Source organism: Massilia rhizosphaerae, assembly GCF_016093545.1.
Taxonomy (GTDB): Bacteria; Pseudomonadota; Gammaproteobacteria; order Burkholderiales; family Burkholderiaceae_D; genus Telluria; species Telluria rhizosphaerae.
Genome location: NZ_JADKYX010000013.1, coordinates 1 through 55,600, shown reverse-complemented (window position 1 = coordinate 55,600; position 55,600 = coordinate 1). Strand labels below are relative to the sequence as shown.

At 65.9% G+C, this 55,600-nt stretch carries 49 protein-coding genes and 2 pseudogenes (1 of these 51 cut by a window edge); 22 read left to right on the top strand and 29 right to left on the bottom strand.

The features are described 5' to 3' along the window. Both ISF28_RS18790 and ISF28_RS18785 read right to left on the bottom strand, forming a co-directional pair. A protein-coding gene (locus tag ISF28_RS18790; protein ID WP_198118707.1) for a xanthine dehydrogenase family protein molybdopterin-binding subunit crosses the window boundary here: on the bottom strand, positions 1-2,145 show its 5' portion. Its footprint begins 177 nt before the window's first position; only the first 2,145 of its 2,322 coding nucleotides appear in the window; its start codon is at positions 2,143-2,145; its stop codon lies off the left edge, out of view. After that, a complete protein-coding gene (locus ISF28_RS18785; RefSeq protein WP_198118706.1) occupies positions 2,114-5,284 on the bottom strand; it encodes a sensor domain-containing protein in 3,171 nt (1,056 codons plus the stop codon). The genes ISF28_RS18790 and ISF28_RS18785 overlap by 32 nt, the downstream gene beginning before the upstream one ends. A gap of 243 nt (positions 5,285-5,527) precedes the next feature. Between ISF28_RS18785 and ISF28_RS18780 the strand changes: the two genes are divergently transcribed. Beyond that, complete coding sequence (locus ISF28_RS18780) at positions 5,528-6,034, top strand: DUF1993 domain-containing protein (protein WP_198118705.1); 507 nt, start codon at positions 5,528-5,530, stop codon at positions 6,032-6,034. A 241-nt stretch (positions 6,035-6,275) separates the two neighbouring features. Here the strand turns inward: ISF28_RS18780 and ISF28_RS18775 are convergent, their stop codons facing one another. Both ISF28_RS18775 and ISF28_RS18770 read right to left on the bottom strand, forming a co-directional pair. Then, positions 6,276-6,491, bottom strand: a complete 216-nt coding sequence (locus ISF28_RS18775) for a DUF1289 domain-containing protein (protein ID WP_198118704.1) — start codon at positions 6,489-6,491, stop codon at positions 6,276-6,278. After that, positions 6,472-7,041, bottom strand: coding sequence for a DUF1415 domain-containing protein (locus tag ISF28_RS18770; protein WP_198118703.1), 570 nt, complete (start codon positions 7,039-7,041; stop codon positions 6,472-6,474). The genes ISF28_RS18775 and ISF28_RS18770 overlap by 20 nt, the downstream gene beginning before the upstream one ends. Before the next feature lie 439 nt (positions 7,042-7,480). Between ISF28_RS18770 and ISF28_RS18765 the strand changes: the two genes are divergently transcribed. Beyond that, positions 7,481-8,860 (top strand): transglycosylase SLT domain-containing protein, encoded by a 1,380-nt coding sequence (locus ISF28_RS18765; RefSeq protein ID WP_198118702.1) that lies wholly within the window; start codon positions 7,481-7,483, stop codon positions 8,858-8,860. 413 nt (positions 8,861-9,273) lie between these two features. Next, positions 9,274-10,872, top strand: a complete 1,599-nt coding sequence (locus ISF28_RS18760) for a DEAD/DEAH box helicase (protein ID WP_198118701.1) — start codon at positions 9,274-9,276, stop codon at positions 10,870-10,872. Positions 10,873-10,924: 52 nt separating this feature from the next. On the opposite strand, the gene senA is transcribed toward ISF28_RS18760, so the two are convergent. Next, on the bottom strand, positions 10,925-12,139 hold the full coding sequence (gene senA, locus ISF28_RS18755) for a selenoneine synthase SenA (protein ID WP_198118700.1): 1,215 nt from the start codon (positions 12,137-12,139) through the stop codon (positions 10,925-10,927). A 53-nt stretch (positions 12,140-12,192) separates the two neighbouring features. Here senA and senB point away from each other — a divergent pair, with 53 nt between their 5' ends. Continuing rightward, on the top strand, positions 12,193-13,173 hold the full coding sequence (gene senB, locus ISF28_RS18750; protein ID WP_198118699.1) for a selenoneine biosynthesis selenosugar synthase SenB: 981 nt from the start codon (positions 12,193-12,195) through the stop codon (positions 13,171-13,173). A gap of 7 nt (positions 13,174-13,180) precedes the next feature. Beyond that, complete coding sequence (gene selD / locus ISF28_RS18745) at positions 13,181-14,236, top strand: selenide, water dikinase SelD (protein WP_198118698.1); 1,056 nt, start codon at positions 13,181-13,183, stop codon at positions 14,234-14,236. Positions 14,237-14,244: 8 nt separating this feature from the next. On the opposite strand, the gene ISF28_RS18740 is transcribed toward selD, so the two are convergent. Continuing rightward, a complete protein-coding gene (locus ISF28_RS18740; RefSeq protein ID WP_198118697.1) occupies positions 14,245-14,889 on the bottom strand; it encodes a DUF1906 domain-containing protein in 645 nt (214 codons plus the stop codon). A gap of 507 nt (positions 14,890-15,396) precedes the next feature. Between ISF28_RS18740 and leuA the strand changes: the two genes are divergently transcribed. Continuing rightward, positions 15,397-17,085 carry a 2-isopropylmalate synthase gene (leuA, locus tag ISF28_RS18735; RefSeq protein ID WP_198118696.1) on the top strand — a complete coding sequence of 563 codons (1,689 nt, stop codon included), beginning with the start codon at positions 15,397-15,399 and terminating at the stop codon, positions 17,083-17,085. A gap of 64 nt (positions 17,086-17,149) precedes the next feature. Here leuA and ISF28_RS18730 read toward each other — a convergent pair whose 3' ends face one another. From ISF28_RS18730 to egtD, 3 genes are read right to left on the bottom strand one after another with little or no spacing between them, the layout of a single operon-like run. Next, a complete protein-coding gene (locus ISF28_RS18730; RefSeq protein WP_198118695.1) occupies positions 17,150-18,079 on the bottom strand; it encodes a YihY/virulence factor BrkB family protein in 930 nt (309 codons plus the stop codon). Beyond that, entirely contained in the window at positions 18,076-19,299 is a 1,224-nt protein-coding gene (egtB, locus tag ISF28_RS18725) for an ergothioneine biosynthesis protein EgtB (RefSeq protein WP_198118694.1), read from the bottom strand. The genes ISF28_RS18730 and egtB overlap by 4 nt, the downstream gene beginning before the upstream one ends. Before the next feature lie 10 nt (positions 19,300-19,309). After that, entirely contained in the window at positions 19,310-20,275 is a 966-nt protein-coding gene (gene egtD / locus ISF28_RS18720) for an L-histidine N(alpha)-methyltransferase (protein WP_198118693.1), read from the bottom strand. Between the two features lie 377 nt (positions 20,276-20,652). Between egtD and ISF28_RS18715 the strand changes: the two genes are divergently transcribed. Next, a complete protein-coding gene (locus tag ISF28_RS18715; RefSeq protein ID WP_198118692.1) occupies positions 20,653-21,300 on the top strand; it encodes an ABC transporter ATP-binding protein in 648 nt (215 codons plus the stop codon). 218 nt (positions 21,301-21,518) lie between these two features. Beyond that, the gene (locus ISF28_RS18710; protein WP_198118691.1) at positions 21,519-21,830 is read left to right on the top strand and encodes a hypothetical protein; all 312 of its coding nucleotides are present in this window, start codon (positions 21,519-21,521) and stop codon (positions 21,828-21,830) included. Positions 21,831-21,843: 13 nt separating this feature from the next. Here the strand turns inward: ISF28_RS18710 and ISF28_RS18705 are convergent, their stop codons facing one another. The 7 genes from ISF28_RS18705 to ISF28_RS18675 all read right to left on the bottom strand — a co-directional run bounded on the left by ISF28_RS18705 (position 21,844) and on the right by ISF28_RS18675 (position 30,502). Continuing rightward, positions 21,844-22,350, bottom strand: coding sequence for a hypothetical protein (locus tag ISF28_RS18705; RefSeq protein WP_198118690.1), 507 nt, complete (start codon positions 22,348-22,350; stop codon positions 21,844-21,846). A 72-nt stretch (positions 22,351-22,422) separates the two neighbouring features. After that, positions 22,423-23,556: a response regulator gene (locus ISF28_RS18700; RefSeq protein ID WP_198118689.1), complete on the bottom strand. Its 1,134-nt coding sequence runs from the start codon at positions 23,554-23,556 to the stop codon at positions 22,423-22,425. Further along, positions 23,553-27,047, bottom strand: coding sequence for a response regulator (locus tag ISF28_RS18695; protein ID WP_198118688.1), 3,495 nt, complete (start codon positions 27,045-27,047; stop codon positions 23,553-23,555). The genes ISF28_RS18700 and ISF28_RS18695 overlap by 4 nt, the downstream gene beginning before the upstream one ends. 37 nt (positions 27,048-27,084) lie before the next feature. Continuing rightward, on the bottom strand, positions 27,085-27,882 hold the full coding sequence (locus ISF28_RS18690; protein WP_229519195.1) for a substrate-binding periplasmic protein: 798 nt from the start codon (positions 27,880-27,882) through the stop codon (positions 27,085-27,087). Positions 27,883-27,965: 83 nt separating this feature from the next. After that, positions 27,966-28,895 (bottom strand): Ppx/GppA phosphatase family protein, encoded by a 930-nt coding sequence (locus ISF28_RS18685; protein WP_198118687.1) that lies wholly within the window; start codon positions 28,893-28,895, stop codon positions 27,966-27,968. A 154-nt stretch (positions 28,896-29,049) separates the two neighbouring features. Beyond that, positions 29,050-30,219, bottom strand: coding sequence for a GGDEF domain-containing protein (locus ISF28_RS18680; RefSeq protein WP_198118686.1), 1,170 nt, complete (start codon positions 30,217-30,219; stop codon positions 29,050-29,052). A gap of 7 nt (positions 30,220-30,226) precedes the next feature. Next, complete coding sequence (locus tag ISF28_RS18675) at positions 30,227-30,502, bottom strand: hypothetical protein (protein WP_198118685.1); 276 nt, start codon at positions 30,500-30,502, stop codon at positions 30,227-30,229. 108 nt (positions 30,503-30,610) lie between these two features. Between ISF28_RS18675 and ISF28_RS18670 the strand changes: the two genes are divergently transcribed. The 3 genes from ISF28_RS18670 to ISF28_RS18660 all read left to right on the top strand — a co-directional run bounded on the left by ISF28_RS18670 (position 30,611) and on the right by ISF28_RS18660 (position 34,675). Next, a complete protein-coding gene (locus tag ISF28_RS18670) occupies positions 30,611-31,411 on the top strand; it encodes a fused MFS/spermidine synthase (protein ID WP_198118684.1) in 801 nt (266 codons plus the stop codon). Between the two features lie 90 nt (positions 31,412-31,501). Continuing rightward, entirely contained in the window at positions 31,502-34,342 is a 2,841-nt protein-coding gene (locus ISF28_RS18665; protein WP_198118683.1) for a bifunctional diguanylate cyclase/phosphodiesterase, read from the top strand. 129 nt (positions 34,343-34,471) lie between these two features. Then, positions 34,472-34,675: a hypothetical protein gene (locus ISF28_RS18660; RefSeq protein ID WP_229519194.1), complete on the top strand. Its 204-nt coding sequence runs from the start codon at positions 34,472-34,474 to the stop codon at positions 34,673-34,675. Positions 34,676-34,763: 88 nt separating this feature from the next. On the opposite strand, the gene ISF28_RS18655 is transcribed toward ISF28_RS18660, so the two are convergent. Next, entirely contained in the window at positions 34,764-35,126 is a 363-nt protein-coding gene (locus ISF28_RS18655; protein ID WP_198118681.1) for a hypothetical protein, read from the bottom strand. A gap of 64 nt (positions 35,127-35,190) precedes the next feature. After that, positions 35,191-35,328: a hypothetical protein gene (locus tag ISF28_RS18650; protein ID WP_198118680.1), complete on the bottom strand. Its 138-nt coding sequence runs from the start codon at positions 35,326-35,328 to the stop codon at positions 35,191-35,193. A gap of 178 nt (positions 35,329-35,506) precedes the next feature. On the opposite strand from ISF28_RS18650, the gene ISF28_RS18645 reads away from it, so the two are divergent. Then, on the top strand, positions 35,507-35,722 hold the full coding sequence (locus ISF28_RS18645) for a hypothetical protein (RefSeq protein ID WP_198118679.1): 216 nt from the start codon (positions 35,507-35,509) through the stop codon (positions 35,720-35,722). 62 nt (positions 35,723-35,784) lie between these two features. Here the strand turns inward: ISF28_RS18645 and ISF28_RS18640 are convergent, their stop codons facing one another. Next, a complete protein-coding gene (locus ISF28_RS18640) occupies positions 35,785-35,967 on the bottom strand; it encodes a hypothetical protein (protein ID WP_198118846.1) in 183 nt (60 codons plus the stop codon). Positions 35,968-35,989: 22 nt separating this feature from the next. Continuing rightward, a complete protein-coding gene (locus tag ISF28_RS18635; RefSeq protein WP_198118678.1) occupies positions 35,990-36,169 on the bottom strand; it encodes a hypothetical protein in 180 nt (59 codons plus the stop codon). A 130-nt stretch (positions 36,170-36,299) separates the two neighbouring features. Between ISF28_RS18635 and ISF28_RS18630 the strand changes: the two genes are divergently transcribed. Further along, on the top strand, positions 36,300-37,202 hold the full coding sequence (locus tag ISF28_RS18630) for an alpha/beta hydrolase (RefSeq protein ID WP_229519193.1): 903 nt from the start codon (positions 36,300-36,302) through the stop codon (positions 37,200-37,202). A gap of 7 nt (positions 37,203-37,209) precedes the next feature. On the opposite strand, the gene ISF28_RS18625 is transcribed toward ISF28_RS18630, so the two are convergent. After that, the gene (locus ISF28_RS18625) at positions 37,210-37,500 is read right to left on the bottom strand and encodes a 2Fe-2S iron-sulfur cluster-binding protein (protein WP_198118831.1); all 291 of its coding nucleotides are present in this window, start codon (positions 37,498-37,500) and stop codon (positions 37,210-37,212) included. A 117-nt stretch (positions 37,501-37,617) separates the two neighbouring features. Between ISF28_RS18625 and ISF28_RS18620 the strand changes: the two genes are divergently transcribed. The 3 genes from ISF28_RS18620 to ISF28_RS18610 all read left to right on the top strand — a co-directional run bounded on the left by ISF28_RS18620 (position 37,618) and on the right by ISF28_RS18610 (position 40,275). Continuing rightward, the gene (locus ISF28_RS18620; RefSeq protein ID WP_229519192.1) at positions 37,618-38,586 is read left to right on the top strand and encodes a L,D-transpeptidase family protein; all 969 of its coding nucleotides are present in this window, start codon (positions 37,618-37,620) and stop codon (positions 38,584-38,586) included. A gap of 36 nt (positions 38,587-38,622) precedes the next feature. Beyond that, positions 38,623-39,312: a M23 family metallopeptidase gene (locus tag ISF28_RS18615; protein ID WP_229519191.1), complete on the top strand. Its 690-nt coding sequence runs from the start codon at positions 38,623-38,625 to the stop codon at positions 39,310-39,312. A 147-nt stretch (positions 39,313-39,459) separates the two neighbouring features. Beyond that, complete coding sequence (locus ISF28_RS18610; RefSeq protein ID WP_198118676.1) at positions 39,460-40,275, top strand: oxidoreductase; 816 nt, start codon at positions 39,460-39,462, stop codon at positions 40,273-40,275. Between the two features lie 7 nt (positions 40,276-40,282). Here ISF28_RS18610 and ISF28_RS18605 read toward each other — a convergent pair whose 3' ends face one another. The 3 genes from ISF28_RS18605 to ISF28_RS18595 form a co-directional block, all read right to left on the bottom strand. Further along, positions 40,283-42,058: a M4 family metallopeptidase gene (locus ISF28_RS18605; protein ID WP_198118675.1), complete on the bottom strand. Its 1,776-nt coding sequence runs from the start codon at positions 42,056-42,058 to the stop codon at positions 40,283-40,285. A gap of 181 nt (positions 42,059-42,239) precedes the next feature. Beyond that, the gene (locus ISF28_RS18600) at positions 42,240-42,803 is read right to left on the bottom strand and encodes a hypothetical protein (RefSeq protein WP_198118674.1); all 564 of its coding nucleotides are present in this window, start codon (positions 42,801-42,803) and stop codon (positions 42,240-42,242) included. Positions 42,804-42,812: 9 nt separating this feature from the next. Further along, positions 42,813-43,997 (bottom strand): zinc-dependent alcohol dehydrogenase, encoded by a 1,185-nt coding sequence (locus tag ISF28_RS18595; RefSeq protein WP_198118673.1) that lies wholly within the window; start codon positions 43,995-43,997, stop codon positions 42,813-42,815. A 428-nt stretch (positions 43,998-44,425) separates the two neighbouring features. Between ISF28_RS18595 and ISF28_RS18590 the strand changes: the two genes are divergently transcribed. Then, positions 44,426-44,728: a hypothetical protein gene (locus ISF28_RS18590; RefSeq protein WP_198118672.1), complete on the top strand. Its 303-nt coding sequence runs from the start codon at positions 44,426-44,428 to the stop codon at positions 44,726-44,728. Between the two features lie 305 nt (positions 44,729-45,033). On the opposite strand, the pseudogene ISF28_RS30590 reads toward ISF28_RS18590, so the two are convergent. The 3 genes and pseudogenes from ISF28_RS30590 to ISF28_RS18575 all read right to left on the bottom strand — a co-directional run. Then, a pseudogene (locus ISF28_RS30590) lies at positions 45,034-45,267 on the bottom strand (IS630 family transposase); the annotation flags it as partial. Positions 45,268-45,400: 133 nt separating this feature from the next. Continuing rightward, a complete protein-coding gene (gene ypfJ / locus ISF28_RS18580; protein WP_198118670.1) occupies positions 45,401-46,276 on the bottom strand; it encodes a KPN_02809 family neutral zinc metallopeptidase in 876 nt (291 codons plus the stop codon). 61 nt (positions 46,277-46,337) lie between these two features. Next, positions 46,338-46,520: a hypothetical protein gene (locus ISF28_RS18575; RefSeq protein ID WP_198118669.1), complete on the bottom strand. Its 183-nt coding sequence runs from the start codon at positions 46,518-46,520 to the stop codon at positions 46,338-46,340. 191 nt (positions 46,521-46,711) lie between these two features. Here ISF28_RS18575 and ISF28_RS18570 point away from each other — a divergent pair, with 191 nt between their 5' ends. After that, positions 46,712-47,722, top strand: coding sequence for a N5-glutamine methyltransferase family protein (locus ISF28_RS18570; RefSeq protein WP_229519190.1), 1,011 nt, complete (start codon positions 46,712-46,714; stop codon positions 47,720-47,722). Between the two features lie 171 nt (positions 47,723-47,893). On the opposite strand, the gene ISF28_RS18565 is transcribed toward ISF28_RS18570, so the two are convergent. Beyond that, positions 47,894-49,939, bottom strand: a complete 2,046-nt coding sequence (locus tag ISF28_RS18565; RefSeq protein WP_198118668.1) for a glycosyltransferase family protein — start codon at positions 49,937-49,939, stop codon at positions 47,894-47,896. Between the two features lie 537 nt (positions 49,940-50,476). On the opposite strand from ISF28_RS18565, the gene ISF28_RS18560 reads away from it, so the two are divergent. The 4 genes from ISF28_RS18560 to ISF28_RS18545 all read left to right on the top strand — a co-directional run bounded on the left by ISF28_RS18560 (position 50,477) and on the right by ISF28_RS18545 (position 54,601). Beyond that, positions 50,477-51,370 (top strand): hypothetical protein, encoded by an 894-nt coding sequence (locus ISF28_RS18560; protein ID WP_198118667.1) that lies wholly within the window; start codon positions 50,477-50,479, stop codon positions 51,368-51,370. Positions 51,371-51,384: 14 nt separating this feature from the next. After that, complete coding sequence (locus tag ISF28_RS18555; protein WP_198118666.1) at positions 51,385-52,320, top strand: UDP-glucuronic acid decarboxylase family protein; 936 nt, start codon at positions 51,385-51,387, stop codon at positions 52,318-52,320. Between the two features lie 22 nt (positions 52,321-52,342). Next, positions 52,343-54,109 (top strand): hypothetical protein, encoded by a 1,767-nt coding sequence (locus tag ISF28_RS18550; protein WP_198118665.1) that lies wholly within the window; start codon positions 52,343-52,345, stop codon positions 54,107-54,109. 66 nt (positions 54,110-54,175) lie between these two features. Then, positions 54,176-54,601: a hypothetical protein gene (locus ISF28_RS18545; RefSeq protein ID WP_198118664.1), complete on the top strand. Its 426-nt coding sequence runs from the start codon at positions 54,176-54,178 to the stop codon at positions 54,599-54,601. Between the two features lie 877 nt (positions 54,602-55,478). Here the strand turns inward: ISF28_RS18545 and ISF28_RS18540 are convergent. Continuing rightward, positions 55,479-55,600, bottom strand: a pseudogene (locus ISF28_RS18540) (IS5/IS1182 family transposase); the annotation flags it as partial.

Sequence of the window (55,600 nt, the reverse complement as noted above, 5' to 3'; positions counted from 1 at the left end):
ATCGCCGAAATTCGACTGCTGCGGCCGTCCGCCCGCGAACGTGATTTCTCCCGCCAGCGCGGCCGACAGGCCGAACACGACGCTTGACTCGACCTGCTGCGCGACGATGTTCGGATTGACGGCGAGGCCGCAATCGACGGCGCACACGACGCGGTGCACGCGGATGTCCTTGCCCGCCACCGACACTTCCGCCACCTGCGCGACGACCGTGCCGAACGACTGGTGCACGGCGAGGCCGTGCGCGCGCCCGTCCGGCGGGGTGCCGGCGCGCGCGAGCGCGGCGTCCAGCACGGCCAGGTGGCGCGGATGGTCCTTCAGCAGCGCGCGCCGCCACATGGCTGGATCCTGGCCGGCCGCGTGGGCCAGTTCGTCCGCGAAGCTCTCCTTGAAGAACGCGTTGTGCGAGTGCCCCACTGAGCGCCAGAAGCCGATCGGCACGACGCTCTCCACCGCCACGTGCCGGCTGCGCCGGTTGGGGATCGCATACTGCAGGTCGAACTCGCCCTCGGCCGTCGACTTGTCCGGACCGACGCCCGGCAGCCCCAGGTTGCGCGGGTAGTATTGGTGGCCGATGGCGCCGCTGGCGAGCTTGGCGTCCCACGCCAGCACCCGTCCGTCCGCGTCCAGGCGGGCCGTGTAGCGGGCCAATGCGGCCGGGCGGTAGACGTCGTGGCCGACGTCGTCCTCGCGCGTCCAGATCAGTTGCACGGGCCGGCCGCGCGTGCGCATCGCAATGGCCACGGCCTGCGCCACCATGTCGGTCTCCAGGCGCCGGCCGAAGCCGCCGCCCAGCATCGTCACCTCGATGGCGACATCCTCGCGCGCCACGCCGGCGACCCTGGCCGCGACGTCCACCGCGATGCTCGGCACCTGCGTCGGCGCCCACAATTTCACCTTGCCGTCCAGGACCTGCGCCGTGCAGTTCTGCGGTTCCATCGTCGCATGCGCGAGGAAGGGCGCGCGGTACTCGGCGTGCACGGTGCGCGCGCCCGCCGGTGCGGGCGCGTCCTGGCTGCCGGACTCGAAATACGCATGGCCCGATTCCTCGTCGAGCGCCTTCGCGAAGCCCGCGAACACGGACTCGGTCGACAACGTGTCGTGCGGACTCGCGGACCATCGTACGGGCAGCGCCTGCGCCGCCTGTTTCGCCTGCCACCAGCCCTTGGCCACGACCGCGACCCCGGCGCCGGCGCCCGAGAACGCCGGCAGCACGGACGACAAGTCCACGACCGTCACGACGCCGGGCATGGCGGCGACCTTGGTCGCGTCGAAGCCGGCGACGCCGGCGCCCAGCACGGGTGCCATGCGCAGCGCCGCGTACAACAGGCCTTCCGGCCGCACGTCGATGCCGAAACGGGCCTGCCCGTTCACCTTCGACGGCGAGTCGCGCCGGGGCAGCGGCTTGCCGATCAGGCGATACTCGGCCGGCGTCTTGAGGCGCACGTCGGCGGCGTCGATGTCGGCACCCAGCGCGGCCGCGCGCCGCGCCAGCAAGCCGTACGGGGCATGCCGGCCGTCCGGATGCAGCACCATGCCGTCGCGCGTGGTCAGCGTGCGGACGTCGGCGCCCCACTGCTCGGCGGCGGCGCGCAGCAGCATCGCGCGCGCGACGGCGCCCGCCTCGCGCATCGTCGGCCACGCATCCCGCACGCTCGTCGAGCCGCCCGTGAACATGATGCCCAGCTCGCGCGCCACCTTGCCCGCGATCCAGCGCGCCCCCGCGGGCAGACTGCCGCCGTCGTCCGGATGGAACGGCAAGGTGTCGCGCAGCACGGTGAGATTGGCGAAGATCTTGTCGATGGGCGCCTGGACGACGCGCACGGCCTCCAGCGGCGCATCCAGCTCCTCGGCCAGCAGCACGGGCAGCGCCGTGTGCACGCCTTGCCCCATCTCGCTGCGCGGCACGACGACGTCGATGGTGCCGTCGGGCGCGATCGCGACCCAGCCGTTGAGGGCGACGGTGCCGGCGTCGAGCCGGCGCGCGACCGTGGCGCGCAGACGCTGGCGCGGTGGCGCGACACCCCAGCCCACGACGAGCGCAGTCCCGGCGGCGAGGCCGCCCAGCAGGAAACGGCGCCGCGTCGTGCCCGCGCGCACGCTCGGCCCGTCGTCCTTATCCGAACCTGGTGCGCTCGTGTCCCGCATTGTCCTCCCTCCATTCGTCCAGCAATTCGTCCGCCGGCATCGGCCGGCCGTACAGATAACCCTGCGCGCGCCGGCAGCCGTGGCGCAGCAGGAACGCGGCCTGTTCGGCGGTCTCCACGCCTTCCGCGATCACGGCCAGGTCCATGCTCTTGCCCAGCTGGACGATGGCGACGGCGATCGCCTCGTCGTTCTCGCAGTCGTTATCCCCCGCCGCGATGTCCTTGATGAAGCTGCGGTCGATCTTCAAGGTCTGCACCGGCAGCTGCTTGAGGTAGGCGAGCGACGAGTAGCCGGTGCCGAAATCGTCGATCGCCAGTTCCACGCCGAGCGCGTGCAGGTCGTTGATGTACTGCAGCGCGTCGCCCGTGTTCATGATCACGGACTCCGTCACCTCGAGCTGCAGGCGCTGCGGCGCGAGACCGGCGTCGGCCAGCACGCGCGCGACCAGCGGCGCCACGCTGCCGCGGTCGAACTGGCGTCCCGACAGGTTCACCGCCATCTTGGGCACGTACAGCCCGGCCGCTTCCCAGCATACCACCTGGCGGCAGGCCTCTTCCAGCACCCAGGCGCCCAGTTGGCCGATGAAGCCGATGTCCTCCGCGAGCGGGATGAAGCGCACGGGCGGCACGTCGCCCAGTTCCGCGCTGTGCCAGCGCGCGAGCGCCTCGACCCCGGTCAGGCGGCCCGTCTCGATCTCCACCTGCGGCTGGTAATGCAGGCGGAGCTCGCCGCGCTCGATCGCGCGCCGCAGCAAGCCTTCCATGCGCAAGCGCTCGGCGCCGTCGCCGTCCATCGACGGCGCGTACAACTGGTAGCCGTTGCGCCCGCGCGCCTTGGCCTGGTACATCGCGACGTCGGCGTTGCGGATCAACACGTTCATGTCGACGGCGTCCTGCGGAAACAGGCTGATGCCCACGCTGCCGGTGACGAACAATTCGTAGTCCGACACGAGCACGGGGCGCTCGAACAAGCGCATCAGCTTTTCCGCCACCTGGTGCGCGCCGTGGGCGCCGTCGACGTCCTCGAGCAGCACGATGAATTCGTCGCCGCCCAGCCGCGCCAGCGTGTCGCCTTCGCGCAGGCAATCGGCCAGCTGGCCCGCGACCTGCTTCAGGAGTTCGTCTCCGACGTGGTGGCCCAGCGTGTCGTTGACGGTCTTGAAGCGATCGAGGTCGATGAACATCACCGCGAGCTGGCGCTGGCCGCGCACCGCGCGTGCCATCGCGTGCTGCAGGCGGTCGTGGAACAGCAGGCGGTTCGGCAGGCCGGTGAGCGGATCGTGGTGCGCCAGGTGGTCCAGCTTGTCCTGCGATTCCTTCACCTTGGTGATGTCGGAAAACACGCAGACGTAGTGCGTGACGGCGTCGTGGTCGTCGCGCACGGCCGACACGGTCAGCCACTCGACGTAGGCGTCGCCGTTCTTGCGCCGGTTGCGGATCTCGCCGCGCCAGAATCCGGTCTCCGCCAGGTCGGCCCACAGCGCCTCGTAGAGACCGGCGTCGGCGCCCGTCATGCAAGTCAGGTGCGAATAGGTGCCGACGGCTTCGCTCTCCGTATAGCCCGTGATCTGCGTGAAGGCGGGATTCGTGGCGGCGATCCTGCCGTCCACGTCGATCACCATCACGCCGTCGGCGATATGTTCCAGCACGGTGGCCGACAGCCGCAGCTTTTCCTCGGCCTGGCGCCGCTCCGTGATGTCGGCATAGACCCAGATGCTGCCGTCGTCCGGATGGTCGGGATCGAGCGCGCGGCCGCTGACGGCGCACCAGATCAGGCTCCCGTCGCGGCGGCGGAACTGGCGGTCGTCGCCGAAGTCGCCGCCGCGCGCGAGGATCGGGGTGGCCGCGCCGAGGCCCTGTTCGTAGTCCTCGATGGTCGGGAACAGCATGGCGATCGGGTCGCCCACCAGCTCGCCCTCGGCATAGCCGAACAATTCGTCGCAGCGGCGGTTGGTCGACACGACGCGCCGCTCGCGCACGTACATGATGCCGAACATGACGTTGTCCAGCACCGCGCCCTGCTCGGCCAGCAGGGCCTCGATGCGCATCTCGTTGTATTTGCGCTCGCTGATGTCGGAAATGATCCCGTCGATCCAGAACGCGGCGTTGCCGTCGAACCCGGCCGGCTGGCCGCTCTCCAGCACCCAGCGCTCGATGCCGGCGGCGTCGATGATGCGGTACTCGATCTCGTAAGGCCGCGCGGCCTGCACGGCTTCCTTGACGAAGTGCCGCTGCATCTTGCGGTCCTCCGGGCAGATCACGTCGGCCCAGCGGTCCGTGTGCGCGCCGATGAAGCGGCTGGCCGGGTAGCCGGAGATGTCTTCGATGGCGTCGCTGACGAAGTCGATCGGCCCGCCCGGACGGGCACGGAACACGGCGCCCGGCACCTGCGTGACGATGGTGCGGAAGCGCTCCTCGCGCCGGCCGATGTCCTGGAACAGGTCGCCGATCGCGATGCGCATGCGTTCCAGCTGGCCGCCGAGCCGCCCCAGTTCGTCGTTCGTGGGCAGCGCGAGCGGCGTGTCGAACACGCCGCGCGACAGGCGGTCGGAAAAACTCATCAACGTGCCCAGCGGCGCCAGCAGACGCCGGCGCAGCAGCATCAGGATCAACAGCAGCGACACGACCAGCTGGATGGCCAGCACAAACGCGTAGCGCAACTGCTTCGCGCGCAGCGATTGCTGGCTGCGGCTGTCGTCCATCTCGAGGATCACGTGGCCGATCGTCTGGCCGTGCGCCACGACTTCGCGCTCGGCGCGCAGCACGTGGCCGCCGGGTGCGGCGGCGGCACGGCGGTCGATGAAATCGCCCTCGGCCTGGGCGCTCACGTGCACGCGCACGACGGCCGGGTCGCGCATCAGCGAATCGGCGAGCGAGCGCGCCGCGTCCACGTTCATGTTCCACAGCGATTCCTGCATGCCCAGCGCGAGGATGTCGGCGTTGCGCTGCAGGGTGTCCTCCAGATCGCGGCGGGCCGCCTGCCGTTCCTGCACGCCGATCAGGAGGTAGCCGCCGACGACGGCCGGCACCGCGAGGCCGCCGAACACCATCGCCAGCAGCGCGGCGTACAGGGAACGGCCGTACAGCCGGGCAAGACGCGACGGCAGCGCGGACAAGGCGACTCGGGACAGGAAAGCCATGGCGGTGATGACTCGTGCCGCGCCCTGCTCGTGGCCGGCACGACAACTATGTGGTAAATCAATAGTTAGAGTTTTTTTCGATTATGCACGCAATAGTTGCCATGCGTCACAACTTTTTCCGTTCGGCCCCGCTTGATAGCGATAACCGTGACCGGACCGCCACGTCGGCGATTTCAGGGGGCGGCAAGCGGCGCCGATGCAAGCTTGCTATCATCGAACTCTTTTCTCACGAAGGAGATGACGATGACGATTTCTCTGTACGCAGTGTCGGTGCCCGTGTTCCGCCAGATCCTGGGCAGCCTGGCCGCGATCCTGACGAAGGCCGAAGCGCACGTGGACGCGAAAAAGCTCGACCCGAACGCCCTGCTGCAGGCGCGCCTTTTCCCGGACATGTTCCCGCTCGTGCGCCAGGTGCAGCTGGCGACCGATTTCGCCAAGGGCGCGGCGGCGCGCCTGGCGGGCCTTGACGTGCCGCGCTACGAAGACATGGAGACGGATTTCGCCGGCCTGCAGGCACGCCTGGAAAAGACGCTGGCCTTCCTGGACACGGTGGCGCGCGAGGCGGTGGACGCGGGCGGCGACCGCGACGTGACGGTCGGCACGGACGCCAACCAGCGCCAGTTCAAGGGCCAGGTCTATTTACTGCACTACGCCCTGCCCAACTTCTATTTCCATGCCACGACGGCATACGACATCCTGCGCCATAACGGACTCGAAATCGGCAAACGGGACTTCGTCGGCACCTTCTAAAATTCGGGGTCAGAGCACAAATTCGGGCAAATTCGGGGTCAGAGCACTTTTTAATTCGGGCAAATTCGGGGTCAGAGCACTTTTTTGGACAATAGCCAAGATGCAAGCTTTACGCCGCTTGCGCTTGGTCGCGTCATTAACCGGCGCGCACCGGACGCTCAACTCGCCTGAATATGTCTTCTGATCAATAGCCCATTAAAGTGCTCTGACCCCGACTAAATGCTCTGACCCCGAATTTTGGTCAGGTGTTGCGGCGTGGATAGCCTTGCGCGAGGATGCGCTGCCACACCACTTCCTTCTGCTCGGCCGTCATCGACACCCAGTGCGCCACCTCGACGACGGTCCGGCCGCAGCCGCGGCAGACTTCGTCGAACGTCGTGGAGCACACCGCGACGCAAGGCGTGTCCGGTCTCAGCGGTAGGGGCGCCCCCTCCGCGTCAGCGGGCGGGGCCGACATCGAGCTTGTCCCAGCCTTCATGCCCGAGCTGTTCCATGGTGTCGATATTCTTCTCGAAAATCTCGGCCGCATCCGGGATCGCTTCCACGGCGCGGTCGATGCTGTCCTCGCGCAGCAGTTGCAGCGTCGGATAAGGCGCGCGGTTCGTGTAGTTTTCGATGTCGTTCGGGTCCGTGTCCGCGAACTGGTAGTCCGGGTGGAAGCTGGCGATCTGCAAGTCGCCGTCCAGGCTCATGTCTTCGACGGCCGCGTCGGCCACGTCGAGGAATTCGTTGAAATCCAGGAAATCCTGGAGCACGTACGGATGGATCAGCAGGGTCGTGTCGACCTGTTCGGGGTCGGTGTCGGCCAGCAGTTGCAGCTCGTCCATCAAGGTATCGAGCAGCGACTCGGGCGAGCGCGCGTGCGAGACGACGTACCGGACCTGGTCCTTGACCTGCACCGCCTTCGCGAACGGACACAGGTTCAGGCCGATGACGGCGCGGTCGACCCAGCGCCGGGTGGCGGCGACGACGGCGTCATCGTCCACGTTCTCGTTGGCAGTGCTCATGTGATGCTTTCAGAAATTACAAACCGCATGGCGCGGAGACGGCAATTGTACGCGCACTTTGCGTCCTCTCATAGACGGTCCGGCAAGCCGGGCTACCTTGGCAGGCAGGACCGGGCGCAGTGGTATTGCCCGCCGGTCGACGTCACCCACGCAGAAATTTGACAATATCCGCCCGCCGGCGGCGCGGATCCAGGCGCAGAAAAAGCCTGGTACTCCCCCGGGTATATCAAAAAACCCTTGATATGCATCAGTAAAGAATGCGCCGGACCGAACCATACCCCCGCAAAATTTCTCTTAACGCAAGCAGACATTGACAAAAAGAGTAGACAAGATTTTTTGTAACCCCGTCGACATATTTCTTGACTGACCCGGTAACTGGTCCGTACACTTCGCCTTCAATCGTCAGTCCTGCCGTTCCTGGACGCAACACTGGAAAGCTATGAACGAAACGACTCGCTCCACTTACGCCCTGACGATCGCACTCCTGCTGGGACCCGCGATCGCTCACGCCGCCGACAGCGCCCCGAGCCCGATCGCCCAGAGCAGCAACGGCAGCAACGGCAGCAGCGCGGCCGCGATGGCCAAATCGATCATGCCGCAGGCCGCGACGCCGGCCAAGGCCGACGACTACAAGGACCCCGATCTGTGGGGCCGCATCCGCAGCGGCTATGCGATCCCCGACATCGACAATGCGCTCGTCGCCAAGAACATCCAGTGGTATGCCAGCCGCCCGGACTACCTGAGCCGTACCACCGGCCGTGCCTCGCTATACCTGTACCATGTTGTGCAAGAACTGGAAAAGCGCGGCATGCCGACCGAACTGGCCCTGCTGCCCGTCATCGAATCCGCGTTCAACCCGCAAGCGCTGTCGACCGCCAACGCGGCCGGCATCTGGCAGTTCGTGCCGGGCACCGGGCGCGACCTCAACCTGCAGCAGAACATGTTCAAGGACGAGCGCCGCGGCGTGCTCGCTTCCACGGACGCCGCCCTGACCTATCTGCAGAGCCTGTACACGATGTTCGGCGACTGGCAACTGGCCCTGGCCGCTTATAACTGGGGCGCAGGCAATGTGCAGAAGGCGATCCAGAAAAACCGCGCGCTGGGCAAGCCGACCGACTTCGAAAGCCTGGCCGACCTGATGCCGGCGGAAACCCGCAACTACGTGCCGAAGCTGCAGGCCGTCAAGAACATCATCGCCAATCCGGCCCAATACGGCGTCGTGCTGCCGGCGATCGACAACAGCCCGTATTTCGTGGCCGTCGACAAGACGTCCGACATCGACCTGGCCGTGGCCGCCCAGCTGGCCGAGATGTCCATCGACGAATTCAAGGCCCTGAACCCGCAATTCAAGAAGCCCGTGATCACGGGCGAATCGACGAAGATCCTGCTGCCCAAGGAAAACGCCGAGAAGTTCAACCTGAACCTCGCGCAATGGGGTCGCGCGCTGTCGACGTGGACGACGCACAAGATCACGTCGGCCCGCGAAAGCATCGCCTCGCTGGCGGCCAAGTTGGGCACGACGCCGGAAGTGATCCGCCAGGCCAACAACATCCCGCCGCAGATGCGCCTCAAGGCTGGCTCGACCATTCTCGTTCCCAAGACGAGCGCCACGGCCGGCAACGACATCGCCGAGAGCATCGTCGAGAACGCGTCGATGGTGCTGGAGGCCGACCGCGGCGAGTCGCGCCGCAGCGGCCGCAGGCTGACGCGCGCCCAACGCATCAAGGCCAGCGCCGCCCACGCCGTGGCCGAAATCCGGAGCCGCGTGTCGCGCCATGCCCGGCCGGGCGTCAACGCGAACGGCCGCAAGCGCCGCTGATTTCCACGGCCCTCGGCCGGCGCCCGGCGACCGTATCATTTTGACCACGTGACGGGTCAATAGCCCGTCCGTCCGTGCACATCTCGACGCGCGCCGTGCACGCTCTTCAAAAGTACGGTATAGTGTCGGTTGTGCGCTGCAATAAACGCGTCGGCCTTGTCTTTCGCGGCAGTTCACCGACAGCAGTACCGTATCAAAACCGCAGCATCGCAAGCCCAGACATCCACGAAGGATGTCCTTTCATAAAGCCCTCCCGCCCTGCGTGCCGAAACAGGCACCGTCCCGGCGCAAAGCTTTTGTGCCGAAATTTCTTTCGTTTCAGAGTCATTTCGTATCGTTGGCTCGCGTTGCTATTTCGCGTTCCGCTCCGAATAGCGTGACGCTCACTGATCCATACCGAAAGTAAAGTACACATGAGTTTTGAAGCACTAGGCTTACACGCGTCCATCGTCAAAGCAGTTGCCCAGGCCGGCTACGAAAAGCCGACCCCGGTGCAGGAGCAGGCGGTGCCGGCTGCGATCGCCGGCCGCGACCTGCTGGTGTCGTCGCAGACCGGCTCCGGCAAGACGGCGGCTTTCATGCTGCCCGCCCTGAATAAATTCGCCAACATCGAACCGGCTGCGGCCGGCCGTACGCCCGCGCAGGAAGCGCAGGCGGCGCGCGCACGTGGCGAGCGCGTCCGTTTCAAACCGGCCCAGCCGAAGATGCTGGTCCTGACCCCGACCCGCGAACTGGCCCTGCAGGTGACCAACGCCACCGAGCAGTACACCTCGCAGATGCGCCGTATCCGCGCCGTCGCGATCCTGGGCGGCATGCCGTATCCGAAGCAGATGCAGCTGCTGGCCAAGAATCCGGAAATCCTCGTCGCGACCCCGGGCCGCCTGATCGACCACATGGAGTCGGGCAAGATCGACTTCTCGCAGCTCGAGATCCTCGTGCTGGACGAAGCCGACCGCATGCTGGACATGGGTTTCATCGAAGACATCGAGAAGATCGTCGCCGCGACGCCGGACTCGCGCCAGACGATGCTGTTCTCGGCCACGCTGGATGGCGTCGTCGGCAACATGGCGCGCCGCATCACGAAGGACCCGATGGTGATCCAGATCGCCAGCGGCACGAAGCGTCACGAGAACATCACGCAGAAGGTCCACTTCGTCGACGACCTGTCGCACAAGAACCGCCTGCTCGACCACCTGCTGCGTGACGACACGCTGGACCAGGCCGTCGTGTTCACCGCGACCAAGCGCGATGCCGACATGATCGCCGACCGCCTGAACATCGCCGGTTTCGCGGCCGCCGCGCTGCATGGCGACATGCACCAGGGCGCGCGCAACCGCACGCTGGACAGCCTGCGCCGCGGCCAGGTCAAGGTGCTGGTCGCCACCGACGTCGCCGCACGCGGCATCGACGTGCCGAACATCACCCACGTCGTGAACTACGACCTGCCGAAGTTCCCGGAAGACTACGTGCACCGCATCGGCCGCACGGGCCGCGCCGGCCGCAACGGCATCGCGGTCTCGCTCGTGAACCACGCGGAAAGCATGAACGTGCGCCGCATCGAACGCTTCACCAAGCAGACCATCCCGGTCGACGTGGTCGAAGGTTTCGAGCCGAAGCGTGCGGCGGCACCGCGCACGGGCGCGCGTCCGGGCTGGAAGCCGGGCGACGGCCGCGGCGGCAAGCCGGGCCAGCGCAGCTTCCACAAGCCGGCCGGTGAAGGCTACCGCGGCGGCGAGTCCGGCGGCCAGCGCGAGGGCGGCTATCGTGGCGATGCGCCGCGTCGCGAAGGCTTCCGCGCCGACGCACCGCGTCGCGAAGGCGGCTATGAAGGCCAGCGCCGCGAAGGCGGTTATCGCACCGAAGGCGCGCCGCGCCAGGGCGGTTTCGCCGACGGCCAGCGCCGCGAAGGCGGCTTCCGCAGCGAAGGCGCCCCGCGCCGCGAACGCAGCGGCGGCTTCGGCGCGCACCCGCGCTCGGCCGACACGGCCCGCCGCACGTTCGGCGACCGCTGATCGTCCCCAGCCCTGAACAACCCCCGGCGCCGCGAGGCCCGGGGGTTTTGTTTTAAAGGGCGCAGCTGCGGAAGCCCGCGAAGATGTCGTCCCGCTCGGGCGTATAGAAATTGCGGAAGTGCGGCGAACGCAGGCGTGCCGGCGTCGCGAACGATGCGCCGCGCAAGGTCTGGCGCGTGCCGAACCACGGCGCCGAATAATCGCGGTAGCGGTCGGCCTCGAAGCCGGCGAACGGCAGGAAGACCGACGCCGTCCACTCCCACAAGGCGCCCCATGCGAAGCCCGGCCGGTTCGCGTCCGCCGCGTATTCCCACTCGTCTTCCGTCGGCAGGCGGCGGCCGGCCCACGCGCACCAGGCCTGCGCCTCGTACAGGTTCACGTGACGCACGGGTTCCGCGAGGTCCAGCGCCACCGGGCGGCCGAAACGCACCGTGTGCCAGTCCTCGCCTTCGCGCGCCCAGTAGCGCGGGGCCGAACGCTCCTGCGTCATGAGCCAGGCGCGGCCGGCGTCGGTCCAGTAGTGCGCTCGCTCGTAGCCGCCGTCGTGCACGAAGTCGAGGAAGGCGGCCGTGCTGACGAGCGACGCGTCGATGGCGAACGGCGCCACCTTGACGCGCGCGGCATTTTTCTCGTTGTCGAACACGAAGCCGGTCGACTGGTCGCCGCCGCGCACGAAGCTGCCGCCCGCGAACGCGATCTCGCCCGCGCCGCCGGCAACCACCGACTGCGCCCGCGGCGCCAGCGACCCCGTCGGCGCGGGGGCGTCGCGCGACTGCAGCGTCTGCAGGGTATACATGAACGCCTCGCCATGCATGTCCTCGTGCGCCAGCGCCAGGCGATACGGGTACAGCGCCGCGTCGTCGTCGGCCTCGTGCGCGAGGCGGTCGAGGATGCGGTCGAGGACTTCGTGGCAATAGGTCTTGACGGCGCCCGGCGGCGGCAGGTCGAGCGTCCAGCGGGCCGCGTGCGGGACCGTGCCGGAATCGAACCAGTCGTCGCCGCGCGCCAGCAGCGAGTGGCCGCTCGCGGCGCCGGGCCGGCTGTCCAGCGCGCCGCGCAGCACGAACCACTCGGCGAACCAGGCCGTATGACCCAGCTCCCACAACGGCGGATTCACGATGGGCAGGCGCGGCACGCGCGCCGCGTCGTCGTAGCCGGCGATGGCGAGGGCTTCGAACAGCGCGAGCGTATAATGCCGCGCATCCTGCAGCGCGGCGGCCAGTTCCCGGGGTCCCGCGTGGCGGAACGATGCTTGATTGACGGTCATGCATCATTGTACGACCAATTCCGACTCCCGCTCCGACGCCCATTTCGACCCGCATGGCCGCTGCCCACATCCACATCGTCAGCCCCGCATCCGCCCGCGAAAACAACGGCAACTGGCAGACGGCCAGCCGCTGGCGGCGTCACCTCGCGCGCGACTATCGCGTCACGATCGGCCCGGGCTGGCAACCGAATGACGACGTGCCGGACCTGCTGATCGCGCTGCACGCGCGCCGCTCCGCCGCCGCGCTGGCGGCCTTTGCCCACGCCCATCCGGACCGGCCGGCGCTGCTCGTCCTGACCGGCACCGACCTCTACCGCGACATCCACGAAGACGCCGCCGCCCGCGCCTCGCTCGACCGCGCGCGGGCGCTGGTGGTGCTGCAGCCGCGCGGCCTGGACGAACTCCCGGCAGCGGTGCGTTCCAAGGCCCGCGTGATCTACCAATCCGCGCCGCGCCTCGCGCCCGCCCGGCCGCGCCGCAATGCGCCGCTCGACGTCGTCATGATCGGCCACCTGCGCGCCGAAAAGGACCCGCAAACGTTCATGGACGCGGCCAGACTCGTGCGCACGCCCGGCGTGCGCCTGCTGCACATCGGCGCCGCGCTGGACGCGGACCTCGGCCGCCGCGCGCGCGACACCGAGGCCGCCGCCCCGGCCTACCGCTGGCTCGGCGCCCTGCCCCACATGGCGACGCGGCGCCGGCTGCGGCGCTGCCACGCGATGGTCATCGCCTCGCGCATGGAGGGCGGCGCGAACGTGATCATCGAAGCGGTGACGAGCGGCGTGCCCGTGCTGGCGTCGCGCATCCCGGGCAATATCGGCATGCTGGGCGAGGACTATGCCGGCTTCTTTGCGCCCGGCGACGCGCAGGCGCTGGCCAGTCTCATCGAACGGAGCGTGGACGATGCGCGCTTCGTCGACCGCCTGCGCCGCCAGTGCGCGGCCCGCGCCCGCCTCTTCGCGCCGGCGGCCGAACGAGCGCGCCTGCTGGAGTTGGTGGATAATCTTCTTTCCGACGAACGCAAACACCATTGAGCACCGTATGAACACATCCGCCGACCAACCCATCAAACTGACCTCGTTCTCCCACGGCGGCGGCTGCGGCTGCAAGATCGCGCCCGGCGTGCTGTCCGAGATCCTGAAAAAATCGAGCGGCTTTCCCGTGCCGAAAGAGCTCATGGTCGGCATCGAGACCGCGGACGACGCCGCCGTCTACAAGCTGAACGACGAGCAGGCGCTGATCGCGACGACCGACTTCTTCATGCCGATCGTCGACGATCCGTTCGACTTCGGCCGCATCGCCGCCACCAACGCGATCTCGGACGTGTACGCGATGGGCGGCACGCCGATCATGGCGCTGGCCCTCGTCGGCATGCCGATCAACAAGCTGCCGCTGGAGACCATCGGCAAGATCATCCAGGGCGGCGAATCCATCTGCGCGGAAGCGGGCATCCCGATCGCGGGCGGCCACACGATCGATTCGGTGGAGCCCATCTACGGCCTCGTCGTCATGGGCCTCGTGCATCCGTCCAAGGTCAAGCGCAATGCCGACGCGCGCGCGGGCGACGTGCTCGTCCTCGGCAAGCCGCTGGGCGTGGGCGTGCTGTCGGCCGCGCTCAAGAAAGACCAGCTGGATGCGGACGGCTATGCGGCGATGGTCGCGAACACGACGAAGCTGAACAAGCCGGGCAAGGCGCTGTCGGAACTGGCCGGCGTGCACGCGCTGACGGACGTCACGGGCTTCGGCCTGTTGGGCCATCTGCTCGAACTGGCACGCGGCGCGCAGCTGACGGCGCAGCTCGACATGGCGCGGATCCCGCTGCTGCCGGGTGTCGAGGCGCTGGCCCACGCCGGCTACTTCACGGGCGCGTCCGGCCGCAACTGGGATGCGTACGGCCACGACGTGGTGCTCGGCGACGCCATCACGGACACACAGCGCGTGCTGCTGACGGACCCGCAGACGTCCGGCGGCCTGCTCGTGTCGTGCGATCCGGGCAGCGTCGACGAGGTGCTGGCGCTGTTCCGCCGCGAAGGCTTCGGCGACGCGGCCGTCATCGGTTCGATGGAAGCCGGTGCGCCGCGCGTCGTCGTCGGCTGAACGGTGAACTAGACGGTGAACAGGCCGCCGTCGCGGTCCGGATGCGTGGCGTCCGGATCGATGTCCAGCACGATCCCGTCCGCGCCGACGATGCGCGCGGGCAGCAGCTGGATGATGTCGTAGCGCTGCTGTTCCGCGTACTGGCGCGAGCCGGCGAACGCGGTCGATTGCGACAGCCACGACAGGCTCGCCGCGCCGCTTTCAATCAGCGTGCCGCAGCACAGGCCCGAGCCGTACACGCCCACCCGGTACGACGGCTGGCCTTCCGCCGCCACGTACAGCGCGGCGTGCACGCCCGTGAAGTAATTGCCGACCGCACCATCGAGATCGGCCTGCGTGGGATCGTAGTCGACGGCGAAATAGATGACGGAGCCGAACGGCTGGCCAATGACGTCGCGCGCCATCCGGAACGCCGCCGCGCCGTCCGCAAGGCCCTGGGCGCGGGTGAAGAAGCCGGCGCGGGTGCCGCTCGTCTCCCACACGGCGCCGATGGCGAGTCCCGCCTGCGACAGCGCCCGCGCCTCGCCCAGCGACAGGTTCTTGGCCGCGTTGTGGCTGTAGTAGCGTAGCGCGAAATCGTAGCCCTGCGCCTTGAGCGCCTCGGCGTGGCGCGTCAATTCGATCGTCGTATCCAGACCTTTCAGTACGGGCATGGCCGCCTCCGTCGCGCAATGAAGCGCGTACTGTGCCATCTCGCTGCACCGGGAAAATTGATTATTCGCAAAAACCGCTTGTCGAAAAGCGGGCCCGACCGTGGTAACCAAACGACAACACACGAAACGCTTGACACACCGAACAAAATTCACTTAGAGTGGAGAAATGTTCTCCCCTCTGCCTCTGTCGACTTCCCTATCGCTTGCCGGCGCGCTAACGCTGGCAGCCCTGCTACTACGCGCGTAAATCGCCGCTGTCCCGCCCGGCCATTGCCGGATTCGTAGCCCAAGGAAAGTTGTACCGATGTTTGCCACTACCTCATCCACGTTGTCCATTATTTTCGCCGGAGCCTTCCTGCTGTCTGCCGGCGCGCGTGTGGGTTTTCGTTCGCTGCCAACACTACCGATCGGTTGCCGGGCCTAGCGTCCAGTGGCCCGTCCGGCAGCCCCCGCCACAACGATCGAAACGACACATTCACCAGCATTTAGAACTCAGGAGCTAGCGCCATGTTGACCAATCCCGCCGCCAAATACCGCCCCTTCCCCGCCGTCCCGTTGGCCGATCGCCAGTGGCCGAACCGCATCATCGACAAGCCGCCGGTCTGGATGAGCACCGACTTGCGCGACGGCAACCAGGCGCTGATCGAGCCGATGAGCCCGGAAAAGAAACTGCGCTTCTTCGAAAAGCTCGTGCAGATCGGCGTGAAGGAAATCGAGGTGGGCTTCCCGTCGGCGTCGCAGACGGACTTCGACTTCGTGCGCATGCTGGTCGAGGAAAAGCGCATTCCGGACGACGTCACCATCATCGTCCTGACGCAGGCGCGCGATGAGCTGATCCGCCGCACCGTCGCATCTTGCGTGGGCGCCAAGCAGGCCATCGTCCACGTCTACAACTCCGTCGCCCCCGTGTTCCGCCGCGTCGTGTTCGGCATGAACCAGGACGAGATCCTGCAGATCGCCGTCAACGGCACGAAGCTGATCAAGGAACTGGTGGCCCAGCATCCCGAAACGAAATGGGGCCTCGAGTATTCGCCGGAGTCGTTCTCGACGACGGAACTGGATTTTTCCAAGCGCATCGTCGACGCCGTCGTCGACGTGTGGCAGCCGAGCGCCGACAACAAAGTGATCGTCAACCTGCCGTCGACCGTGGAAGCGGCCACGCCGAACGTGTACGCCGACCAGATCGAATGGATGTGCCGCAACCTGAAGCAGCGCGAACATCTCGTCATCAGCGTGCACCCGCACAATGACCGCGGCACGGCCGTCGCCGCCGCCGAGCTGGCCGTGATGGCCGGCGCCGACCGCGTCGAAGGCTGCCTGTTCGGCAACGGCGAACGCACCGGCAACGTCGACCTGGTCACGCTGGCGCTGAACCTCTACACGCAGGGCGTGCACCCGGGCCTGGACTTCTCGGACATCGACAGCGTCCGCCAGCTGGTCGAGGAATGCAACCAGCTCCCCGTGCACCCGCGCCACCCGTACGTCGGCGACCTCGTGTTCACCGCGTTCTCCGGCTCGCACCAGGACGCGATCAAGAAGGGCTTCGCCAAGCAGCAGGCGGACGCGATCTGGGAAGTGCCGTACCTGCCGATCGACCCGGCCGACCTGGGCCGCAGCTACGACGCCGTGATCCGCGTGAACAGCCAGTCCGGCAAGGGCGGCATGGCCTACCTGCTCGAGCAGGAATACGGCCTCGAACTGCCGCGCCGCCTGCAGATCGAGTTCTCGCGCGTCGTGCAGAAGCACGCCGACGCCACCGGCCGCGAAGTGGCGGCGAGCGACATCCACGCCCTGTTCTCGCGCGAATACTTCGAGCAGGGTGACGCGGCCTACCGCTACGTCTCGCACCGCCTCGTCGAGAACAGCGAAGGCGCGGAGCGCGTGCAGATCGACACGACCGTGCAGCACAACCGCGTGACGGAAGCGCGCCACGGCGGCGGCAACGGCCCGATCGACGCCTTCGTCAACGCGCTCGGCCTGGACATCCGCCTGATGGACTACCACGAGCACTCGATCGGTTCGGGCGCCGATGCGCGCGCCGCCTGCTACGTCGAGCTGCGCCTCGCGAACGGCCCGACCTTGTTCGGCGCCGCCGTCGACAGCAATATCGTGACCGCGTCGTTCAAGGCCGTGCTGTCCGCCGTGAACCGCCAGCTGGCCCTCTCCGCGGAACAGGCGCAGCAGCGCGCGGCCTGATCGTCACACGTTACGCGCCGACGGCGCGGCGGGCCCCTGCGGGCCGGCCGCGCCGTCGTTCTTTTCACGGCGCCGTATGCAACGGCCGCGGTTCGGCGCCGTGCCCCTTCTGCCCCACGCGCTCGTATTCCGCGATCACCTGGGCGCCGAACAACAGCAGGCTGGCCGCGATCTCGAGGCTGAACATGACGACGATCGCGGTGCTCATCGAGCCATACACGACGTTCACCTTGGACAGCGTGGTGAAATACCACACGAGCACGTGCCGCGCGATTTCCCACAGCAGCGCCGCCGTCACGCCGCCCACGAGCGCATGCGACAGCGACAGCCGCCCGACCGGCATCACGAGATAGATCGACGTCAGCACGAGGATCTCGCCCGCGAGCCCGAGCAGGTACAGCAGGGCCCCCGACACCCCGTTCAGCGACCACGTGTGGCCGAACAATTCGACGCTCTCGGAGCCGATCACCTGCAAGGTCCCGGCGACGAGCGTCACGATCATCACGCCGAAGCCCAGCGCGATGATGTAGCAGTACGGGAGCACGGCCGACACGAGGAAGTGGCGGCGCCGCACGGCCACGCGGTGCACGAAGATCACGCTCATCGCGTTTTCCAGCACCGTGAACGCGAGTGAGCTGAAGAACAGCATCGTGAAGCCGAGCACCCAGGTGATCAGGTCGCGGTTGTCCAGGAAGTGCGCGACCTCCTCCACCATCGGGCCGGACTGGCCCGGCACGATCAGCTCCAGGTAGCGGCGCAGGGTGAGCAGCAGGTCGACCTGGTCGATGAAGTGCGACAGCACGACGACGACCAGCATCAGGAACGGCACGATCGACAGCAGCGCGTAATACGCCACGGCGCCCGCCAGCAGCAGGCCCTGGTTGGCGCGGAACGCGCGCACGCATTGCAGGACGAAATCGAGCGGATGCGCGAGGATCCACGCGTTCGCGCGCCGGTTCAGCACGCGCAGGCGCAGGCCGCGCGCCGGCTTCATCGCGCCAGCCTGATGCCGGTGAACTGCCAGCGCGCGCCCGCCGGGAAGAAGTTGCGGTACGTGGTCCGCGCATGGCCGTGCGGCGTGGCGCACGACGAGCCGCGCAGCACGTACTGGTTGACCATGAACTTGCCGTTGTATTCGCCGATCGCGCCCGCCGCCGGGACGAAGCCCGGATACGGCGCATAGCTGCTCGCGGTCCACTGCCAGCATTCGCCGAACATCTGCGCGAGGCCCGGGCTGCCGGCCGCGCGCGGGTGCAGGTCGCCGCACGTCAGGGCCGCGTCGCGCGCCGCGAATTCCCACTCGGCCTCCGTCGGCAGCCGCGCGCCGCGCCAGCGCGCGTACGCGTCGGCCTCGTACAGCGAGACGTGCGTGACGGGCCGCGCCGGGTCCAGCGCCTGCAGGCCGTGCAGCGTGAATTCGCGCCGGCGTCCGTCGTCGTCGACCCAGTACAGCGGCGCGGCGATCATGCCGTTGGCGACCAGGTCCCAGCCGTCGGACAGCCACAGCGCCGGATCGCGGTAGCCGCCCGCCTCGACGAATTCGAGGTATTCGCCGTTCGTCACGAGGCGCGACGCGAGCGCGAACGGATTCAGGTACTGGTGGTGGCGCGGGCTTTCGTTGTCGAAGGCGAAGCCCGTGCCGTCGTGGCCGATCTCGGCGAGGCCGCCGTCGAAGTCGATCCACGCGAGCGGCTCGACGGGGCCGGATGCGGGCAATGGCGAATCGATATAGGCCGGATACAGCGGATTCCTCGACAGCAGGTGCTTGACGTCCGTGAGGATCAGTTCCTGGTGCTGCTGCTCGTGCTGCAGGCCCAGCTCCACCAGCGCTGCCAGTTCGCCGTCGCCCGGCGCCGTGGCGAGCAGGCGCAGCACGCGGGCGTCGACGGCGGTGCGGTAGGCCAGCACCTCGGCCAGCGCGGGGCGCGTCAACAGGCCCCGCTGCGCGCGCGGATGCTTCGCGCCGACGCCGTTGTAGTACGAGTTGAACAGCACGCGGAAGGCGGGATCGTGGGGCCGGAAGCCCGGCTCGCGCGATTCCAGGATGAAGGTCTCGAAGAACCACGTCGTGTGCGCGAGATGCCATTTGACGGGACTCGCGTCGGGCATCGACTGCGCCGCGCAATCCTCCGGCGTCAGCGGTTCGGCCAGGTGCAGCGAACGTTGCCGCACGTGTTCGAACGCGGTGGACAGGTGGTGTTCGGAAGCGCCCATGGCCACTCCTTCAGTGCGACAGTGCGCGCGCATAGATCACGGCGAACCACTGCCTGGGATCCGTCCACACGCGCGTGGACGCGAAGCCGGCCTGGCCGAGCAGGCCGACGGCGTCGCTCTGGCGGTATTTATAGCTGTTCTCGGTGTGGATCCATTCGCCGGCCGCGAACCGGCGGCTGCCGCCGCGCCACGTCACCTGCTGCGCCGCCTGCGCTTCCAGGTGCATCTCGACGCGGCCCTCGGCCGGGTTGTAGAAGCCGCGGTGGCGCCACTTGCGGATGTCGAAGTCGGCGTCCAGCAGGCGGTTCACGTGGCGCAGCACGTTGAGGTTGAACGCGGCCGTCACGCCGAGCGCGTCGTCGTAGGCGGCGTCCAGCACGGCGTGGTCCTTGGCGAGGTCGATGCCGATCAACAGGCCGCCGTCGCGCCCGCACTGCGCGTGCACGCGCTGCAGGAAATCGAGCGCTTCATGAGGCGCGAAATTGCCGATCGACGAACCGGGATAGAAGAACAGCTGGCGTTCCGCGCGCACGCGGTCGGGCAGGTCGAGGCGCGCCGAGAAATCGAGCCCCAGCGGCAGCATGTCGATGTGGCGGAAGCGCTGGCGCAGGCGTTCGACGGCGTCGTGCAGGAACTCGGCCGAGATGTCGACGGGGACGTACTGGCGCGGCTGCAGCAGCGGAAACAGGCGCGCCGCCTTGGCGCAATTGCCGGCGCCCAGGTCGATCAGCGTGGCGCCGGTGCCGACCGTGCGCGCGATCTCGGCGCCGTGCAGGTCGAAGATGGCGGCTTCCGTCCGCGTGGGATAGTACTCGGGCAATTCGCAGATCGCCTCGAACAGCTTGGAACCGAGCGGGTCGTACAGGAATTTGGGGGAGATGCAGGCCTGGCGCATGCGCAGGCTGGCGTCCAGTTCGGCGGGTACGTGCAATCCATCGTTTACTGCGGGCACTGCGGGCGACGTGGCATTCAGCATCGGATGTCCTCGGTGGTGCGGCCGCACCGCGCGGCCGGCGAAATGTTGCCGTTCCGGCCATGATACGCGATTCCAGGATTCCGCACGCGCGACCATCTCACCAGTGCCGCACCCGCCACCTGTTGCCCAAATTCGGGGTCAGAGCATTTTTTTCGCCTGATTCGGGGTCAGAGCATATTTTTTCAGCCACTGAAAAATTGCCTGTACGCAGCCTGCCGGGCGTCGCCGATCGACCATCCGCCTCTGGCGCCAGAGAGCTGACTGGACCAGGCGCAATGTCGCCGAAATGTGCTCTGACCCCGAATTTTCAAAAAATTGTGCTCTGACCCCGAATTTGGGGTGCGTGCTAGAGTAGCGGTTTTGTCAATCGGCGTGCCATGCTCGAACTCGTCAACCTCAGCAAGTCCTATGGCGGCCGCACCGTGCTGGCCGCGCTCTCGCATCGCTTCGAGCAGGGGGAGTTCGTCGCGGTCATGGGCGAATCGGGAGTCGGCAAGTCGACCTTGCTGAACCTGGTCGCCGGGCTCGACGCGCCGGACGGCGGCGAGGTCAGGGTCGACGGTACGCCCATGTCGGCGCTCGACGACGATGCCGCCACGCGGCTGCGGCGCACGCGCATGGGGTTCATTTTCCAGGCCTTCCACGTGTTGCCGCACCTGACGTTGGCCCAGAACGTGGCGCTGCCGTTGCTGCTGAACGGCCGCCCCGACCCGGCCCGCGCCGCGCAGATGCTGGACGCCGTCGGCCTGGACGGCCGCGGCGCCGACTTCCCGCGCCAGTTGTCGGGCGGCGAATTGCAGCGGGTGGCCATCGCGCGCGCCCTCGTGCACCGCCCCGCCCTGCTGCTGGCGGACGAGCCGACCGGCAACCTCGACCCCGACACGGCCGACGGCATCCTGCGCCTGCTGCGCGCGGAGATCAAGGCGAGCGGCGCCGGGGCCATCATGGTCACGCACTCCCACGCTGCGGCCGCCATGGCCGACCGCACCCTCGTATTGACGCGCTCCGGTCTGAAATTAACGTAATTTCCTGGAGGGAAGACGCCCGTTATAGTGTTTTAGTCATGAACAGTGCGTCGGATTTGTCAACTCCGTAGTAGCATTCCAACAAACCCACCAGGCATAAGTCAGCAATACGAATACGGTCGGGCAGGATTCCGTGCGGTCGAGACGTCGACCGAGCGGGTCTGCAACTCTCCAAAACAATCGATCTGTCTTGAATATCCACCCCTCAGGAGGAATTCATGAGCGTACGGCAGAAAAAACAAGAGTTGCTCGAGGCGATGCATCGCGCCCGGGCCATGGAGCCGTCGAGTTTTGTCCCGAACAAATTGCTCGACACATTGATCCAGCGGATGCAGCTGAAGAACGACGCGGAACTGTGCCGCGTCCTGGAGGTACAGCCGCCCATCATCAGCAAGATCCGGCACCGCAAGCTGAACGTCGGCGCCACGATCCTGCTGCGGATGCATGAAAAATCGAATATCCCGATCCGCGAACTCAAGGAATTGACGGCGGAAGCGCGCACGCAGCCCCCGTCGCCGACCCATCATTGAACCGGCGCCGGCCTCACTCGCCCGGCGGGCGGCCGGTCTTGAGCTGGGGCAGGCTGCCCAGCACGGCGCGCAGCGACGCCATGTCGAGCTGGCCGAGCAGCGCCACGCCGATGCGCAGCAGCTCGCTCTTCTTGACTTCGAAGCCGGCCTTGAGGCAGGCCTGCTTGACGGCGCCGAGCACCGCGTATTCCTGCTCGGGCATCGTGAAGCTGTCGCGCACGAGGCGCGGGCGCGCGGACGGCGCCGCGGGTGCGAGTGTGGGTGCGGGCTTCGCGCGTGCGGATTTCGCGGGTGCGGCGATGGCGCGGGCCGCGTCCCGGGCCACCTTGGCCGGCGTGGCCGCCTTCGTACGCACCGCCTGCGCCGGCGCGGCCGCCTTCTTCGCCGCGGCCGCTTTCGCGGGCGCCTTTGCCGATGCGGCCTTCTTCGCCGCCGGTTTCACGGTCACCTTCGCAGCCACCTTCGCGGCCACCTTCGCAGCCGTTTTCGCGACCGCCCTGGTCGCCGTCGTCCTCGCCATCGGGACCTCCTTCTTCAAACAAGCCAAACAATATATATCATTTAGCCGGAATGCGGAAGAGCGCGTGCCGGATCAGGTGTCGAGGTCGCGGAATTCCTCGGCGATGGCGGCGAAGCGGCCTTCGATCTCGAAGAACGCGTCGAGCACGTCCGGATCGAAATGCGTGCCGCGCCCCTTGCGCATCACGTCCAGCGCCTGCTGGTGCGTGAACGCGGGCTTGTACACGCGGCGCGAGATCAGCGCGTCGTACACGTCGGCCACGGCCATCAGCCGGGCCGACAGCGGGATCTGCTCGCCCGCCAGCCGGTCCGGGTAGCCCGAGCCGTCCCATTTTTCCTGGTGCGAGTGGGCGATCTCGCGCGCGAACATGAGGAAGCCGTTGGTGCCGCCGATGTGTTTTTCGACGAGCATGATGGTGTCGCGCCCGTACACGGCGTGCAGCTTCATGACCTCGAACTCCTCGCGATCGAGCACGCCCGGCTTCTGCAGGATACGGTCGGGGATGCCCACCTTGCCGATGTCGTGCAGCGGCACGGAGCGGTACAGGAGCTCGATGTTCTCGTCGGTGAGCTCGGCCGCGAAGCGCGGGTGATGCCGCAGGTGCTGCGCCAGCGCGCGCACGTAGTGCTGGGTGCGGCGGATGTGATGGTCGCCTTTCGCCATGGCCGCCGTGTCGCGCCTCTCGGCCAGCGTCCCCATCGCCATGATGATCGCTTCCTGCATCAGCGCCAGCTGCGCCGTGCGGTCGCGCACGAGCTGTTCCAGGTTCTCGTTGTGCGCCTGCAGCTGGCGCCGCGCGTCCAGCAGGGTCAGTTGCGTGGCCACGCGGGCGAACAGGATCGGGGGGCTGATCGGCTTGGCGATGTAGTCGACGGCGCCCAGCGACAGGCCCATCGCTTCGTCCTCGACCTGGCTCTTCGCCGTCAGGAAGATCACGGGGATGTCGGCCGTGACGGGATCGGCTTTCAGCTGGCGGCACGTTTCATAGCCGTCCAGGCCGGGCATCATCACGTCGAGCAGGATCAGGTCCAGGCCGGGCGTGCCGTGCGCGATCTGCAGCGCCAGGGTGCCGTTGTTGGCGACCTTGGTGTTGTAGCGGTCCTTGAGCAGGCGCGACAACAACATGATGTTGTCGGGCGTGTCGTCGACGATCAGGATCGTCGGCTTGTCCTTGTTGCCGGGGTGTCCGGTGGGTGCAGTATTCATCGGGTTTCCGCGGTATCGGGGCGGGTTGCGGCAGCGCTGTCCGGCAACTGCCGGCGCGCCTCTTCGAATTCGTAACGGGACAGGTGCTGCTCCAGGCGCGCCATGCGCTCGCCGTCGAGGATCCCGGCCAGCAGGGCGCGCACCGTCTCGAAATAATCCAGGGCGTCGCCCGAGTACTCGGCCAGCAGCTGGTCGAGCTGGGCGGCGGCTGCGAGCGCGCTGCCGTCCGTGTCGCAAGACGGGGGCGCCGGGGCGGGTTCGGGCGGCGCGGCGGCGGCGCGGGCGAAGTAACGGTCGAGCGATGCCATCGTCGCGTCCACGGCGGCCTCCAGCGCGCGCACGCCGGCCGCGAGGCGCCCGTGGTCGGGCGCGGCCAGCGCCAGCCCCTCTTCCACCGACTGCGCCAGCGTCTGCAGCTCGCGCGCGCCGATGTTGCCGGCCACGCCGCGGAGCAGGTGCGCGCGCGCGGCCGCCTGGCGCAGGCGCCGCGCCTCGTAGTCGGCGCGGATGCGGGCGCCGGCGTCGCGCTGGGTGGCGCGGAAGCGGTCGAGCAACTGCACGTACAGCGGCACGTTGTCCGCCACGTGGCGCAGGCCGTACGCGGAGTCGATGCCGGACAGGTTCGACAATCCCGGCAGCGTGGGCCCGGCCGGGACGCCGCCGCCCGCCGGCAGCGGCGGCGGCACGGCCTGGCCGATCCAGCGCGCCAGCGTGGCGTACAGCTTCTCCGGCTCGACGGGTTTGGTGATGTAGTCCTGCATGCCCTCGCGCAGGCAGCGTTCGCGGATCTCGGCCAGCGCATGCGCCGTCATGGCGACGATCGGCAGCTTGTCGAAGCGCGCGTCCCGGCGCAGTTCGACCGTGGCCGCGTGGCCGTCCAGCTGCGGCATCTCCAGGTCCATCAGCACGAGGTCGTAGGCCTGCGGCCCGCCTTCGTACAGCATGTCCAGCGCCTCGCGGCCGTTGGCGGCGACGGCCACGTCGATGTGCCTGGCCTGCAGCAGCTCCAGCGCGATCTGCTGGTTGACCTGGTTGTCCTCGACGACCAGCACGCGCGCGACGAAGCCGTCCGCCGCGCCGAACTTGCCGCTGCGGCGATGGTGGGCATGGGAAGCGCGCGGCGCGGCGAACAGCGCGACGAGCGTGTCGACGAGCGCCGACTGGCCGATCGGCTTGCACAGGAAGCCGCGGATGCCCGCGGCTTCCGCCTCTTTCTGCACTTCCTCGCGGCCGAACGCCGTCACGAGCACGGTCGACGGCGGCCGGCGCAGCGCGGGATTGCCGGCGATGCGGCGCGCCAGCTCGATGCCGTTCATGCCCGGCATCTGCCAGTCCGTCAGCACGACGCTGTAAGGGTCGCCCGCCGCATCGGCGGCGAGCAAGGCGCTTTCCGCCTCGGCGCCGCTGGCCGCCACGTCGACGCGCAGCGGCAGCGCCTGCAGCGCCTCGCTCATGATCTCGCGCGCCACGTCGCTGTCGTCGACGAGCAGCAGGCGCGCGCCGTCCAGCTCCGGCGGCGCGACGGCCACCCGCTCCGGCTCTCCGGACAGCGGAAACTCGAGGTCGAACCGGAACGTCGACCCTTTGCCCGGGCTGCTCTCGACGACGATGCGCCCGCCCATCAGGCCCACCAGCTGCTGCGAGATCGACAGGCCGAGGCCCGTGCCGCCGTATTCGCGCGTCGTGCTGCCGTTGGCCTGGCTGAACGCGCGGAACAGCTTGCCCTGCTGCTGGTCATTCATGCCGATGCCCGTGTCGCGCACGGCGAAGCGCAGCGTGGCGACGTCGTTGCGGAACCGGTCCGTGCCCGGTTCGTCCAGCCGCATGCACGACAGTTCCAGCTCGCCGGCCGGCGTGAACTTCACCGCGTTGTTGACGAGGTTGATGAGGACCTGGCCCAGGCGCAGCGGGTCGCCCACGAGCATGCGCGGGATCGCGTGCGGCACGTGGAACAGGTATTCGAGGTGCTTGTCGGCCGCCTTCTGGCTCGTCACGCTGGCCACGTTCGCGAGCACGTCGTCCAGGCAGAACGGGATGTGCTCGACGTCCAGCTTGCCCGCCTCGATCTTGGAAAAATCGAGGATGTCGTTGATGATCCCCAGCAGGGACAGCGCGGCGCGGTGGATCTTGCCCACGTAGTCCTGCTGCTTGGGCGACAGTTCCGTGCGCAGCGCGAGATAGGCCATGCCGATGATCGCGCTCATCGGCGTGCGGATCTCGTGGCTCATGTTGGCGAGGAATTCGGACTTGGCGACGTTCGCCGCCTCCGCGCGCACGTTGGCGGCGACGAGCGACTGTTCGCGCTCGCGCCGTTCCGAGATGTCGCGGATGAACGAGCAGAATTCGTAGTCGTCGCTGGCGGCCAGCTGCACGCGCGTGATGGCCAGCTCGATCGGGAATTCGACGCCGTCGCGGCGCAGCGCGTACGTCTCGATGCGGCTGTCCAGCACCCCGCCCACGCCGCTCTTTTCGTAGCGCGCCAGGCCGTTGCGGTGCGCCGCGCGGTGGCGCTCGGGGACGATGCATTCGGAGAGGTCGCGGCCCAGCACTTCCTCGCCCTTCCAGCCGAAGATCTTTTCGGCCTGGGCGTTCCAGCCGACGATGCGGCCCTGGCGGTCCATGCGCACGACGGCGTCCAGCGCCGTGTCGACGATCGCCTGCAGCTTGGCCTGGCTGGCCTGCGCCACGCGGATGGAGTCGACCAGCTCGCGCGTGCGCGCGGCGATCTTTTGTTCGAGGTCTTCGTTCAGGTCGCGCAGCTGCTGCTCGATCACGCTCTTTTCGCGCAGCAGGCCGTTCGTCACCTTCTCGGCGCGGCGCAGGCGGTTCAACGTGTCGCGGAAGCTGCGCACGGCGGACGACAGGCGCCCGATCTGGTCGCGCCGGCCGATGCCGGACAGGTGGATGTCCGTCTCGCCGCGCGCCAGCTTTTCCAGCGCTTCCTGGATGTCGGCGAACGGCTGCGTCATGCGCCGGCCGATCAGCAGGACGCACAAGGTGATGGTCAGCGTCAGGATCAGGTTGCCCAGCACGGTCTGGATGATCTGGCGCCGCAGGTCGGCGTCGATCTGGCGGCGCGAGATCGCCAGGTCGATCGAGCCGACGAGGTAGTCGCGGTTGCCGTCGTGGTACACGACTTTTTGCTGGACGCGTTCGGCGCCCTCCTCGCTCGCGCCGGCGCCGAGCGCCGCGAGCACGGTGCCGTTCGGCGCCAGCACGCGCAAGGTCAGCACTTCCGGCGTGCCGCCGAGGGCGTCGACGACCGACGACACGGCCGCGCTGTTGATGTCGAACAGCGGCCGCGCCAGCGCGTGCGACACGACCATCGCCTGGCGCTCGACCCGTTCCGACAGGCGCGCGCCGGCCTCGCGGCGCAGCGAATGCATCACCCACGTGGTGTACGCGGAGGTCGACAGCGCCACAGCCAGCACGATGCCGGCGCCGAGCCGGAACACGATGTTCTGGCGCCAGCTGTCGACGAGGCCGCGCACCAGGCTCCGCGAGCGCCTGCCGGTGGACGGTGAAGGATTAATGGGCGCCTCCAGGCTGGCCGGCCAGCTCGTGCTCGCGCTTGCGGTAGGCGGGGCTCGTGCGCACCTCTTCGATCGTCTTCCAGATGCGCTCCGCCAACTCCGGATGCCGGGCGACGAACGCGTGCGACAGCACCAGGTAGTACGGCTTTTCGATCAGCGGCACGGGCAGCACTTCGATCTGGCGCGCCAGCGGCGTATGCATGATGCGCACCGCGTCGCCGCCGCCGAGGGCCGCGGCCACGAGGCGGCCGGCCAGCAGCTTCTGCACCAGCTCATCGGCCTTCTGGCTGCCCTCGTCCACGGGCACGTTCTGCGCGCGCAGGAAGTCGCCCACGGAATACCCGAGCTGGAAGCCGATGCGGCCGTCGACGTTGGCGAAGCGCTTGCCGTCCCAGTCGACGCGCGTGCCCTGGCGCCGCACGAGCACGTAGCGGTCGACGTGCATGCGCCGGGCGGGATCGGCCTGGCCCTGGTCGCCGTGGACGCCGGGATACGCGCCCAGCACCAGCCGTTCGCGGCTGAAGCTGACGGCGAACGCGCCGCTGACCTGATTCGCCTTGACCTGGGCGAGGCAGCGCTTCCACGGCATGCTCTGGTAGTCGAACACGACGCCCAGGCGCCGCGCGACTTCGCCCAGCAGCTCGAAATTCAGGCCGCCGTTGTCCAGCGTACGCCACGGCAGCACTTCCTGGCGTTCGAAGCACAGCGGGATGGCAGCCGGGCCGGCCGCGAACGACGGCACGGCGGCGCCGAGGCAGCAGGCGAGCAATCCATAGCGGAGGAAGCGCGGCATGGGACGGTATGGCAACGGCGGCAAGAATGATTAAAAACAGACAACAGTATGCCAGACCTTGCCACCAATGGTCACGCCCCCGATCAAGCCGCGAGGGCTGCGCGGCCGTGGCGCAACTCGGCCAGCACGCCGGCGCGCAGGCCGCTCTCGGGCACCTCCAGCTCGCCGATCTCCAACTCTTCCATGAGGCCCAGCAGGATGGCCAGCGCGGCCGTCACGTCGCGCAGGCGCAGGTGGCCGAGGCCCGCCAGCGGTGCGCCGCCGCCGCCCTGCTCGAGCGCGCGGGCGGCCAGCGTCTCGAGGCGCGACCGGTCGATGGGGCCGCCCAGGCCGTTGTCGGCGAGCAGGCGTCCCAGCGTGTGGATGGTGCCGGACGCGCCGCACACGCGGTCGCGCCGTCCCGCCCCGAAGACGGGCGCCTCGTCGCCCAGCTTGGCGCGCGTGGACGCGATCGCGGCCGCGAACGACACCGCGTCGATGCGCCCGCCGCCGAAGAACGTCAGCGCCAGGCGCGACGTGCCCAGGCCCAGCGACGCCACTTTCTGCACGCGGCGTCCGCTGCCCAGGGCCAGCTGCGTCGAGCCGCCGCCGATGCCCAGCACCAGGGTGCGCACCTCGGTCTCGGCGGCGGCGCCGTCGGCCACGCCGAGATAGGTCAGGACGGCCTCTTCCTCGCCGGACAGCACCTGGACGGGGTGCCCGAGCAATTGCTGGGCCGCCGGCAGGAACAGGTGGCTGTTGCGGGCCATGCGCAGGGTCGACGTGGCGACGACGCGCACGGCGGCCAGGGCGTGGTCGTTCAGCCGGTCACGGATGGCGCGCAGGCAATCGAACGCGGCATGCATCGCTTCCGGGCTCAGGCAGCCCTGCGCGTCCAGCGCGGCGGCGAGGCGCAGCGGCGCGTGAAAACTGTCGAGGGGACGGAGGATACCGTCCTCGACGGTCCCCACCAGGAGGCGGAAGCTGTCCGATCCGAGGACGAGTGCGGCGTGAATGGGAGATGAAGTGCTCATGCAGACTCCGAAGTCGAAAACGGCGCCACGATAGCGGGACTGGATGACGGATCGATGACAGGAGCGTCGTTGATCGTACCATCATAAGCGATGCGCGACGCCCGCGCCATAGCGGACACGGCCGTGCGTGCGCGCGTTGGGCGAAAGATGGGATTCATTCCTCGGCCGGCTCCAGCGCAGACGCCGCCACTTCGACCCGGTTGCGCCCCGCCTTCTTGGCCACGCGCAATGCCTCGTCGGCGCGCGCCAGCAGGGTGACGGTAGAGTCGTCCGGGCGGATCGTCGTGACGCCGAAGCTGGCCGTCAGGGCGATCACCGCGCGCTCCGTCTTGACGCGCTCGCCTTCGATCGCGGCGCGCATGCGCTCGGCGACCATCGCGGCATCGTCGAGGTTCGTGCGCGGCAGCAGGATCGCGAATTCGACGCCGACCAGGCGGCCCAGCAGGTCGCTGTCGCGCAGCTGGCGCTTGCAGGTGCCCGTCAGGTGGGCGATCACGACGTCGCCGGCCGGGTGGCCGTAGCCGTCGTTGATGCGCTTGAACTGGTCGAGGTCGAACACGACGAGGGCCGTCGGCTGGCCCGGCCGGCGCGCCAGCGCCATCCACGGGGCCAGGGCCTGGAAGAAGCCGCGCCGGTTCGGGACGTCCGTGAGCGGGTCGACGATTTCCATGCGCGCCAGCTCGGCCTGTTCGCGCTCGCGGCCCAGCAGCAGCCAGCCGAAGCCGCCCACCAGCGCCAGCAAATACAGCGCGGCGGAGTGGAACTGGCGCAGCATGTCGTTGGTCATCCAGCCCCAGCCGGCCGGTGCCAGCAGCACGAGGGCGCCGCGCGCGCCGACGACGATGGCCAGCAAGGTCGTGGCCAGCGCCAGGAAGCGCTGCAGCAGCGACGCTTGCACCCAGCCGCGCGCCAGCGCCGCCGCGAGCGACAGGTAAAACGCGGAGAGGATCAGCGACGCGGCCAGGGCGCGCAGGCCGATCGGGTCGATCAGCCAGCACAGCAGGAAGCCGGCCAGGGCCAGTCCCAGCGCGGGGAGCGTGATCCGGCGCCAGCGCAGGCGGCCGGCCCGTTCCCACGCCGCGCCCGATTCCCACGCGACGCCGACGAAGACGAATGCATACGCGACCGGCAGCGCGAGCCCTTCCGGCACGACGCCCGCGGCGCCGATCGCCAGCAGCAGCCAGCCGGCGGCCTGGTACAGGCGCGACCAGCTCCAGGTCGGCAGCGCGGGCCGGCGATGGACGGATTGTTCGAAGAAAAACAGGGTGGCGCACAAGGCGAGATTGCCGAGTGCCAGCGCGAGGACCATCGTCGTGGAATCCATCGGCGCCTCAGAATTCGTGCACGACCGCGGTCGTGCCGTCGCCGACCCGGCTGGACCAGGCGCGCGTCCAGACATCCCGCTCGGCATCGGTGGGCGGCTCGTGCCAGAACACGATCAGGGTGCCCTTGTGGTCGTGGATCTGGGTCAGTTTTTCGACGAAGGCCGGGTTGCCCTCCATGTCCGCCAACGCCATCGCATAGCCATAGACGCGGTCCAGGCGCTCGATGCGGTCGGGCTCGGTCTGGCTGTTGGTGGCGGTAATGGTCGGGTGGTCCAGGAACATGAGGTCTCCGCTAAGGCTGCAACGGCCAGCTTATCAGAAACCCATCGTGCGCAACAAGTTACGCCACGGCGAGACTGGGCCGATATCGATTTCATCTATACTGCGGCCATGTCTCCCGACAACGATCCGTCCCGGCCGTCCGCGCCCGCCCCGCCGCTCGTACGTACACGCCGCGGCCGGCGCACGCTGGAATTCGCGCCCGGCGACATCCAGAGCGAGATGCTGGTGGCGCGCCCGGACGCCCTCGTGCTCGCCTACCAGCGCGCGATGATGGGCTTTGTCTTCTTCCGGCCGCGGCCGCGCCGGATCGTGATGGTGGGCCTGGGCGGCGGATCGCTGGCCAAGTTTTGCCACCGTCATTTCCCCGACGCGCATATCACCGTCATCGAAGTGCGCGCGGACGTCATCGCGCTGCGCGACGCCTTCCACGTGCCGCCCGACGGGGCGCGCTTCGCGGTCGTCCATGGCGACGCAGCCGACTGGCTGGCGGCCCACCCGGCCGCGGCCGACGTGCTGCTCGTGGACGGCTTCGACGCCGGCGGCCTGCCCGCGCGCCTGGCCGACGCCCCGTTCTACGCCGATTGCCGCCGCGCGCTGCGGCCCGGCGGCGTGCTCGTGGCCAACGTATTCACGTACGACCCACGCTACCGCGACGTGATGGACGCGCTGGACGCCGTCTTCGACGGGCGGACCTGCTGGTTCGACGAGGTCGCCGGCAATAACCGCATCGTGTATGCCGCGCATGCGCCGGACGCCGCCGCCGCGCGGCGCATGGCGGGATTCCGGCGCCGGCGCGGCCTCGGTCTCGGGTTATTGAATCGGCTTGCCATAAGTTTCATCCTTGCCCGGATCGCATCGCGATCTGTTTTGACGCCGCCACACCTGAGGCCGGTAGTCCGCCGCTTGTGACAATTTGTTTGCGGAAACTAGAGTTTCTGTGACAAACTGACGCCTCACTTCATGCCATTGGCAAGCACCCACTCTACATAGGATCGCTGGATGTCGCGTCGCCGACTGCCGTTTTCGCTTACGCTCGCAGCCACCCTCACGCTGGGAGGCGGCCTGGCCGCCACCGCGGTGTTGACGGTCGCCGTCAGCCGTCTCGAATACGACAACAAGTCGCTGGTGTTCGAACAGGGTGCGGAGGTGCGCGTCGCCGCGCTGCGCCAGGGCATGGACGAGGCCGTCGAAGTGCTGAACGTCACCAACCAGCTGTTCACCACCGTCCAGCCGGTCACACGCGCGCAATTCCACGATTTCACGACGCCGCTGCTGCAGCGCAACCCGTACATCCGCGCCTTCAACTTCCACCGCGTCGTGCAGGGCGGCGAGCGCGCCGCATTCGAAGCCGACCTGCGCCAATTCCAGCCCGGACTCGTGCTACGCGAAATGCACGGCGCCGCGCGGGTGCCCGCGCCGGAACGCGCCCGCTACTACGTCGTCGACTATCTCGAACCGATGCAGGGCAACGAGGCGGCGCTGGGCCTGGACGTCGGCGGCAACCGCCATGTGATGGACGCCCTCGCGCGCGCGCAGGCGAGCGGCCGCGCCGCCATCACGGACGTGCTGCGGATCGCCCAGGAACCGGGCGCGCCGAGCTTCGAAGTGCTGATGCCCGTGTATTCCCAGGGCGGGCACCTGTTGGGCGACACCGCGGCGGTGATTGCCGTCCCGACGCTCGTCAAGGCCGCGCTGGCGCGCGCCGGCCTGCTCGACGACCACAGCATCCAGCTCAGGTTCTACGGCGGCAGCCGCACCGATCCGGCCCACCTCGTCTACGCCAGCCACGACACGGCGCCGTCCGCGCCGCCGTTCGCGCTGATGGCGGCCGGTTACACGGGCCGCGCCGTGAGCACGTTCACCGTCGGCGGCCAGTCCTGGACCGTGGAAGCCATCGCCGCGCCCAGGCCATGGCTGGCCGACCACCTCGGCTCCACGCTGCTGGCGGCCGGCGGCATCCTGTCGATCCTGCTCCTGACCGCCTTCGTGCAAGCCGCCGGCCAGCGCGCGCGCAAGGTGCAGGAACTGGTGCGCGAACGCACGGCCGACCTCAAGCTGACCAACCAGCGCCTGATCGACGACGTCCTCGCGCGCAAGCGTACCGAAAAAGCCCTGCAGGAAAGCGAGCAACGCTTCCGCCAGCTGGTCGCGATGTCGTCCGACTGGTACTGGGAACAGGACGAGGAATTCCGCTTCACGCACGTCACCGGCGACTTCACGGAAAAATCCGGCATCGGCACCGAGCGCGTGCTCGGCCGCCGCCGCTGGGACTACGTGCCCGCGCTGGCGGAGACGGAACTCGGCCGCGACCACATCGCCACGCTGGAAGCCCACGAGCCGTTCCGCAACCTCGAATACCGCGTCGTCGACGACAACGGCGAGGAACGCTGGTTCTGCATCAACGGCCAGCCGATCTTCGACGAGACGGGCACGTTCACGGGCTACCGCGGCACGGGCAGCGACATCACGGCGCGCAAGGTCACCGAGCAGCGCGTGCACCACGTGGCCCAGCACGACGTGCTGACGGGCCTGCCCAACCGCTCGCTGCTGCAGGACCGCCTGGGCCAGGCCGTCGCCTACGCGACCCGCAGCGGCCATCAGGTCTGGGTGATGCTGATCGACCTGGACCGCTTCAAGTTCGTCAACGACAGCATGGGCCACAAGGCCGGCGACGTCCTCCTGATGACCGTCGCGGCCCGCCTGCGCTCGTCGCTGCGCGACACGGACACGGTGGCGCGCCTGTCCGGCGACGAATTCGTCGTGATCCTGTCCGAACATGCCGACCAGCCGCTCGCGCCCGACATCGTGCAGCGCGTGATGGATTCCGTCGCGCAGCCCGTCATGCTGGGCACCAAGGAATTCTTCGTCACCTGCAGCATCGGCGTGGCCGCCTTCCCCAGCGACGGCACGCCGGCCGAGAACCTGATCGAGCACGCGGACATCGCCATGTACCGCGCCAAAAAACTGGGCCGCAACAACTTCCAGTTCTACACGCCGGCGATGAACGAGGAATCGCTGGAGCGCGTGCGCATCGAAAGCGCGCTGCGCAACGCCCTCGACCGCGACGAATTCGTGCTGCACTACCAGCCGCAGGTCGACCTGCAGACGGGCCGCATCGTCGGCATGGAGGCGCTGATCCGCTGGAAGCATCCGGAACTGGGCATGGTGCCGCCTTCGCGCTTCATCGGCATCGCCGAGGAAACGGGGCTGATCGTCCCGATCGGCGCCTGGGTGATGCGCGCGGCCTGCGCCCAGAACAAGGCGTGGCAGGATGCCGGGCTCGGCAAGCTGCGCGTCGCCGTGAACCTGTCGGCGCGCCAGTTCAGTGCGGCCGACCTCGTGCCGGGCATCGAAGCCGTCCTGAACGACACGGGCCTGGAGCCGTCCTGCCTGGAGCTGGAGCTGACGGAAAGCCTGTTCATGAGCGACGTCACGCCGGCCGTGGAATTGCTGCACCGCATGAAGTCGCTGGGCATCAATCTGTCGATCGACGACTTCGGCACGGGTTATTCCAGCTTCTCCTACCTGTCGCGCTTCCCGATCGACGTGCTCAAGATCGACCGCTCGTTCGTCAACGACATCACGCACGACGCCAACGACGCCGCGATCGTCGCCTCGATCATCGCGCTGGCGCACAACCTGCGCCTGTCCGTGATCGCGGAAGGGGTCGAGACGGCGGAACAGCTCGACTACCTGCGCCACCAGGGCTGCGACGAAATGCAGGGATATTATTTCTCCAAGCCACTTCCGGCCCACGAATTCGAGCAATTGCTGCGTCAACGGCGCGGTTTGGCGGCCCCGGAAGACGAGCCGCAGACGGTCGTCGCCTTCGAAAACTAGAATCTGCTTTAAGTTCTGGGCCCAAGTGCAATAATTTGTGCAATTTCCTGTGGCCTAATCGATATCGTTCTCATACAATACTCCGTGATTCTTTAGCAATATCACCTACCGAGTATGATGATGACTGAAATGAATATCGATTCCGCCACGACGACCCTGGCAGAGCGCCGGCCGCGCACCGACATGCGTACGCGCGACCTCGTCAACCAGGCCGTGGCGTCGGTCCCGACGCTCGGCTTGCAGCGCGCCGCCGAATTCCTGGCGGCCATGGGCGTGCCGGCGGAGATTGCGGTGCGGGCGCTCGTCTATCCGAACCGGCGCCGGACGAATTGAGGCTTGGTGGGCACGGGGTGCCCACCCTACGTTAGCGCAGGCTGTGGGGTGGGCGCCTGTGCCCGCCCGATGCATGCGTGACCATTCGTTATTCCTGTGCGGCGATGTCGGCCAACGACTCGCGGCCGCGCGCCGTCAATTCGAACCCGCCTTCCGCGCGCGGGGCGATGTGGGATTTGCGGCTGAGGAATTGAACGACGTCATCGTCGACCGCCGCCGCCGGATCGGTCTCGAGCGCGCGCAGCGCCTGCACGCAGCGGCGCAGGAACAGCAGTTCCGTGCCCTGTGCCGTCAGCGACAGGCCGCCGTCCCTGGCATACTGGATCAATTTCAGGCCCGACAGGCGCTTGGCATTGCGTCCGACGCAGGCATTGACGCGGTCGGTCCTGGCGCCGCGCCGGATGAATTCGAGCGCATCGTACTCGTCGCCCGTCAGTTTCAGATTCTTCATTACCACTTTCCAAGAGAACAAGCCCGCCATGGTAACGGCGGCGGGCCGTCCCGGCAACTGGTCGTTAGCGCAGCGCCCGTACGGCGGCCCAGACGAGCCCGGCTCCCGCCAGCACGCCGAGCGCCACCGCGGCATGCATCTTGTGCGAGCCCAGCAACGGACCGCGGCCCAGCGGAATCCTGTTATACAGCGTGGTGCTCATGCTTCACTCCTCCGATGATCGTTGGCCATGCATCCATTATAAAAAGTTCCCAAAAGACATATGTGCGCCAGCGTACACAAGTGGCCATCCTGCCATCCTATTGCGCGCCGGGGCCCCACACGGGCTGTTAGTATCGCGCCAACACGACAACGCAAACGCAAACGCAAGGGAGCACGCCATGAGAACCAATGTACGGAAACCGGACCCGGGCGCCGAGGCCCCGCCTCACATGCACGAGGCCGACATCGGCAGCGGCGAACGCTCGCCGGCCCAGCACGAAACCGACGCCATGATCCGCGAAATCCCCCCGCAGGGGCACAACAAGGGCGACCAGCCCGCCCACCAGCCCGCCAACAAGCACCCGACGCAAGGCGACAAGCCGGGCAAGGCTTGACCCCGCGCGAACAAAGGATGGGGCGGCACGACGTCCGCCCCATCCGCACATTCTCCAGATCGTTACTGCGCCTTGACGGGCGGTTCCGGCGCGTCCGGCTCCTTCACCGGCGCACGCGACGGGGCCGGCACGTCGTCCGGCTCGGGACTCGGCTGCGGCGGCGGCAGTTCCGGGTCGGGTGTCGTGGGATCGGGCGTCGAGTGGGCGTGCCGGCGCATGCCCTCGTGTTGTTCCGGCAAACTCATCGCTGTTCTCCTGCGGGAAGGCTCAGCGGCCTTCCTTCTGCTTGGCGCCGCCGCCCGCGCCCTTGCCCTTGCCCGCCTTCACGGTCGATTTGTTGTCGCGGCTGCTCTTGTCCTTGACGCCGGCCTGGCGCTTCTGCGCGTCTTCCTCGGACGGATTGCCCGACTGCTTGTTCTGGCTGCCGCTGGATTTCGATTGACTCATGATCATCCTCCGCTGGTTGGATCGCCATTGGCGTTGTGTGCAGCCTAGCATGGAAGACTCGCGCGGGTTTTCAATCGTGCGGCCGTGCGGGCAAGGCTGTATAGTCGGGTTTTGACATCCCGTCGCCACCATGCCGCGCCGCCTGCCCGCCCTCGCCCTCGCCCTCACACTCGCCATGTCCGCCAACCTCCACGCCGCCCCGATGCAATTGGCCGATTACCTGGCCCTGTCCGGCCCGGCGCCCGACGCCACCCTGCGCTACGGCGCCGCCCCGTCGCAGTACGCCGAACTGTTCGTCCCGCCCGGCAAGGGACCGTTTCCCGTGGCCGTGCTCGTGCACGGCGGCTGCTGGACGAAGGAATTCGGCGGCATCGCGCAGCTGCGCAACATGGCGGGGGCGCTGGTGCGGCGCGGCATCGCCGTGTGGAACGTGGAATACCGGCGCGTCGACGAAGCCGGCGGCGGCTATCCGGGCACGTACCACGACATGAACGCCGCCCTCGACCTGCTGGCGCGCACGGCCCGCGACCGTCCGCTGGATCTCGACCGCCTCGTCGCCGTCGGCCACTCGGCCGGCGGCCAGCTCGTGCAATGGCTGGCGGGCCGGTCCCGCATCCCCGCGACCAGCCCCTTGTTCCACGCCGGCGCGCTGCCCGTGCGCCGCGTGGTGAGCCTGGGCGGCCTGGCCGACCTGCGGCGCGAAGCGGCCCTGCTCAAGACCAGTTGCGGACGCGAGGTCGCCGAGCTGGCCGGCACGCCCAGCGCCGCGCGGCCGGACGTCTTCGCCGACACGAACGCGGGCGACCTGATGCCCAACGGCAGCCATACGATCCTCGTCACCGGAGAACTGGACACGATCTCGCCGCCGCGCGTCGCGCACGATTTCGCCGCGCGGGCGCGCGCCGCCGGGGACGCGGCCGACGTCGTCATCCTGCCCGGCGCCAGCCATTACGACGAGGTGGCGGCGACGTCGGCGTCGTGGCCGCTCGTGCTGCGCGCCATCGAGGCCGCGCTCGGGCAGGCACCCCGCTGACGCGCGTTTAGTCGGGGAACACGATCCGTTTCGCGAGCCGCTGGTCGACGACGAGATCTTCCCGCGCCACGGCGACGCAAGGCAGGATGTAGCCCTCGCGCTTTTCGTCGAGCGACAGGCCCGGCCACTCGACGAGATAACGCACGCTCCCCGCCGCGAGGCGGCAGATGCACGTGCGGCACGTGCCGTTGCGGCAGGAGCTGGGCAGGTCGATGCCGGCCCGTTCGGCGGCGTGCAGTACGGTCGTCTCCGCATCGGTCGGGAACGACCAGCCGGAGGGTTGCAGGGTGATGGTCATCGTGGTCGTCGTGGTCATGGCGGCGATTGTACCGCCCTGCCTGGGTTCGTTCCCGCACAGAGCCGGGCCGGGCGCGGCACTAACCTGAAGCCATCGCATCTTCAGGCAGGACATCCATTGAACACGTATCGCCTCCCCCTCACAACGATCGCCATGCTGGCCGGCCTCGCCGGCGCCCCGGCGCTTGCCGCGCAACCGCAAGCGGTGCCGACGCCGCCACCGCCGGCCGGCGCGCCGGCAACGGCATCGGACCGGCTGCTGCGCGCGCAGGTGCTGCTCGACCGCGCCCACTTCTCGCCCGGCGAGATCGATGGCGCCTATGGTTCCAACATGCGGCATGCGCTGGCCGGCTATCAACAGACGCACGGCCTGGACCCGACCGGCAAACTCGACGACGCCACCTGGAACGCGCTGAACGCCGACACGGCGCCGACCTTGGTCACGTACACGCTGCTCGACGCCGACGTCGCGGGCCCGTTCCGTCCCGTGCCGGCCGACATGATGGAAATGGCCAAGCTGCCCACGCTCGGCTACAGCTCGCCGCAAGAAGGGCTGGGCGAAAAATTCCACGCCAGCCCGGCGCTGCTGGAAAAACTCAATCCCGGCAAGGACCTGGGGCGCGCGGGCGAGCAGATCCTCGTGCCGGACGTCGTCGGCACGCCGCCGCTGGCGCCGGCCGCGCGCATCGTCGTGTCGAAGGAGGGACGCACGCTCGAGCTGCAGGACCCCGCCGGGACCGTCCTGGCCCAATACCCCGTGTCGAGCGGCAGCGAACACGATCCGCTGCCGATCGGCACGTGGAAGGTCGATGGCGTGCACCGCAACCCGACCTATCACTACAACCCCAAGCTGTTCTGGGACGCGAAACCGGGAGACAAGCGGACGACGGTCGCGGCGGGCCCCAACAATCCGGTCGGCGTCGTGTGGATCGACCTGTCCAAGCCGCACTACGGCATCCACGGCACGCCGGTGCCGGGCACGATCGGCAAGACCGAATCGCACGGCTGCATCCGCATGACGAACTGGAGCGCGGCCGAAGTGGCCGGGCTGGTGCAGCCGGGGACGGAAGTGGTGCTGGAGGAGTAGAACCCATGCTTTGAGGAGGCGGCGATGAGATGGTTGATGACTTTCCTGCTCGGCGTGCTGGTGGGCGCGGCCGGCTTGTTCGTCTGGCTGCGCCAGATGCCCCATGAACCGGCGGCGCCCGCCGTGGCCGTGAACACGGGCTCCCTGCCCGCCCTGCCGCCGCCGCGCAGCAACCTGGAAGGCAAGCTGCCGCCCGCGCCGGAGGTGCTGCCCGACCTGACCGAACTCGATCTGCCGCTGCACCCGGCCGCCACGGATACCCCGGCGGCCGCGCCCGCCGCGGCGCCGTCCGTCCCGCCCGGCAAGCTGCTGGTGCCGGTGGACGGCATCGCGCCGGCGAAACTCACCGACACGTTCGACCAGCAGCGCGGCAACGAGCGCCACCACGAGGCGCTGGACATCATGGCGCCCAAGGGCACGAAGGTGCTGGCGGCCGCGGACGGCAAGATAGTGAAACTCTTCACGAGCAAGCCGGGCGGCCTGACGATCTACGAATTCGATCCGACCGAAAAATACGCCTACTACTATGCGCACCTGGACCGCTATGCGGACGGCCTGCAGGAAGGCGCACAGGTCAAGCGCGGCGACGTGATCGGCTACGTGGGTACGACGGGCAACGCCGACCCGAACGCGCCGCACCTGCATTTCGCCGTGTTCGAGCTGACGCCCGAGAAGCAGTGGTGGAAGGGGACGCCGGTGGATCCGTATCCGTTGTTGCAGCCCTAGGACCTGGACGGCGAGGGCACATTGATGTCGCCCATCATCAAACGTCTTGACATTTTAGATGATGGACATCATCATAAATTCGTGCGCACCGGTGCCGCAGGAGGACAGGCCGGGCGCGGGACACCCTCAACCCAGGATTGGAATAGCATGAACAAGCAAGCAGGAAAGACCGCCATCGTGACGGGCGCCTCGTCGGGCATCGGCAAGGCCACCGCCGCCGCCCTGGCGCAGGCCGGATTCACCGTGTTCGGCACGAGCCGCCGGGCCGCCGCGGATGGCCCGCCACACGTCACGATGCTGGCGTGCGACGTGACCTCCGACGATTCGGTCAGGGCGCTCGTCGCGGACGTGCTGGCGCGGACGGGCCGAATCGACCTGTTGGTGAACAATGCCGGCCTCGGCCTCTTCGGCGGGGCCGAGGAATCGTCGATCGAGCAAGCCAAGTCCCTGTTCGAGGTGAATTTCTTTGGACTCGTACGGATGACGAACGGCGTCCTGCCGTCGATGCGGAAACACGGCGGCGGACAGATCATCAACATCAGTTCGGTGCTCGGCTTCATCCCGGCGCCCTACTCCACCTTTTACGGCGCGACCAAGCACGCCGTCGAAGGCTACTCGGAATCGCTCGACCACGAGACGCGCGCCTTCAACGTCCGCGTGACGCTGATCGAACCCGCTTTTACCAAGAGCGCCTTCGACCAGGCCGCCCTGAAGCCGGATGCCATGATCGAGGACTATGCCGAGGCCCGCGCCGGCATCGACGAGCAGCTCCGGCGCGCGATGACCATCGGCGACCCGCCGGAAGTCGTCGCGGACACCGTGCTGATGGCCGCGACCGCCGCGCACCCCAAGCGCCGTTACCCGGCCGGGAAGATGGCAAGGCAAACCAGCTTCGCGCGCCGCTTCGCGCCGGCCGGGATGTTCGAAGCGAGCCTGCGCAAGCAGCTCGGCCTGCCGGCCTAGCGCGTCGTCACGGGCCGGCCGCCTCGTCGACGTCCGGTCCCACGTTGATCGCCGCGTAGGCCCGCTGCACGGCGATGACTTCGCGGCTGGACTTGCCGTACAACTCGCCGGCCGCCTCGATCATCTTGGCGCGCGCATCCGCGTAATTGGTGCTCGACGTGAACTTGGTCGTGTTGGCGTTGAACCAGATGCGGTAGGCCTTGTCGATACCGATGCCCGTCATCGCGGCCGGGCGCTTGACGAGGTACTGGCTGTAATAATCGCCCGCCTTGTCCGCGCTCGATCCCTGCGCCAGGAAGTAGAACATGCGGTTGTTCGGGCCGCTGCTGTAGTGCACGTCCAGGCGCTTGATCGATTTGCTCCACGCGTCCGGGCTGTTGCCGTCCTTGCTGGGGCGGTACATCCAGCGCAGCGGCGTGCCGGTCTTGCTGATCTCCTTGCCCATCATCCAGTCGTTGCCCGTGAGCGGGATGCCGTCGCCCCGTCCGCCGCCGCGCGCATAGGCTTCGACGGCCTCGCCGTTGATGTCCGACGACGATTCGTTCAACCCGCCCGATTCGCCGGAATACGTGAGGTTCGACGTCGCGGCGGTGACGCCGTGGCCCATCTCGTGGCCGATCACGTCGATCGAGCCGAGGCTGTAGAAGCTGGAGCCGTCGCCGATGAACATGCAGCGGCACGTGTCGCTGTAATACGCGTTGTCGTACGCCGTGTTGACGTGGGCCGCGATATAGGTCGCCGTGTTGTGGCCGTCCAGCGAGAGCCAGTTGAACACGTTCTTCAAGGTGTCGTACGTATTCATCAAGCCCCACATCGCGTTCACGGCGGCCGTCTGGCCGTTCGCGTTCGTCGTCGAACCGCCGGCCACGTACTGCTTGCCGTCGCCCCACGTGTTGGTGTCGTTGACGTACACGTCGCCCGCGCTCGTGCCGTGGTCCGCGTTCGTGATCGCCATTGCGCCGAACGTGCCGCCCGTGCCGCGCGTGTCGTCGATCATCCGGAATTTTCCGTTGTTCGCGGTCGTGTTGATGGGCACGTCGCCGTTGTACTGGCTGTGGCCGACGCCGACGACCGTCTGCAGCATGCTCCATTGCGCGAGGATGCTGCCGTCGCGCGCGGCGACGACGGTGTCGTGGTAGGCCGGCTTGTCGCGGGCGACCATGCGCGTGTGCACGAGGTAGGCGAGTTCGAAGTGGTCGACGACGTCCTGCACGTCGAGCGCATTGAGCGCCGCTTCCGGCTTGTCGCGCGCCTCGGGCACGCGTTCCGTGCGCAGCGCGGGCCAGACGATCAACTCGGCGCTGGGCGGCGTCTCGTGGCGGGCCGATGGCGCCAGCGGCGCCAGCGACGCCAGCGCCGCATCGATCGCGGCCTTCGACGAGATCGCCGGCACGACGCTGAAATCGGCGCCCGGCCCCGCCGCGTCGGGCTTGGCGAAGTTGGCGCGCTGCTCGGAATCGGACTCGGACACGATCTTGCCGTTCGCATCGAGCACCAGCACGGACTCGAAGCCGAAGATGGGGACGCCCTTGAACGTATGCGCCACGCGCGCGATCTGCGTGCCCTGCGCGCCCGGATGCCGCTTGATGACGGCGTAGCCGAAGCGGGCGTCCTGCCCGCGCGCGGCGCGGCGCGCGTCCAGCTGGGCCAGCAGCGCCGCGTCGACCTGCGGCGACGGGGCGACCGCCGGGCTCATCGTGCCGGGACCCGCCGCACCGGCGGGCATGGCGGCCGTCAGCGACAGGGCGCCGAACGATGCGAGCAACATCTTGCGCTTGTTCATGAGGATTCCTTTCATTGAGCGGGAACACGGGACGGGCACACGGATTCAGTGTGGCCGAGCTCGCTCAAAGGAATTTGCTCAAGCACAAAAAGCCCCATGGGCGCCGACGGCGGCCATGGGGCTTGCTACAAGGTGGCGGCATACGCGCCGCCGGGGCGCGTGCGGCGCGCCGTTGCGCGGGTCAGCGTTCGCGCCGGCGCAGCAACCAGACGGCCGTGCCGACGACGGCGCCCGCGATCACGGCCTTCTTCACGAGGCCGGCCCGGTTATGCTCCCATTCGGCCTTGATGCCCATCTCGGCCAGCACGTTCGGCACCTTGCCGTGCACCAGGTCTTCGCCGACGCCTTCGACGACGTTCACGCGGTCCGCCGCGAGCAGCAGCAGCCAGCGGCGCAAGTCGTTCTCCGCCCATTTATACGCCGCACGCCGGATCATGCCGGACAGGCCTTTCGGCGGCTGCGCGGTGCCGAAGATCGGCGTGATGCCGGGGCGCTCCGTCGACACGAGGATCTCGACGTTTTCCCGCTGCTGCGGCAGCTTGCCCTCGTGCGGGTGGATGAAGCGCGGGGGCGTGCGCTCCATCGGGATTGCCGGACGGTTCTTGCGGTCCAGGTCGGCGCCCCAGCCGTCGATGTGGGCGAGTTCCTCGCGGCCGGGCCGGCGCGGGCCTTGCGCCATATCGCCCTGCAATGGATGGGCGTGCACGTGGCCCGCGTCGTCGTCGTGGTGATGATGGTGTTCCATGACCTCTCCTCAATGCAGTGCGCTGGCGTTCACGGCCTGGACCTCGCGCGCGGACGGCGGGATCAGGACGGTCTTGATGCAGTTGTCGAGCTTGCTCGAGAAGATGTGGTACGCGTCCGCCACCTCTTCCAGCGGCACCCGGTGCGTGATGATCTCCTTCGGGTTCAGCCGCCCTTCGCGGATGTGCTCGATCAGGCGCGGCAGGTGGCGCTTCACGCTGGCCTGGTTCATGCGCATCGTGATGCCCTTGTTGACCGCATTGCCCATCGGCACGGCGTTGAACGTCGGACCGTACACGCCCACGATCGACACATTGCCGCCCTTGCGCACGCAGTTGATACACCAGTGCAGCACGGTCGCGGCGCCGGCCTGCATCTTCATCAGGCGGCCCGTGAGGGTCTGGGCGATGGAGCCTGCCGCGTCGCCGCCCACGCAGTCGATGCACACGTCGGCGCCCATCCAGTCCGTCATCTTCTTGATGTGCTCCGCCATGTCGTTCACTTCGCGGAAGTTCACGACTTCGCACTGGGCGTAGCGCTGGACGAATTCCAGCCGGTACTCGACCTCGTCGACGACGATCACCCTGCCCGCGCCCATCAGCCACGCGGACTTGGCGGCGAAGATGCCGATCGGGCCGGCGCCGAAGACGACGACCGTGTCGCCTTCCTGGATGTCGCCCATCTCGGCGGCCTGGTAGCCCGTGGGGACGGCGTCCGTCAGCAGCACGGCGTCGTCCAGGTGCAGGTCGTCGGGGATGGGCAGCGGGCCGACGTCGGCCATCGGCACGCGCACGTACTCGGCCTGGCCGCCGTCGTAGCCGCCCGCCGTGTGCGAATAGCCGTAGATGCCGCCGACGGCCGTCGCTTCCGGATTCGTGTTGTGGCAATTGCCGAAGAGTTCGCGCTGGCAGAAGAAGCACGACCCGCAGAACAGGTTGAACGGCACCAGCACCCGGTCGCCCGCCTTGAGCGTCTGCACGTCGCGGCCGACGTCCACGACTTCGCCGATGAACTCGTGGCCGAACGTATGGCCCACGCGCGTATCGGGCACCATGCCGTGGTACAGGTGCAGGTCGGACCCGCAGATGCAGGAGCGCAGCACGCGCACGATGGCGTCGCCCGGGTGTTCGATGACGGGATCGGGCTTGTAATCGGCGCGGACGCGATACGGTCCCCGGTAATTCATTGCCAGCATATTTCCTCCTCATTGGTTGCCGGCCCGCCGCAACGGACGAGCGCTTGACAACAAGGTATGTCAAAACGCTAAGGAAGGCGATATGCGCACGGAAATGTACGGGGTTCCGGAACACTTTTTTTGGCGGGTCGTAGGACTTCGTTTTTAAAAGGAAAATTTATTAACTTCAAGCACGGATCTCGAGCACAATATGCCCCAGCCACACGCATCATCCGGTGCGGGCCGCAGCCAAACTGGTCGAACTGTATTCGAACATCGGCGCGCGACACGCTCCCGCGCTCGCCGGCCTTGACCGGCCTTCCTTGAACGTGCAAGTCATCTTCCAGTCGGTAATCTGCAGTGCCGGGAAGGCACGTGAAATCGCCATCTTCTCTGGTCTGCCTCGCGCACGGCGCGGCAATCTTGTGACGCCGTTTTGCCGATGCCCCATGGCTTCCGCGCGCGTGACTTTGCGTCCAAATCCGGCAACTGCCGAACTTCCACCGGTCGCTATTGTGGTGCGACGTTATGGTTTGGGTAAATTGCAGATATTTTGTGACCGCGAATTTCAACAACCATGTAGTAGCGCGCTTATGTCATGGTTTTTTAAAAAAATCACTCATTGTTGCAAAGCATCTTTTTGCCACAGAATTCCTGCCGATTATGTTTCCCGCTGCCCTTTCTGGGTAAAATTGAATTTCACAGGAGGCGACAATTGCCTTCTTGTGGTAACCACAGGAGAAAATGAATGAACCAGTTGAGCAAAGACGAAATTGAATTGATCGCAGGCGGTATGGACTGGCAAGGCGGACGCGAGTCGAGCAACGTCATCGATTGCCGGAATGGCTACTATTGCACGAATTCACTCACCGGCAGCGTGAATTGGGGGCAGACTTCCGTTATGTGGTTCGGCGTCGACATTTTCAGCTAAGTTAATCTGAAATGAGCCAGAGCCGGCGTTCGGATGTGCGCCCGGCTCTTTCTTTATTTTATGGATCAAGGTATGCGTATCGAAATTCGCGGAAAAACCACGATGAATAACAATGATCGATTGCGCGGCGTACCGGCATTCCTGCGGGCGAAAAAACGATTTGATCATCGCCGGCAATTTCTGAAGACGGCGTAGAGCACCGAGAGCAGGTTTTTTCATGCCTTCTTTATCCTGCACAAATTGCTTGCCGACCTGGCGCTTCACCTGTACGCATGCCTGCTCGTCGGGATTGAGGTGCGGCGAACAGGGTGGCAGGCAGAACAGCTTGAGTGCGCCGTCGAGCCTGGCGACGTATTCCTTGTTGGCGCATCGTTTGCAAAGTATGGTGGTCGAGCGTGCGGCCGTCGGATGAGCGGCTTCATTTCATCTCGGCATTATCGCTCGAAACTGAAACCGATCGGAATGTGAACGCAATCCAGTCGCCCTATCCGGTTCAGAGCTGGCGCGCCTCGAACGTATTGCACTGCTCGACGGACCCCGTCTGCAGGCCGCGCGTGAACCAGCGCACGCGCTGGGCCGACGTGCCGTGCGTGAACGAATCCGGCACGACGACGCCGCGCGACTGGCGCTGCAACGCGTCGTCGCCGATGGCGCTGGCCGCGTTCAAGGCCGATTCGACGTCGCCCTGTTCGATGATCTGCTTGGCCTGGTTGGTGTGGTAGGCCCACACGCCGGCGAAGCAGTCGGCCTGCAGTTCGAGCCGCACGGACGCCGCGTTGGCCTGGGCCTCGGACAGGTGCCGGCGCGCGCTGTCGACCTTGGCCGAGATGCCCAGCAGGTTTTGCACGTGGTGCCCGACCTCGTGGGCGATCACGTAGGCCTGCGTGAATTCGCCGCCGACGTGAAAGCGCTGCTGCATCATGCGGAAGAAGTCCAGGTCGAGGTAGACCTTGCGGTCGGCCGGGCAGTAGAACGGACCGACGGCGGCATCGCCCAAACCACAACCACCGGTCGGCGTGCGGCCCGTGTACAGCCTGAGCTTCGGTGGCGTGTAGGTGGCGCCGTTGGCGCGGAAAATCTGCGTCCATGTGTCCTCGGTATAGCCGAGAACCGTCTTCACGAACTGCGTCTCGCGATCGTTCGCCGGGGGATGCGCGGGTGCCTGCTGAACCTGCGCGGGCGCCCCGCCGCCCGTCAACAGGTTCAAGATCGTCGACGGCGACACGCCGAAGAACCACGAACCGATCAGCGCGATGACGATCGTACCGATGCCCACCGTCCCACCACCGATCCCGAATCCCCCGCCACCGCCACCACTGCCGCGTACGTCCTCGACGTTATCGCTCTGCCTGTCGCCTTCCCAACGCATGATGATTCTCCCTGGCGCCGCCGCCGGGGCGCGCTCTCGTTATGGTTCCATACGGACGCCGTCAGTGACCACCGGAGCGCCTGATCTTCACCGCCCCCATGTTTTCGCGCACATCCTTGCGGCGGAACTCGTCGTCCACCGCGAGGCCGACGCGCTGTTCGTCGTGCAGCAGGCGCTCGTGGCGTTCGCGTTCGACCTCACGCTCCAGTCGCTCGTTCAGGGATACGTCCGGCGTCGTTTTCATGGTCGTCCTCTTCCGTGGGCCGCCCGTCCCGCTTCAGCCCGAGTGCATTGTGCATGCGGCGCACGGCCGCCTCTGTTCGAACTTTCACATAATCGGCATGATCCGCATGATGCCATAGCGGCAGGCGGCGCTGCATGACAGCCTGTCCACGTGGTTCCGTGCGCCGGCGTACGGAAGCGCGTACCGGCGTCATGCATGCTCCCCGCATGATCTCGACCGCCACCGCCTTCGCCAACCACGACGCCCTCGCCGCGCTCGGCCGCAGTCTACAGGCCGCGGACTACCGCTTCGTGACCGTCACGCCGGCCACGCACCGCCGCGTGAACGGACGTCCCGCCAACGCCTGGGCGCACGACGCGCGGGGCGTGTTCGGCTGGAACCGGCCTTACCGGACCGGCGTGCTGCCGGACGAGATCGACGGCCCGTTGCGCGCGGCCGGCCTGGCGGCGCCGGTGGACGCGAACGGCAACGACGCCGCCGACGGCGACGCGGCCGGCTGGCGCGCGCGCGTGCGCGCCGCGACGATCGCCGACCACCTGTACTTCCACTCGGCCTGGCCCACGTGCGATGCGGACGCCGTGTTCTTCGGCCCCGACACCTACCGCTACGTTGGCGCGCTCAAACGCACGCTCGGTCCGCACGGCGGCCTGCGCCGGCCCGTGCGGCGCGCCGTCGACATCGGCGCCGGCGCCGGACCGGGCGCCATCGAACTGGCGCTGCGCTGCCCCGACGCGACGGTCTACGCGGCCGACATCAACCCTGCCGCGCTGGCGCTGGTCGAAGTCAACACGAGCCTGAACGGCGCGCACAACGTCGTGCCCTGCCGCAGCGACCTCTTGGCCCGCGTGGACGGCGGCTTCGATCTCGTCATGTCGAATCCGCCCTACATCCTCGATCCGGACGCGCTGACGTACCGCCACGGCGGCGGCGAGCACGGCGCCGAACTGTCGACACGCATCGTTCACGCGGCGCTGGACCGGCTGCATCCGGGCGGCAGCCTGCTGCTGTACACGGGCGTGGCGATGGTCGACGGCGGCGATCCGTTCCTGGCCGCCGTGCGCGCGCGGCTCGACGCCGACACGGACGGCTGGTCGTACGAGGAACTGGATCCGGACATCTTCGGCGGCCAGTTGGACTGCGACGGCTACGAACGCGTGGAACGCATCGCGGCCGTGTGGCTGCAGGCCGTCAAGCGAGGGTGAATCCGGCAAACAGGTGACTCCGCGACGGCGGCTGGTATCGATCTCTTGTCCACCGCATCCACGCACAGGAGACGCAACTTTCATGGGCGTGCGCCGGGAAGAACGGACAGGCAATTCTCCGTTCAGCGTCGCGCATGTCGATATGCCGCCCGATACCTGAAGCGGCCGACCTCAACTTGGCTGCACTCTCGAATCGCCGACAGTCCGCGCCGTGCCGCTGGGAGCCGCGACAGCCCGGCGCTCACGCTGGTGGTCGTCCGTCCCCGTGCCGGTGAGCAGTCTGGTCGATGCTCTACAAATCAAACCGAACAGCATGACGACTGCGTTCATCAACTGTAGAGCGATCACGGCGCCAAGCCGATCCGAGCCAAACCACGTATCAAAGACATACACGAAGCACAGGTTGATTACGATCCATATCGAAACGTAGCCTGTCCTGAATCTTCGAAACGGCACGTTGCCTACCTTCGCTCCAGCGCCTTCCCTTCGGCCATCCGCAGGAGCGGAAGTAAGTCCTTTGGTCCCCCAGCTGCTGTCATGTGCATTGCAAACCGCGTACATCCACATCAGGGGCGTAACGAAATAACCCGTAATGGCTACGATAGGAACACTTGTGAGGAGCGCCCGGGTTTGCCGACGATGTCCCAACAATGACGCCAGGGGCAAGGCCGCCACGATAAAAGCTGTCGTCGGTATCAACTCGCTCGTTCTGCCGAACAGCAAGGCCACGCATAGCGATACGGCGAAGACACTCCCTTGAAGAGCGATGGAAAATCGAAAAAAGGCAAGGCTGCGCGCCGACAGGCTGCCTCGGTAGCAGATGAAGAACTGCACGAGCAATGCGCACATCGCTGCCCAAAACGATGCGCGCAATCCGCCCGACGCCCAGGCGAACCGCGAAACCAGCGAGGAAGCATGGCCGGTCAAGGCTTGCAGGAGCAGAATGGACACGGCCGTCACCAGCCAGTCGTTGACGAGCATGACCGAATGATAGATTCCCGCCGTAGCCGAGCGAATTTTTCGATGCATCGAGACTGTCGGGTTCGCAATAAAACCCGGCAACTTCTTGATGAAGTTGACACGACAGGCCATGTACCCATTGCTCCAGCGCTTCCGCTGCCGCAACAGTTCACCCCAGGAATTGCAGGGGTCGGTGACCGCCATCGCACGGTCGATATGCGAGATCGTCCAGGCGACCTGCGGATCGCTCACGATCTCGCGGCAAAGCACGCGGTCCTCCGCGGCATACAACATCGATTCGTACGGAGTCAGGGCTTCCAGGCCCTTGAAATACACGGCGAGCGGATCCCATCCCTCTTCTTGTGCGCCATCGATCGCGCGGCCGCTGATCGCCTCCCATCGGATGGCACTCAACTGCCCGGGCACAACGCTCAGATAGCCGACCGTATTCTCGGCAGGCCAATCCAGCAGCGTCGAATTTGCAAAAGAAACGTACTGCCAACAATGGAGCAGATCCGCTGGCCCGGAAGGCGGCGGAGGCATGATACTGCTGGCGACCGCCCCCAGACACGGATCCCCCTGAAATGCCGTGGTCATTGCCTGCAGGGCCTGCTCCGTCGGCATCGTGCCAACGTCCATCTGAAAGCAATACGCAGGGTTGAGATGCGGGCAAAAAATCCGATAAAACCACCAGTGCGAATCCAGCTTCCCGTGATTTTCCTGTTTGACGGCAATGAGCAATTGAACCGCGGTGGTCGGGTCACCTGGCCTGTGTGCGCCACGCTCGAATCCCCGTAACCCACGCGTATCGATTTGCGGCCCATCCCGATCCGGAGCGGATTCGCAACCTGCCGCCTCGAACACGGACAAGTCGGACAAATCAAACTGCGTGTGGAGGCAAGCCAGATCCTGAGATCCGCCGCTTGAGAAGAAATCCGGGCCGGCAAAACGGTCCAGAACCGCGCGCGTGGAAGACGAGCATTTTGTAAGGCCATCTACCAGCATACATACGGATACCGCTATACCAGGGCATGTTTCACGCAAAAAACGAATGCTATCTGCAAGCCCGACGAACGAAGCATGCAGCGCTTCGGCAGTCTCGTTATAGACCGTCAGGCACAAAGCAATGCCGCCATTCAATCGAGGAAAATGATCGATAGCGGCCAAAGCCGTTTCACGATTTACCCATTCCTTGAGATCGCATTCTACTGATAACGGACGGTCCGCTACTATTCGCGCGTCGAGCGATAAATTCATTTAGATTTTCGTTTGTGGCCAGTCATTCAGCATCAAGCGGTGGAGCGTACCCCCATTCTTCCCGCGAGTCAAGAAGCGGCATTATTGACACATTAATTTTCTTATAAAATTGAAACAAGAATAAAAAATCCAGCCGTTTACCAACGGCAGTGATTTTTCGTGAAAAATAACACATTTACACCCACTTTTGCGCCACCCCACCTCCCGGACGAACCGGTCGCCGCCGGCGCAAGCGCCGGCGCATCAAAATCTGCGCTTTCCCTATTTAAGCGCCAAGAAATTCGCTTCTAGCGCGCATGCACGACGAATTACCCGGAAACGCACACATTATCGCTTCCGCCAGGGCAGGTGGAAATTTGATAGAAATATTTAAACCGATCCATTTCGGAATATCTCGCACCGAAAAAAAATATGTTTCAATTGAAAAAAAGGGGTTGCCACGAGACCATCAAGGCGCGCTATACTTCGTCGAATCAGCGCGTCACGACCGTCATTTAAACAGACGAAGTCTGATTTTCATGAATTCTGAAAAAATCAATGAACGAACACAAACCAACTCGCGGCGTATATTTTCTGGCCAATAACGTAGTCTTCGAGCAGGTCGTCGCATTCCTGCGGAGCTTCCGAACGCACAATCCGACGATCCCGTTATGCCTCATCCCATACAACGATGCGTTTGACAGGATAGCCGCGCTCCAGGACACCTATTCATTCTCGGTTTTCGACAACACCGATCTGCTGGCTGAATGCGACGCGATCAGCGAAAAATTTCATGGCTTCGTACTCGGCGCCTACAGAAAACTGGTGGCGTGGGAAGGAATTTTCGATTCATTCATCTATATCGACGTCGATACCGTTGTGATCGACTCGATCGATTTCGCTTTCGACGGCCTGAAATATGCCGCATACGTCGCGTCCCATTCAAATCTCGCGAATATCCGGCAGTTCGTATGGAAGGACAGCATTTACGAAACCCACCTCCTGACACGTCCGCAGATCGAGTTCGCGACCAATACCGGCTTTTTCGCGAGCTGGCGTGGGCTGCTGCCGATGAAGCACTGCATCGCGAAAGTCAACGGTGCACTGGAGCTCAAGGACCACATGGAGTTGTCCTGCATGGAACAGCCGTTCCTGAATTATCTCGTCGTCACCTCCGGTTATGCCTGCACCAGCCTGCTTGTACTGCGCGACCGCGGAGTGATGCCCTCCGCCGCACTGGAGTTCTGGGGTGGCTCGCCTGACGCGCGGGTCGAAGGCGGAAAACTGTATCCCCCTTACGACGCGCCGGTTTTTCTCGTGCATTGGGCCGGTTTTACGAGAGGCTGCGAGAACCTCGGAGAAGCACTGCCCTACAAGGAGCTGTGGAACTTTTATCGCCGCTCCGACATTCCGCCCACCGACTTTAATCGCGACGTTCACTCGCCCGTCTAAATTCCCTGAATAATATGGAAAAAATTGTCGTTACCGGCGGCGCTGGGTTTCTCGGCAGCCATTTGTGCGACCGCCTGATCGCCGGCGGCGCGGACGTGCTCTGCGTAGATAACTTCTTCACTGGCAGCAAGGCGAATATCGCGCACCTGATCGGCCACCCCACATTCGAACTGATGCGGCATGACGTCACCTTTCCGCTGTACGTCGAGGTGGATAAGATCTATAACCTGGCTTGTCCCGCGAGCCCGATCCATTACCAGTACGATCCGGTACAGACGACGAAAACCAGCGTGCACGGTGCCATCAATATGCTTGGTCTTGCGAAACGCGTGAAAGCGCGCATCCTGCAGGCGTCGACAAGTGAAGTGTATGGCGACCCGGAAGTGCATCCGCAGCGTGAGGATTATCTCGGCCGCGTCAATCCGATCGGGATTCGATCCTGCTACGACGAGGGTAAACGCTGCGCGGAAACCCTGTTCTTCGACTACCGGCGTCAGCACAACGTCAACATCAAGGTCATCCGTATTTTCAATACTTATGGCCCCCGCATGCATCCCAACGATGGACGCGTGGTCAGCAATTTCATCGTCCAGGCACTCCGGGGCGAGGACATCACGTTATACGGCAATGGCGAGCAGACACGCAGCTTCTGTTATGTCGATGACCTGATCGATGCAATGGTCGCGATGATGGAATCGAACGACAACATCACCGGTCCATTCAATGTTGGAAATCCGCAAGAGGTCTCGATGCTGGAACTCGCGGAGTTGATCCTCACGCTCACCGGATCCACGTCGAAACTGGCGTTTCGTCCCCTTCCTGCGGACGATCCGCAACGGCGCCAGCCCGACATTACCGCGGCCAGGGAGATGCTGGGCTGGAAGCCGAGAGTCCGGCTCGAAGATGGACTCAAAGAGACCATCGCTCACTTCAAACATACCTTGAAGTAAAAGAACGTTCCTGCGCACGCATATGCTCGATATTAACGACTTTAAAGACAATCTGGTTGAATTCGAATGCGTCCGAATCCGCGATGCCCGGACCATCTGGCTCAACGACGAAGCGACCGCCGATCTGGAAAACTTGCTGGACAAAGGCTTGTCGGAAGCAAGTTTCGCACGCAACTTCGCCTATGTGTCAAAAGCCAACCGCTGCTTTGGCGAGGGCGAACTGGATGAAAATGACAGCCGGATCTATTTGGCCGAACGGTACGGCGGGCGTGGCGTAGGGGACAACGGAGGAGGTGGCCGCGCAGGCAACTTCGGAAATTTCCAGGTCAAGGGCAACGGCCCGAATCCGTTGGTGAGCGGCCAGTCCGTATGGCACTCGTACGGCTCGTTGAATATCGTCGATGCCGCCTACGAGGCTATTTATTCGACGGTGCTGGGTCGGATTCTCCCGATGGGTTGCGCCAGGATCTACGGACTCATTCGCACGTCGGATACCGGGGCTTTTCAGCTGTTTGGCTGGGGCACCGAAGAGACCGAACTGACACCGGCCCCCGGGGCGCTCCTTGTGCGCGAGCGCGTGCTGAGGCCGGCTCACTTGATGCACGCGGAGCACTTCACGCCGCCGAAAACGACGTCGCTGAAACGCGAGCCCGCGCGGATCCGCTCGGTGTATCGTCAGCTCAAGGCCAAATTTAACAGCGACAACCACTTTATACAGTTCGCCGGGAGTTTCATTCTTGCGTCGGCAAAACAGTTTGCCTTCGCCCGAGCGGCACGCATCGCGCATGGCGGCCTGACGCCTTCGAACATCTGTCTGGATGGCCGTTGGCTCGACTTGACAGAGGCTCGCTTCCTCAGCGGCGGAAAGAACTTCCGCGGGCAAACGACTTTCTTTGACGAACCCCACGTTGTCATGGAGTCTGTCAGACAGTTGCTTTACGTTTACGGGAAATGCAGCGGCGCTCAGTTCAATATCGAACCTCTTGTGCGCTACTTTGACCGAGTATTCGTAAACTGCTTTGTATATTATTCCCTGTCGGTGCTGGGTCTTCCAGAGACACATCTCGAAAATATTGCCGAGAGTGACGACGGTAAAGCGTTCGCGGCAGCTTACGATGCCGTGGTTCGGAAGAGTAAAGCGCCGCTCGCGGATCTACCCGAACGACATGATCCGGACGATCCGGTCATCGCCTTCATGAGGTTGTCCTACCTCGGTTTGGCGAACAGCGAGAACACGTTGCAAAGGTTCAGCGAACTGCTGCGAACCACACCCGACAAGGCACACGATGTGCTTGTCGCCTTTAAAAACGTGCTACGCTCGGCCGCGTTGCAACGACTCGAGTCGCCAGGTCCCGACAGGGTTCGAAATTGTTACGTTGCCTGCGCCATCAAAGCGCTGCGCTGGGCATATCTTTCGGCCTACTTTTATCGCGGCCGCATCGCGTCGCAGCTCCACACAATGGCGTACGAAAAACGTCTGGACGAAGTTGGGCACTACATCCAGGATTGCGTCGACCAGTCCAAATGGATTTTCGACACCGCCTCTACTGGCCAGATCGTCATCGCGCAAACCGGACATGTTCGAATCGCTTACGACGAGACACTGCATCGCTACAGATTAGTGGGAAATTGCGACTGCACATTCGAGCGCTACGAGGATTGCCTCAGCTTTGTCACCGCAAATTATCCGGATCTGCAGTTGAGCGGGACATTCGACCTGGGCTTCTATCTGCAAGCTCTTGGGGAAGTCCTTACGAGCATCGAAAACATGTCTTGCACCCAAGTATAAGAACGAATCGGCTTTCATCCTCCGGCGACATGAAGCCAGTTCGGCCCACACAAGTAGACAATTGATATGAATCTGTCTCATCCAAATCCACCTGAGTTCTCCGCTGCAATTGAAATGTTGGGCAGTTTGAACATCCCCATCGATCCGCTATTGCTCGGCCGTATCCGTAATGCGGCTTACGCCGGCACGCTGACGATTCTTCGCAACGCCAAGAAAGACCCGGTCGGCTTCGTGTGCTGGGCTGGCGGCAACAAGGACAGCGTGAGAATCGCCGATCGTTTCGGCCTCTTCCCCAGTCATTTCTGGGAATTCAAGGAAGGGAAGATCGCGCTGCTCATGCTGGTGTTTTTCGCGTATCCCTCCAACCAGGAAGCCAGGAAGGCGTTCAAGGATTTTCTGCGCACCCACCGAGCGGTTTACTACGTAAAACGCGAACGAAAGCGTCTGATGCTCAGGACCTCCAGAGGTTTTAAACGGGCTAACGTTACTTAAGGCGATTTCCGATAATCGACATCCGCACGCTCAAGACGGTGTACAGCCACCTCCAAGGTCGATCTATATTCATCGGCAAGAACACCATACCCCGACTTTTCATGTGGCAGCCGGATAGATACGACCGAACAGAGGAACCCGAACAAAGCCTGTCTGGACGCGTGATAATTCACACGAAAACCGAAAATCCTTTCTCACGAATTCGCCGGCCCAATAGTTTTGCGGCACTGCCCCAGACAGCCCGCATAAAACTTCCATTTAAAAAAATCGACATCTGTCTTGACATCAGAAAATCTCTGCCAAATAATATTATTACCATAATACAAATGATGTCAGTTGACAAACGTCTGGCCAGGCAACACGTTTCCCGGCTACATCGGAAACCTTGTTTGAATTGCGGAGGTCCGCATGATGGACGGAAGCGTGAAATTGTGAACTACACGAGGCGTATACAACTGGTTGGGCAACATATATTCAGCCGAGCCCGGGACAGTTAATCGGGACTCGCCTCGTACGACACAACAAGAATTTTGTGACCTGCTTCATCGATTCAGGTCAAAAATATTTCCGGGTTGCGGCAAAGCCGTATAAAGGAAGCCTTCGAGGCGACTGACACTCGCCTTAAAATTTAATTGGAGAAAATAATGAAAGACCTTGAAATCGATCAAATCGAACTGGTATCTGGCGGCGACGTTGTTGACGTGCCCATCGGCTACCCTACCTGGCCTACGGACCCGTATAACCCGTACCCTACTTTCCCTACGTACCCGGGTCCTTTTGGTTGATGCCCTCGCTGTAGCATCATAGCGTCGGCTTTTGGCGACAATGCTCCGGGTTTGAATATCGCGATCGCATCTCGCGAAACTCTACTTAGAGGCTATCCCAGTAGACCTGCTGAGCGCCAGGCGATGATTCCGCATACCAGATGAAGAAAGGCAAGGTAATTGCTCGCTTTCTTCGGCCAACGGATCAGCAAACCCCGAAACCGGTTCATCCAGC

What these genes read in the sequence shown, in the direction of transcription:
- ISF28_RS18785 (WP_198118706.1), bottom strand. Translation starts at nt 5,284, where the DNA reads ATGGCTTTCCTGTCCCGAGTCGCCTTGTCCGCGCTGCCGTCGCGTCTT.
- ISF28_RS18780 (WP_198118705.1), top strand. Translation starts at nt 5,528, where the DNA reads ATGACGATTTCTCTGTACGCAGTGTCGGTGCCCGTGTTCCGCCAGATC.
- ISF28_RS18775 (WP_198118704.1), bottom strand. Translation starts at nt 6,491, where the DNA reads ATGTCGGCCCCGCCCGCTGACGCGGAGGGGGCGCCCCTACCGCTGAGA.
- ISF28_RS18770 (WP_198118703.1), bottom strand. Translation starts at nt 7,041, where the DNA reads ATGAGCACTGCCAACGAGAACGTGGACGATGACGCCGTCGTCGCCGCC.
- ISF28_RS18765 (WP_198118702.1), top strand. Translation starts at nt 7,481, where the DNA reads ATGAACGAAACGACTCGCTCCACTTACGCCCTGACGATCGCACTCCTG.
- ISF28_RS18760 (WP_198118701.1), top strand. Translation starts at nt 9,274, where the DNA reads ATGAGTTTTGAAGCACTAGGCTTACACGCGTCCATCGTCAAAGCAGTT.
- senA (WP_198118700.1), bottom strand. Translation starts at nt 12,139, where the DNA reads ATGACCGTCAATCAAGCATCGTTCCGCCACGCGGGACCCCGGGAACTG.
- senB (WP_198118699.1), top strand. Translation starts at nt 12,193, where the DNA reads ATGGCCGCTGCCCACATCCACATCGTCAGCCCCGCATCCGCCCGCGAA.
- selD (WP_198118698.1), top strand. Translation starts at nt 13,181, where the DNA reads ATGAACACATCCGCCGACCAACCCATCAAACTGACCTCGTTCTCCCAC.
- ISF28_RS18740 (WP_198118697.1), bottom strand. Translation starts at nt 14,889, where the DNA reads ATGCCCGTACTGAAAGGTCTGGATACGACGATCGAATTGACGCGCCAC.
- leuA (WP_198118696.1), top strand. Translation starts at nt 15,397, where the DNA reads ATGTTGACCAATCCCGCCGCCAAATACCGCCCCTTCCCCGCCGTCCCG.
- ISF28_RS18730 (WP_198118695.1), bottom strand. Translation starts at nt 18,079, where the DNA reads ATGAAGCCGGCGCGCGGCCTGCGCCTGCGCGTGCTGAACCGGCGCGCG.
- egtB (WP_198118694.1), bottom strand. Translation starts at nt 19,299, where the DNA reads ATGGGCGCTTCCGAACACCACCTGTCCACCGCGTTCGAACACGTGCGG.
- egtD (WP_198118693.1), bottom strand. Translation starts at nt 20,275, where the DNA reads ATGCTGAATGCCACGTCGCCCGCAGTGCCCGCAGTAAACGATGGATTG.
- ISF28_RS18715 (WP_198118692.1), top strand. Translation starts at nt 20,653, where the DNA reads ATGCTCGAACTCGTCAACCTCAGCAAGTCCTATGGCGGCCGCACCGTG.
- ISF28_RS18710 (WP_198118691.1), top strand. Translation starts at nt 21,519, where the DNA reads ATGAGCGTACGGCAGAAAAAACAAGAGTTGCTCGAGGCGATGCATCGC.
- ISF28_RS18705 (WP_198118690.1), bottom strand. Translation starts at nt 22,350, where the DNA reads ATGGCGAGGACGACGGCGACCAGGGCGGTCGCGAAAACGGCTGCGAAG.
- ISF28_RS18700 (WP_198118689.1), bottom strand. Translation starts at nt 23,556, where the DNA reads ATGAATACTGCACCCACCGGACACCCCGGCAACAAGGACAAGCCGACG.
- ISF28_RS18690 (WP_229519195.1), bottom strand. Translation starts at nt 27,882, where the DNA reads ATGCCGCGCTTCCTCCGCTATGGATTGCTCGCCTGCTGCCTCGGCGCC.
- ISF28_RS18685 (WP_198118687.1), bottom strand. Translation starts at nt 28,895, where the DNA reads ATGAGCACTTCATCTCCCATTCACGCCGCACTCGTCCTCGGATCGGAC.
- ISF28_RS18680 (WP_198118686.1), bottom strand. Translation starts at nt 30,219, where the DNA reads ATGGATTCCACGACGATGGTCCTCGCGCTGGCACTCGGCAATCTCGCC.
- ISF28_RS18675 (WP_198118685.1), bottom strand. Translation starts at nt 30,502, where the DNA reads ATGTTCCTGGACCACCCGACCATTACCGCCACCAACAGCCAGACCGAG.
- ISF28_RS18670 (WP_198118684.1), top strand. Translation starts at nt 30,611, where the DNA reads ATGTCTCCCGACAACGATCCGTCCCGGCCGTCCGCGCCCGCCCCGCCG.
- ISF28_RS18665 (WP_198118683.1), top strand. Translation starts at nt 31,502, where the DNA reads ATGTCGCGTCGCCGACTGCCGTTTTCGCTTACGCTCGCAGCCACCCTC.
- ISF28_RS18660 (WP_229519194.1), top strand. Translation starts at nt 34,472, where the DNA reads ATGAATATCGATTCCGCCACGACGACCCTGGCAGAGCGCCGGCCGCGC.
- ISF28_RS18655 (WP_198118681.1), bottom strand. Translation starts at nt 35,126, where the DNA reads ATGAAGAATCTGAAACTGACGGGCGACGAGTACGATGCGCTCGAATTC.
- ISF28_RS18650 (WP_198118680.1), bottom strand. Translation starts at nt 35,328, where the DNA reads ATGAGCACCACGCTGTATAACAGGATTCCGCTGGGCCGCGGTCCGTTG.
- ISF28_RS18645 (WP_198118679.1), top strand. Translation starts at nt 35,507, where the DNA reads ATGAGAACCAATGTACGGAAACCGGACCCGGGCGCCGAGGCCCCGCCT.
- ISF28_RS18640 (WP_198118846.1), bottom strand. Translation starts at nt 35,967, where the DNA reads ATGAGTTTGCCGGAACAACACGAGGGCATGCGCCGGCACGCCCACTCG.
- ISF28_RS18635 (WP_198118678.1), bottom strand. Translation starts at nt 36,169, where the DNA reads ATGAGTCAATCGAAATCCAGCGGCAGCCAGAACAAGCAGTCGGGCAAT.
- ISF28_RS18630 (WP_229519193.1), top strand. Translation starts at nt 36,300, where the DNA reads ATGCCGCGCCGCCTGCCCGCCCTCGCCCTCGCCCTCACACTCGCCATG.
- ISF28_RS18625 (WP_198118831.1), bottom strand. Translation starts at nt 37,500, where the DNA reads ATGACCATCACCCTGCAACCCTCCGGCTGGTCGTTCCCGACCGATGCG.
- ISF28_RS18615 (WP_229519191.1), top strand. Translation starts at nt 38,623, where the DNA reads ATGACTTTCCTGCTCGGCGTGCTGGTGGGCGCGGCCGGCTTGTTCGTC.
- ISF28_RS18610 (WP_198118676.1), top strand. Translation starts at nt 39,460, where the DNA reads ATGAACAAGCAAGCAGGAAAGACCGCCATCGTGACGGGCGCCTCGTCG.
- ISF28_RS18605 (WP_198118675.1), bottom strand. Translation starts at nt 42,058, where the DNA reads ATGAACAAGCGCAAGATGTTGCTCGCATCGTTCGGCGCCCTGTCGCTG.
- ISF28_RS18600 (WP_198118674.1), bottom strand. Translation starts at nt 42,803, where the DNA reads ATGGAACACCATCATCACCACGACGACGACGCGGGCCACGTGCACGCC.
- ISF28_RS18595 (WP_198118673.1), bottom strand. Translation starts at nt 43,997, where the DNA reads ATGCTGGCAATGAATTACCGGGGACCGTATCGCGTCCGCGCCGATTAC.
- ISF28_RS18590 (WP_198118672.1), top strand. Translation starts at nt 44,426, where the DNA reads ATGGCTTCCGCGCGCGTGACTTTGCGTCCAAATCCGGCAACTGCCGAA.
- ypfJ (WP_198118670.1), bottom strand. Translation starts at nt 46,276, where the DNA reads ATGCGTTGGGAAGGCGACAGGCAGAGCGATAACGTCGAGGACGTACGC.
- ISF28_RS18575 (WP_198118669.1), bottom strand. Translation starts at nt 46,520, where the DNA reads ATGAAAACGACGCCGGACGTATCCCTGAACGAGCGACTGGAGCGTGAG.
- ISF28_RS18570 (WP_229519190.1), top strand. Translation starts at nt 46,712, where the DNA reads ATGCATGCTCCCCGCATGATCTCGACCGCCACCGCCTTCGCCAACCAC.
- ISF28_RS18565 (WP_198118668.1), bottom strand. Translation starts at nt 49,939, where the DNA reads ATGAATTTATCGCTCGACGCGCGAATAGTAGCGGACCGTCCGTTATCA.
- ISF28_RS18560 (WP_198118667.1), top strand. Translation starts at nt 50,477, where the DNA reads ATGAACGAACACAAACCAACTCGCGGCGTATATTTTCTGGCCAATAAC.
- ISF28_RS18555 (WP_198118666.1), top strand. Translation starts at nt 51,385, where the DNA reads ATGGAAAAAATTGTCGTTACCGGCGGCGCTGGGTTTCTCGGCAGCCAT.
- ISF28_RS18550 (WP_198118665.1), top strand. Translation starts at nt 52,343, where the DNA reads ATGCTCGATATTAACGACTTTAAAGACAATCTGGTTGAATTCGAATGC.
- ISF28_RS18545 (WP_198118664.1), top strand. Translation starts at nt 54,176, where the DNA reads ATGAATCTGTCTCATCCAAATCCACCTGAGTTCTCCGCTGCAATTGAA.